The 57,671-nt window shown below is 55.6% G+C and carries 54 protein-coding genes (2 of these 54 cut by a window edge); 35 read left to right on the top strand and 19 right to left on the bottom strand.

What is annotated here, in order from left to right:
• On the bottom strand, positions 1-915 hold the 5' portion of the coding sequence (gene queG / locus AC0IM9_RS11300) for a tRNA epoxyqueuosine(34) reductase QueG (protein WP_482804060.1). 153 nt of this gene lie to the left of the window's left edge; 915 of the gene's 1,068 nt are visible here — the first part of the coding sequence; its start codon is at positions 913-915; the stop codon falls past the left edge of the window.
• 187 nt (positions 916-1,102) lie between these two features.
• Between queG and AC0IM9_RS11295 the strand changes: the two genes are divergently transcribed.
• The 7 genes from AC0IM9_RS11295 to AC0IM9_RS11265 all read left to right on the top strand — a co-directional run bounded on the left by AC0IM9_RS11295 (position 1,103) and on the right by AC0IM9_RS11265 (position 9,238).
• A complete protein-coding gene (locus AC0IM9_RS11295; RefSeq protein ID WP_482804059.1) occupies positions 1,103-2,566 on the top strand; it encodes an NAD(P)H-hydrate dehydratase in 1,464 nt (487 codons plus the stop codon).
• Entirely contained in the window at positions 2,563-3,033 is a 471-nt protein-coding gene (tsaE, locus tag AC0IM9_RS11290) for a tRNA (adenosine(37)-N6)-threonylcarbamoyltransferase complex ATPase subunit type 1 TsaE (protein WP_140912542.1), read from the top strand. Before AC0IM9_RS11295 ends, tsaE begins: the two co-directional genes overlap by 4 nt.
• 35 nt (positions 3,034-3,068) lie before the next feature.
• Entirely contained in the window at positions 3,069-4,610 is a 1,542-nt protein-coding gene (locus AC0IM9_RS11285) for an N-acetylmuramoyl-L-alanine amidase (protein WP_482804058.1), read from the top strand.
• A 98-nt stretch (positions 4,611-4,708) separates the two neighbouring features.
• Positions 4,709-6,586, top strand: coding sequence for a DNA mismatch repair endonuclease MutL (gene mutL, locus AC0IM9_RS11280; RefSeq protein WP_482804057.1), 1,878 nt, complete (start codon positions 4,709-4,711; stop codon positions 6,584-6,586).
• Entirely contained in the window at positions 6,587-7,525 is a 939-nt protein-coding gene (gene miaA / locus AC0IM9_RS11275) for a tRNA (adenosine(37)-N6)-dimethylallyltransferase MiaA (protein ID WP_482804056.1), read from the top strand.
• Positions 7,518-8,117 (top strand): 5-formyltetrahydrofolate cyclo-ligase, encoded by a 600-nt coding sequence (locus AC0IM9_RS11270; RefSeq protein ID WP_482804055.1) that lies wholly within the window; start codon positions 7,518-7,520, stop codon positions 8,115-8,117. Before miaA ends, AC0IM9_RS11270 begins: the two co-directional genes overlap by 8 nt.
• Positions 8,111-9,238 (top strand): type III PLP-dependent enzyme domain-containing protein, encoded by a 1,128-nt coding sequence (locus tag AC0IM9_RS11265; RefSeq protein ID WP_482804054.1) that lies wholly within the window; start codon positions 8,111-8,113, stop codon positions 9,236-9,238. Before AC0IM9_RS11270 ends, AC0IM9_RS11265 begins: the two co-directional genes overlap by 7 nt.
• 25 nt (positions 9,239-9,263) lie before the next feature.
• On the opposite strand, the gene AC0IM9_RS11260 is transcribed toward AC0IM9_RS11265, so the two are convergent.
• The 7 genes from AC0IM9_RS11260 to AC0IM9_RS11230 form a co-directional block, all read right to left on the bottom strand.
• Complete coding sequence (locus AC0IM9_RS11260) at positions 9,264-9,656, bottom strand: hypothetical protein (protein WP_140912547.1); 393 nt, start codon at positions 9,654-9,656, stop codon at positions 9,264-9,266.
• A gap of 11 nt (positions 9,657-9,667) precedes the next feature.
• Positions 9,668-10,597, bottom strand: coding sequence for an SAM-dependent methyltransferase (locus tag AC0IM9_RS11255; RefSeq protein ID WP_482804053.1), 930 nt, complete (start codon positions 10,595-10,597; stop codon positions 9,668-9,670).
• A 51-nt stretch (positions 10,598-10,648) separates the two neighbouring features.
• On the bottom strand, positions 10,649-11,053 hold the full coding sequence (locus AC0IM9_RS11250) for a hypothetical protein (RefSeq protein ID WP_482804052.1): 405 nt from the start codon (positions 11,051-11,053) through the stop codon (positions 10,649-10,651).
• Positions 11,050-11,799, bottom strand: coding sequence for a tRNA threonylcarbamoyladenosine dehydratase (locus tag AC0IM9_RS11245; protein ID WP_482804051.1), 750 nt, complete (start codon positions 11,797-11,799; stop codon positions 11,050-11,052). The genes AC0IM9_RS11250 and AC0IM9_RS11245 overlap by 4 nt, the downstream gene beginning before the upstream one ends.
• Positions 11,792-12,418 (bottom strand): TatD family hydrolase, encoded by a 627-nt coding sequence (locus tag AC0IM9_RS11240; RefSeq protein ID WP_482804050.1) that lies wholly within the window; start codon positions 12,416-12,418, stop codon positions 11,792-11,794. Before AC0IM9_RS11240 ends, AC0IM9_RS11245 begins: the two co-directional genes overlap by 8 nt.
• A gap of 129 nt (positions 12,419-12,547) precedes the next feature.
• On the bottom strand, positions 12,548-15,133 hold the full coding sequence (locus AC0IM9_RS11235) for a leucine-rich repeat domain-containing protein (protein ID WP_482804049.1): 2,586 nt from the start codon (positions 15,131-15,133) through the stop codon (positions 12,548-12,550).
• Positions 15,130-16,548: a KAP family P-loop NTPase fold protein gene (locus AC0IM9_RS11230; RefSeq protein ID WP_140912552.1), complete on the bottom strand. Its 1,419-nt coding sequence runs from the start codon at positions 16,546-16,548 to the stop codon at positions 15,130-15,132. Before AC0IM9_RS11230 ends, AC0IM9_RS11235 begins: the two co-directional genes overlap by 4 nt.
• Positions 16,549-16,744: 196 nt before the next feature.
• Here AC0IM9_RS11230 and ettA point away from each other — a divergent pair, with 196 nt between their 5' ends.
• The 7 genes from ettA to AC0IM9_RS11195 all read left to right on the top strand — a co-directional run bounded on the left by ettA (position 16,745) and on the right by AC0IM9_RS11195 (position 24,919).
• Positions 16,745-18,409 (top strand): energy-dependent translational throttle protein EttA, encoded by a 1,665-nt coding sequence (gene ettA, locus AC0IM9_RS11225; protein WP_482804048.1) that lies wholly within the window; start codon positions 16,745-16,747, stop codon positions 18,407-18,409.
• Positions 18,410-18,606: 197 nt separating this feature from the next.
• Positions 18,607-18,849, top strand: a complete 243-nt coding sequence (gene hfq, locus AC0IM9_RS11220) for an RNA chaperone Hfq (RefSeq protein ID WP_054758645.1) — start codon at positions 18,607-18,609, stop codon at positions 18,847-18,849.
• 11 nt (positions 18,850-18,860) lie between these two features.
• The gene (gene hflX / locus AC0IM9_RS11215) at positions 18,861-20,126 is read left to right on the top strand and encodes a ribosome rescue GTPase HflX (RefSeq protein ID WP_482804047.1); all 1,266 of its coding nucleotides are present in this window, start codon (positions 18,861-18,863) and stop codon (positions 20,124-20,126) included.
• 167 nt (positions 20,127-20,293) lie between these two features.
• Entirely contained in the window at positions 20,294-21,490 is a 1,197-nt protein-coding gene (hflK, locus tag AC0IM9_RS11210) for an FtsH protease activity modulator HflK (RefSeq protein WP_482804046.1), read from the top strand.
• A 1-nt stretch (position 21,491) separates the two neighbouring features.
• Positions 21,492-22,346 (top strand): protease modulator HflC, encoded by an 855-nt coding sequence (gene hflC, locus AC0IM9_RS11205; RefSeq protein ID WP_140912556.1) that lies wholly within the window; start codon positions 21,492-21,494, stop codon positions 22,344-22,346.
• 74 nt (positions 22,347-22,420) lie between these two features.
• Positions 22,421-23,611: an ATP phosphoribosyltransferase regulatory subunit gene (locus AC0IM9_RS11200; protein ID WP_482804045.1), complete on the top strand. Its 1,191-nt coding sequence runs from the start codon at positions 22,421-22,423 to the stop codon at positions 23,609-23,611.
• Between the two features lie 12 nt (positions 23,612-23,623).
• A complete protein-coding gene (locus tag AC0IM9_RS11195) occupies positions 23,624-24,919 on the top strand; it encodes an adenylosuccinate synthase (RefSeq protein ID WP_140912558.1) in 1,296 nt (431 codons plus the stop codon).
• A 107-nt stretch (positions 24,920-25,026) separates the two neighbouring features.
• Here the strand turns inward: AC0IM9_RS11195 and AC0IM9_RS11190 are convergent, their stop codons facing one another.
• Positions 25,027-25,872 (bottom strand): sulfurtransferase, encoded by an 846-nt coding sequence (locus AC0IM9_RS11190; RefSeq protein ID WP_482804044.1) that lies wholly within the window; start codon positions 25,870-25,872, stop codon positions 25,027-25,029.
• Between the two features lie 2 nt (positions 25,873-25,874).
• Positions 25,875-26,852 carry an NAD(P)H-quinone oxidoreductase gene (locus AC0IM9_RS11185; protein ID WP_482804043.1) on the bottom strand — a complete coding sequence of 326 codons (978 nt, stop codon included), beginning with the start codon at positions 26,850-26,852 and terminating at the stop codon, positions 25,875-25,877.
• A gap of 78 nt (positions 26,853-26,930) precedes the next feature.
• Between AC0IM9_RS11185 and argC the strand changes: the two genes are divergently transcribed.
• Positions 26,931-27,962, top strand: a complete 1,032-nt coding sequence (gene argC / locus AC0IM9_RS11180) for an N-acetyl-gamma-glutamyl-phosphate reductase (RefSeq protein ID WP_482804042.1) — start codon at positions 26,931-26,933, stop codon at positions 27,960-27,962.
• Between the two features lie 85 nt (positions 27,963-28,047).
• On the opposite strand, the gene xdp1 is transcribed toward argC, so the two are convergent.
• Together xdp1 and prsT are read right to left on the bottom strand one after the other, a co-directional pair.
• Complete coding sequence (gene xdp1 / locus AC0IM9_RS11175) at positions 28,048-28,791, bottom strand: exosortase-dependent surface protein XDP1 (protein WP_482804041.1); 744 nt, start codon at positions 28,789-28,791, stop codon at positions 28,048-28,050.
• Positions 28,792-29,017: 226 nt separating this feature from the next.
• A complete protein-coding gene (gene prsT / locus AC0IM9_RS11170) occupies positions 29,018-31,831 on the bottom strand; it encodes an XrtA/PEP-CTERM system TPR-repeat protein PrsT (RefSeq protein WP_482804040.1) in 2,814 nt (937 codons plus the stop codon).
• 256 nt (positions 31,832-32,087) lie between these two features.
• Between prsT and AC0IM9_RS11165 the strand changes: the two genes are divergently transcribed.
• The 18 genes from AC0IM9_RS11165 (at position 32,088) to AC0IM9_RS11080 (ending at position 50,946) form a co-directional block, all read left to right on the top strand.
• Positions 32,088-33,290, top strand: coding sequence for a sensor histidine kinase (locus tag AC0IM9_RS11165; protein ID WP_482804039.1), 1,203 nt, complete (start codon positions 32,088-32,090; stop codon positions 33,288-33,290).
• Positions 33,277-34,659, top strand: coding sequence for a sigma-54-dependent transcriptional regulator (locus tag AC0IM9_RS11160; RefSeq protein ID WP_482804038.1), 1,383 nt, complete (start codon positions 33,277-33,279; stop codon positions 34,657-34,659). The genes AC0IM9_RS11165 and AC0IM9_RS11160 overlap by 14 nt, the downstream gene beginning before the upstream one ends.
• 58 nt (positions 34,660-34,717) lie before the next feature.
• The gene (gene fliE / locus AC0IM9_RS11155; protein WP_140912566.1) at positions 34,718-35,029 is read left to right on the top strand and encodes a flagellar hook-basal body complex protein FliE; all 312 of its coding nucleotides are present in this window, start codon (positions 34,718-34,720) and stop codon (positions 35,027-35,029) included.
• Positions 35,030-35,046: 17 nt separating this feature from the next.
• The gene (gene fliF, locus AC0IM9_RS11150) at positions 35,047-36,789 is read left to right on the top strand and encodes a flagellar basal-body MS-ring/collar protein FliF (protein WP_482804037.1); all 1,743 of its coding nucleotides are present in this window, start codon (positions 35,047-35,049) and stop codon (positions 36,787-36,789) included.
• Positions 36,782-37,792: a flagellar motor switch protein FliG gene (gene fliG / locus AC0IM9_RS11145; RefSeq protein ID WP_140912568.1), complete on the top strand. Its 1,011-nt coding sequence runs from the start codon at positions 36,782-36,784 to the stop codon at positions 37,790-37,792. Before fliF ends, fliG begins: the two co-directional genes overlap by 8 nt.
• The gene (locus tag AC0IM9_RS11140) at positions 37,779-38,486 is read left to right on the top strand and encodes a flagellar assembly protein FliH (protein WP_140912569.1); all 708 of its coding nucleotides are present in this window, start codon (positions 37,779-37,781) and stop codon (positions 38,484-38,486) included. The genes fliG and AC0IM9_RS11140 overlap by 14 nt, the downstream gene beginning before the upstream one ends.
• Complete coding sequence (fliI, locus tag AC0IM9_RS11135; protein WP_140912570.1) at positions 38,483-39,829, top strand: flagellar protein export ATPase FliI; 1,347 nt, start codon at positions 38,483-38,485, stop codon at positions 39,827-39,829. Before AC0IM9_RS11140 ends, fliI begins: the two co-directional genes overlap by 4 nt.
• Positions 39,829-40,281, top strand: a complete 453-nt coding sequence (gene fliJ, locus AC0IM9_RS11130) for a flagellar export protein FliJ (RefSeq protein ID WP_445370911.1) — start codon at positions 39,829-39,831, stop codon at positions 40,279-40,281. Before fliI ends, fliJ begins: the two co-directional genes overlap by 1 nt.
• Before the next feature lie 27 nt (positions 40,282-40,308).
• Positions 40,309-41,673 carry a flagellar hook-length control protein FliK gene (locus AC0IM9_RS11125; protein WP_482804036.1) on the top strand — a complete coding sequence of 455 codons (1,365 nt, stop codon included), beginning with the start codon at positions 40,309-40,311 and terminating at the stop codon, positions 41,671-41,673.
• 142 nt (positions 41,674-41,815) lie between these two features.
• Positions 41,816-42,241: a 30S ribosomal protein S6 gene (rpsF, locus tag AC0IM9_RS11120; RefSeq protein ID WP_140912573.1), complete on the top strand. Its 426-nt coding sequence runs from the start codon at positions 41,816-41,818 to the stop codon at positions 42,239-42,241.
• Between the two features lie 24 nt (positions 42,242-42,265).
• On the top strand, positions 42,266-42,496 hold the full coding sequence (gene rpsR / locus AC0IM9_RS11115; RefSeq protein WP_054758676.1) for a 30S ribosomal protein S18: 231 nt from the start codon (positions 42,266-42,268) through the stop codon (positions 42,494-42,496).
• Positions 42,497-42,524: 28 nt separating this feature from the next.
• The gene (locus tag AC0IM9_RS11110; RefSeq protein WP_445370909.1) at positions 42,525-43,433 is read left to right on the top strand and encodes a hypothetical protein; all 909 of its coding nucleotides are present in this window, start codon (positions 42,525-42,527) and stop codon (positions 43,431-43,433) included.
• A gap of 46 nt (positions 43,434-43,479) precedes the next feature.
• Positions 43,480-43,926: a 50S ribosomal protein L9 gene (rplI, locus tag AC0IM9_RS11105; protein ID WP_140912575.1), complete on the top strand. Its 447-nt coding sequence runs from the start codon at positions 43,480-43,482 to the stop codon at positions 43,924-43,926.
• 4 nt (positions 43,927-43,930) lie between these two features.
• Positions 43,931-44,872: an ADP-glyceromanno-heptose 6-epimerase gene (gene rfaD / locus AC0IM9_RS11100; protein WP_278211570.1), complete on the top strand. Its 942-nt coding sequence runs from the start codon at positions 43,931-43,933 to the stop codon at positions 44,870-44,872.
• A 101-nt stretch (positions 44,873-44,973) separates the two neighbouring features.
• On the top strand, positions 44,974-47,367 hold the full coding sequence (ppsA, locus tag AC0IM9_RS11095) for a phosphoenolpyruvate synthase (RefSeq protein ID WP_482804035.1): 2,394 nt from the start codon (positions 44,974-44,976) through the stop codon (positions 47,365-47,367).
• A gap of 270 nt (positions 47,368-47,637) precedes the next feature.
• Positions 47,638-48,903 carry a lipid IV(A) 3-deoxy-D-manno-octulosonic acid transferase gene (waaA, locus tag AC0IM9_RS11090; protein ID WP_482804034.1) on the top strand — a complete coding sequence of 422 codons (1,266 nt, stop codon included), beginning with the start codon at positions 47,638-47,640 and terminating at the stop codon, positions 48,901-48,903.
• An 85-nt stretch (positions 48,904-48,988) separates the two neighbouring features.
• Positions 48,989-50,200 (top strand): argininosuccinate synthase, encoded by a 1,212-nt coding sequence (locus AC0IM9_RS11085; protein WP_140912579.1) that lies wholly within the window; start codon positions 48,989-48,991, stop codon positions 50,198-50,200.
• A gap of 128 nt (positions 50,201-50,328) precedes the next feature.
• Positions 50,329-50,946 carry a hypothetical protein gene (locus tag AC0IM9_RS11080; RefSeq protein ID WP_140912580.1) on the top strand — a complete coding sequence of 206 codons (618 nt, stop codon included), beginning with the start codon at positions 50,329-50,331 and terminating at the stop codon, positions 50,944-50,946.
• Between the two features lie 78 nt (positions 50,947-51,024).
• Here AC0IM9_RS11080 and AC0IM9_RS11075 read toward each other — a convergent pair whose 3' ends face one another.
• Complete coding sequence (locus tag AC0IM9_RS11075; RefSeq protein WP_140912581.1) at positions 51,025-51,360, bottom strand: c-type cytochrome; 336 nt, start codon at positions 51,358-51,360, stop codon at positions 51,025-51,027.
• A gap of 210 nt (positions 51,361-51,570) precedes the next feature.
• On the bottom strand, positions 51,571-52,959 hold the full coding sequence (gene cysG / locus AC0IM9_RS11070) for a siroheme synthase CysG (RefSeq protein ID WP_482804033.1): 1,389 nt from the start codon (positions 52,957-52,959) through the stop codon (positions 51,571-51,573).
• Positions 52,960-53,033: 74 nt separating this feature from the next.
• Between cysG and AC0IM9_RS11065 the strand changes: the two genes are divergently transcribed.
• A complete protein-coding gene (locus AC0IM9_RS11065) occupies positions 53,034-53,264 on the top strand; it encodes a sulfurtransferase TusA family protein (RefSeq protein ID WP_140912583.1) in 231 nt (76 codons plus the stop codon).
• Positions 53,265-53,269: 5 nt separating this feature from the next.
• On the opposite strand, the gene AC0IM9_RS11060 is transcribed toward AC0IM9_RS11065, so the two are convergent.
• Positions 53,270-53,923, bottom strand: coding sequence for a histidinol-phosphatase (locus AC0IM9_RS11060; protein WP_278211576.1), 654 nt, complete (start codon positions 53,921-53,923; stop codon positions 53,270-53,272).
• Between the two features lie 153 nt (positions 53,924-54,076).
• On the opposite strand from AC0IM9_RS11060, the gene rppH reads away from it, so the two are divergent.
• A complete protein-coding gene (gene rppH / locus AC0IM9_RS11055; RefSeq protein ID WP_140912585.1) occupies positions 54,077-54,604 on the top strand; it encodes an RNA pyrophosphohydrolase in 528 nt (175 codons plus the stop codon).
• Here rppH and cpdA read toward each other — a convergent pair.
• The 4 genes from cpdA to AC0IM9_RS11035 all read right to left on the bottom strand — a co-directional run.
• Positions 54,601-55,383, bottom strand: a complete 783-nt coding sequence (cpdA, locus tag AC0IM9_RS11050) for a 3',5'-cyclic-AMP phosphodiesterase (protein WP_482804032.1) — start codon at positions 55,381-55,383, stop codon at positions 54,601-54,603. The two genes, rppH and cpdA, sit on opposite strands and share 4 nt — an antisense overlap.
• Before the next feature lie 9 nt (positions 55,384-55,392).
• Complete coding sequence (locus tag AC0IM9_RS11045) at positions 55,393-55,845, bottom strand: GDP-mannose mannosyl hydrolase (protein ID WP_482804031.1); 453 nt, start codon at positions 55,843-55,845, stop codon at positions 55,393-55,395.
• 31 nt (positions 55,846-55,876) lie between these two features.
• Positions 55,877-57,193, bottom strand: a complete 1,317-nt coding sequence (gene argA / locus AC0IM9_RS11040) for an amino-acid N-acetyltransferase (RefSeq protein ID WP_482804030.1) — start codon at positions 57,191-57,193, stop codon at positions 55,877-55,879.
• A 74-nt stretch (positions 57,194-57,267) separates the two neighbouring features.
• Positions 57,268-57,671, bottom strand: the 3' end of a protein-coding gene (locus tag AC0IM9_RS11035; protein WP_482804029.1) for an AlbA family DNA-binding domain-containing protein. 424 nt of this gene lie beyond the right edge of the window; the window shows 404 of its 828 coding nt (coding positions 425-828); its start codon lies beyond the right edge, outside the window; it ends in the stop codon at positions 57,268-57,270.

Below are 57,671 nucleotides of genomic sequence, written 5' to 3'. Positions count from 1 at the left end.
GCCGATACGGCGGATCGCCGAGCCTTCGGTTTTTTGCAAAAATTCCGCTTCGTCCCAGGCAAATAACTCCAGTAACGTCGCACTGTCCAAACGCTGGCGCGGCCGAAAGTCGGCTTCTGCACTGAGTTTGGCAAACCGGTTCCAGGGGCAGACCAGCTGACAGTCGTCGCAACCGTAAATCCGGTTGCCGATCAGTGGACGCAAATCTTCCGGTATTGGTCCATGCAGTTCGATCGTCAGATAGGATACGCAGCGGCGGGCATCGACCTGGTAGGGGGCGACGATGGCCTGAGTCGGGCAGATATCGAGGCAGGCCCGGCAGTCGCCGCAGTGGTTGCTGGCCGTCTGGTCGGCCGGCAGTTCCAAATCGGTATAGATTTCGCCCAGGAAAAACCAGGAGCCGGCGCGGCGGTTGATCAGATTGCTATGTTTGCCGATCCAGCCCAAGCCCGACTTTTCGGCGATGGCCTTTTCCAGAACCGGAGCGCTGTCGACGAACGCACGGTAGCCGAACGGGCCGATGGCTGTCGCGATTTGATCGGCCAGTTTCTGCAGGCGGTTGCGTAAAATTTTGTGGTAATCGCGGCCCAGAGCGTAACGCGAGACGAAGGCGGCGGCCGGATCGGCCAATAGGCTGTGGCTTCGGGCCGAGGGTTCCGGCAGATAGTCCATTCGGGCTGAAATAATGCTGCGCGTGCCTTCCTGCAATAGCGCCGGCCGGCTGCGTTTCAGCCCGTGCGCCGCCATGTACTGCATTTCGCCGTGAAAATCTTGCTCCAGCCAGTGTTGCAGGTGATTTTCGGCTTGGTGAAGGTCGGTGTCGCTGATGCCGATTTGCTGAAAACCCAGTTCCATACCCCATTGCTTTATCAGGCAAACTAACTGTTCGGTATTGACGGGAGCGGGTGCTGGCATAGTTTATTCAACAAAGGTTGGAACAGTGCCGACCGCAGATTGTAACGGCAGTCCCGGCATTTTTTCGGGACAGCATTGTGGCATAAGTTTAGCGATTTCCGCCGGTCATCGCCGGTTTGGCGATAGAATGACAACCAAATTTTCAACGGTTTCATTTCGCGGAACTCGCTTGCGCTCCGGACAAAACATGCAGATTTCGACTGAAGCTCTTTATTCAACAGCGCAAATTCGTAGCGCCGAAAGCCGGGCTATCGAAGGCCTCGGCATTCCGGGACGGCAGTTGATGCAGCGGGCCGGCAGCGCTTTATTCCGGCAGATTCGGCAGCGTTGGCCCGACTGTGGGCAACTGACCGTGTTTTGCGGCGGCGGCAACAACGGCGGCGACGGTTACGAAGTGGCGCGTCTGGCTCATCAGGCCGGCTACCGGGTCGCGGTATACAGTCTGGCCGATCCGGACAAGTTACCCGCCGACGCTAGCGGCGCTTACCGGGATTTTTTGCAGGCCGGCGGTTGCGTTTCCGATTTTGAGCCCGGCCTTTCCGAGATAGAGGGTGTCGTCGTCGATGCCTTGTTCGGTATCGGTTTGAGCCGCGACGTAGCGGCAGCCTATTTGCCGGCGATAGCCGCCATCAATGCCGCCGGCGGTCCGGTGCTGGCGGTCGACGTACCGTCCGGTTTGCAGGCCGATACCGGGTGCATCCTGGGGGCGGCGGTGGTTGCCGATATGACTGTGACCTTTATCGGCCCTAAACAAGGTTTGTATACCGGTGCGGCGGCCGATTGCCGCGGTGAAGTGGTTTGTGCCGATTTGGAAATCGGCACATTGCTGGTCGGCGTCGAGCCGGCTTCGCTGTTGCTGAAAAATATCGGTATGCCCAAGCGTCAACGTAGTGCGCACAAAGGCCAGTTCGGCCACGTGTTGTTGATCGGCGGTAACCACGGCTATTCCGGAGCGATCCGCCTTGCCGCCGAAGGGGCGCTGCGAGCCGGTGCCGGCTTGGTCAGCGTCGCCACCCGGGCCGCGCATAGCGCCTGGGTCAATATTGCCCGGCCGGAGTTGATGTGCCGGGCGGCGGAACAGGTCGGCGATTTGGAGCAAATGCTGGACAAGGCCGATGTCGTGGTGGTCGGTCCGGGCTTGGGTCGCGATGCCTGGGCCCAGGCCATGTTCGATGGCGCCGTGGCGGCCGGTAAACCCTGCGTGGTCGACGCCGACGGCTTGAATCTATTGGCGCTTGGAAATTCCAGACGCGATAACTGGGTGCTGACGCCGCATCCCGGCGAAGCGGCGCGGCTATTGAACTGCGATACCCGGCAGGTCGGCTCGGATCGGTTTGCGGCGGTTTCCGCGCTGCAGCAACGTTATGGCGGCGTCGCGTTGTTAAAAGGCGCCGGGACTTTAATCGGCGATGGCTCTAAGCACTATGTCGTCGCTGCCGGGAATCCGGGCATGGCTAGCGGCGGTATGGGCGATGTCTTGGCCGGCTTGATTGGCGGCTTGATCGCCCAAGGTTTTTCGTTAGATAAAGCCGCGCTGGCCGGCGCCCAGGTTCATGCCGCCGCGGCCGATAGTCTCGCCGCCGAATTCGGCGAACGCGGCTTGCTGGCCGGCGATTTGCCGCCACGTATCAGGGAATTATTGAATAGATGAACATCGATTTGGAAAGCAGCGAAGACACCGAAGCCTTGGGCGCCGCGCTCTGGCAGGCCTTGCCTGAAAAATGCCTGGTGTATTTGCGCGGCGAATTGGGAGCTGGCAAAACCACCTTGATGCGGGGCTTGCTGCGGGCGGCAGGCCATCGCGGGGCGGTGAAAAGTCCGACTTATACCTTGGTCGAGGAATACGAAATCGACGGCCGGCGGTTGTTCCATTTTGATCTATATCGGCTCAAAGATCCGGAAGAGTTGGAGTGGATGGGTATCGACGATTATTTACAGCAAGATGCATTGTGCTGCATCGAGTGGCCGGAAATGGGGCAGGGGGTATTGCCGCCGGCGGATATCGAGATCGGTTTGCAGTACGCGCGACAGCAACGTGTCGCGCAAATCAATGTGTTAGCGCAAAATCGCGCCGGAACAATTAAACTAAACTGGAAAAACAAAGACCTACTGCTATAATCTAAACAATCTTGTCATTAGCGGTCGCGTCGGTTATGCAGCGAATTTATCGAATTTTCTGGATTTGGGGCTTGTTGTTGCCTGCCGTTTCGGCAGCGGCGACCCAGGCCGAGTTAGGCGCGGTCAGCTACACCTCGGCGGATCGTGTGGTGTTCAGCTTGTCCGGCCCGGCGCGACATCACGCTTTCGTGTTGAAAAGCCCGAGCCGCTTGGTAGTCGATTTTACCGGCGCAAAACTGGCGCAAGCCGTCAATCAGCCGCCGGCCGACCATCCGTTATTTGCCGGTGCCCGCAGTGCGATGCGCGGTAGCGGCGATTTACGGGTAGTGGTTGAGTTGAAAGCGGATGCCGATGCCAAAGTCGCGATGCAAGGCAATGCCTTGCAGGTCGATCTGGCAGCCAAGCCGCTGTCGACCGTGGGCGAACCAGTGGCTTTAGTCCGCGAGAAAACCGCCACTGCCGCGATGCCGCCGCTACCGGCGCCGGAAAAATCGCCGAAAAGATCCGATACGGCAATCAAACCGGTGGCGATGAAGACGGCCAATAAAGCCAAAGGCCGCAACATCGTCGTGGCAATCGATGCCGGTCATGGCGGTAAAGACGTGGGCGCCCAGGGGCCGAACGGCACCCAGGAAAAAGACGTGGTGTTCGCGATCGCCAGGAATCTGGAAAATCTGGTCAATGCCCAGCCGGGTATGAAAGCGGTGATGATCCGAAACGGCGATTATTTCGTCAAATTGGACGAACGCCGCCGGATCGCCCGCGCCGCCAAAGCCGATTTGTTCGTCTCGATCCACGCCGACGCCTTCAGCGATAGCCAGGCCCACGGCGCTTCGGTTTATACCTTGGCCACCAAAGGCGCTTCCAGTGCCGGTGCCGGTTGGTTGGCTGCCAGCGAAAACGCGGTCGACGGCGCGGCGGGAGCCGGCGACGACCGCAATGAAACGCTCGCCTCGGTCTTGATGGATTTATCCAGCAAGGCCGCGAAAGAGGCCAGCCAGAACGTCGGCAATAAAGTCTTGAGAAGCGTGAAAGGCGTGGGCCATTTGCACCGGAGCGCGGTGCAAAAAGCCGGCTTTGTCGTGTTGAAATCTCAGGAAATTCCGTCGATTCTGGTCGAAACCGCGTTTATCTCGAATCCGGAAGAAGAGCGGCGCCTGACCAGCAAAGCGTACCAATACAAAATGGCGGCGGCGGTGTTCAACGGCATCGTCGGCCATTTCAAACAATATGCGCCGGCGGATACGCTGATGGCGCAATTGAACCGTTCCGCCAAGGCACCGCGGATGGTGGCGCTCAATTCCGTACCGGACGAACGGCCGCTACCGGCTCCGGTGGCCAAGTCAAGAGTCGAGGCCAAAGCCTTGCTGGCTGACAACGACGCGGCGCCGGCCGAAGCCATTTCGGTGGTTGCCAGTGGCGCCGGCCAAACTCAGCACGTGATTAATCGCGGCGAGACCTTGTCCGGCATCGCTCAACACTACGGCGTGTCGATGCGGGCGTTGCGTCTGGCCAATTCGATGAACGACGGTAACGTCCGCGTCGGTCAGGTGCTGCAAATCCCGCGCGATAGCTGAGGCATCCGTTGCCGATTGTCTGATCCGTTACGGGGCGAATCATTTCGCCCCGTTTCGTTTTGATCCGCTAAAATACGCGCTTTTTTTCGGGCGCCTCGATGCGGATTCACGCTTTACCCACGCAATTAGTCAATCAAATCGCCGCCGGCGAGGTGGTTGAGCGGCCGGCGTCCGTGGTCAAGGAATTGGTCGAAAATTGCTTCGACGCCGGCGCCACCCAGATTCAAATCGATGTCGAGCAGGGCGGGATTCGCCAGATCAAAATTCGCGACAACGGTTGCGGTATCGTCAAGGACGATCTGGCGTTGGCGCTGTCGCGGCATGCCACCAGCAAGATCGCTTCGCTGGAGGACTTGGAACACGTCGCCAGTATGGGCTTTCGCGGCGAAGCCTTGCCCAGCATCAGTTCGGTGGCGCGGCTGACCCTGATTTCCCGCACTGCCGACGCCGACTGCGCCTGGCAAGTCAGCGCCGACGGCAGCGAGCGTAATTTCGATCCGCAACCCGACCCGCATCCGCCCGGCACCACCGTCGATGTCCGCGACCTGTTTTACAACACCCCTGCCCGGCGCAAGTTTTTAAAAGCCGAGAAAACCGAATTTGGCCATATCGAGAGCCTGATCCAGAAACTGGCCCTGGCCCGGTTCGATGTCGGTTTTGTTCTGAACCACAATCAGCGCGAAGTGCTGAACCTGAAATCGGCTGACAGCCAAGCCGCCCAGGAGAAACGTATCGCGGCGATTTGCGGCGCGGCCTTTGTCGACAATTGCGTCAAGATCGAGTACGCCGCGTCCGGCCTGCGTCTGCACGGTTGGGTGGGCTTGCCGACCTTTTCCCGCAGCCAGCAGGACATGCAGTTTTTCTACGTCAACGGCCGCTTGATCAAGGACCGGCTGGTCGCCCATGCCGTCAAGCAGGCTTATCAGGACGTGCTCTACCATGGCCGCCATCCGGTGTTTGTCTTGTATCTGGAATTGGACCCGGCGCTGGTCGATGTCAATGCCCATCCGACCAAACTGGAAGTACGGTTTCGGGAAGGGCGGATGGTACACGACTTCCTGTTTCAGGCGTTGCATCGCAGTCTGGCCGAGCAACGGCCGGGTTCTCAGCCGTTGCCGCAACGGATCGAAACCGTTGCCGAATTCTCGGAAACCGTGCCGGCGTCAGCGCCGCAGCGGCCAACTTTGAATCAGCAAACGGCGTTACCGATGACGTTTCCGGCGCAAACCGCCGGCAATGCAAGCACTGCTGCGCCGCCGGCGTTTGGCGCTTACCGGTCGCAGCCGGAACGAACTGGCGCGGCCGACGTTGCCGAGCAAATCCAGGCCTACGCCAAACTTTATCCAAAAAACGAGCCAGTGCCGACGCCGCAGGCGGCAACGGATTCGGTCATGCCACCATTGGGTTTTGCCTTGGCCCACATTCACAACATTTACATACTGGCCGAAACCGCCAACGGCATCATTTTGGTCGATGCTCATGCGGCGCACGAGCGGGTGACTTACGAGCGCTTGAAACAGCATTACCTCAACCGGGCCATCGTTTCGCAGCCTCTATTGTTGCCGATCAAATTGCAAGTGACGGCCGCCGAGGCCGATCTGGCCGAGCAAGAGCATGCGTTTTTCCTGACTCTGGGTTTTGAAATCAATCGTTCCGGCCCGGAAACGGTGGTATTGCGGGCAACGCCGGCCTTGCTGGCGAAAACCGACGTCGACCAACTGGTGCGCGATATGTTGGCCGACCTGGCAACCCATGGTGTCAGCCATAAAGCCGAAGAAAGTATCAACCAAGTCCTGGCGACGATGGCCTGCCACGGTTCAGTGCGGGCCAAGCGCAAGCTCAGCATCGAAGAGATGAACGCCTTGTTGCGCGATATGGAACAAACCGAGCGCATCGGCCAATGCAACCACGGTCGACCGACCTGGGTGGCGTTGAGCCACCAAGATTTGGACAGGTTTTTCATGCGCGGCCAATAAATGAGCGAATTGCAAAAACCGGCCGCCATCTTGCTGATGGGGCCGACCGCTTCCGGCAAGACCGCGTTGGGCGTGGCCTTGGCCCAGGCCCTCGATACCGAAATCATCAGCGTCGATTCGGCGCTGGTCTACCGCGGGATGGACATCGGCACCGCCAAGCCGACCCAGGCCGAGCGCGGCGGCGTGCCGCATCATCTGATCGATATCCTTGATCCCAGCGAAGCCTTTTCCACCGGCCAATTCCGCAATCAGGCTTTGGAGCTGATGGCCGACATCACCGCGCGCGGCAAACTGCCGTTACTGGTCGGCGGCACAATGCTGTATTTCAGCGCCTTGACCCAGGGTTTGGCGCAGTTGCCGGAAGCCGATCCGGAAATTCGCCAGCGGCTGGACGCGGAGCTGGAATCGCTGGGAAAGGAAGTGCTGCATGCCCGCTTGGCGCAAGTCGACCCGCAAGCGGCGGCGCGCATTCACGTCAACGATCCGCAGCGCGTGCAACGCGCGCTGGAAGTCTACGAAATCAGCGGCCGGCCGTTATCCAGTTTTTTCGGTGCCGAGCAACAAGATGAGCATCCTTACCGCTTTATCAAACTGATCGTCGCGCCGGAGCAACGCAAAACCTTGCACGATAAGATCGCCGAGCGTTTCGATTCAATGCTGGAGCTGGGCTTTCTCGAAGAAGTCCGGGCATTATGGCAACGCGGCGATCTGGACGAAAGCATGCCGTCGATCCGCTGTGTCGGTTATCGCCAAGCCTGGTCTTATTTGAACGGCGAATACGATCTGGCGACAATGCGCGACAAAGCCATCATTGCTACCCGGCAACTGGCCAAACGTCAATTTACTTGGCTACGCAAGGAGCAGGATGCCTGCCATTTGATCAGCGGCTCGACCGATCTGCTGCAACAAGCGTTACATCACTGCCGCGAACGTGGATAAAGCTAACCAACGCCAAATCGCTTACGCCGCCCGCAATGCCCAGCCTGATAAGGAAACGCTGAGCATTGAAATCTGCAACCGGGTTATCGCGCAGTCCTGGTATCAGGCCGCCGATACCGTGATGTGGTATCTGCATTGCCGCTCGGAAGTGCGGACTTTGCCGACCGTCGCTGCCGAACTGGCCGGCGGCAAGCGTATCGTCGTGCCGTATTGCACGGTCGATGCCGCTGGGCACAGGCAACTGGGACTGTGGCATTTGCAAGCGCTCGACGAGTTGCGGCCGGGTATGTGGAATATTCTCGAACCGCCGCGCGAGCGCTGGCAGGAGCCGGCAAAGCGGGTTCGCGCCGAGGAACTGGATGCCGTCATCGTGCCCGGTGTGGCTTTCGATCGGCAGGGCGGACGGCTGGGTAACGGTGCCGGTTACTACGACCGGTTATTGGCATGCGTGCGGCCCCACGCGGTGTTGGCGGCAATCTGCTACGAAGCGCAGCTGTTACCGGCGGTTGCGATGGACCGGCACGATGTTTTCATGGACTTTGTTGTCACCGAGCAGGCGGTTTATTCGGGCCGGGGCCGAGCCGGATGTTGAATGCTGCCGAACTGAAACGGCACATCTCCAGCTCTCCGGCCTTTGTGTTGGATGAAGCGCAGGTGCTGGCCAATTTACAACCGTTATCGGCATTGCGCGCGGCGGGCGGCTGCAAGGTGTCGTATGCGATCAAGGCCTTGCCTTTGGCGCATCTGTTGGGATTGATCAAACCGCAAGTCGACGGCTTCTCGGTCAGCTCCTTGTTCGAAGCCAAGCTGGCACACGAAATTTTGGCTGATCAGGGAAGCATTCATTTGACCACGCCCGGTCTGCGTCAGGACGAATTCGCTGAAATGGCTGAGCTGTGCAGCCATATCTGTTTCAATTCCTTGTCGCAGCACCAGCGATTCTCCGGTCTGATCGCTCATTATTCGCCGGGCTTGCGGGTCAATCCCAAATTGCCGTTTGCGGCGGATCGGCGGTTCGACCCTTGCCGGCCGCATTCCAAGCTCGGGGTTGATATCGAGTTGTTGCGGGATGGCGTGCCGGGCGGCGTCGCGGGTTTGCAGTTCCATACCGTGTTTTCTTGTCGCGATTTGGCACCGCTGCAAACAACCGTGCAAGCCTTGCGGCCCATTCTGGAACGCAATCGACAACTGCGCTGGTTGAATCTGGGCGGCGGTTATCTGTACCACGATATCGCCGATCTTGAGTCGCTGGCCGAGCTGATCGCCGGGCTGCGTTCGGAGTTTGCCATTGAGGTGTATTTGGAGCCGGGTAAGGCCATCGTCGGTAACGCCGGTTATTTGGTGGCGACGGTGCTGGACCGTTTTGTCAGCGACGGCAAGCAGGTGTTGATGCTGGATACTTCGATCAACCACCATCCGGAGGTGTTCGAGTACCAAATCAGGCCGCGTTTGTTGGACGAAGTTACCGAGGGTGGTCAGTCCGCGATTTTGGCCGGTTCGACTTGTCTGGCCGGCGACGTGTTCGGCGAATACCGTTTCGATCGCGTTCCGGAAGTCGGCGAAAAACTGGTGTTTGCCGATGTCGGTGCTTATACCCTGATCAAGGCCAACCGGTTCAACGGCTACAATTTGCCGGATGTTTATACCTGGAACCGGTGCGGGTTAACATTGCAGAAACGTTACGATTATGCCGATTATCGCCGGCAGTGGTAAGCCGGTTTTGGATCAAGCGTGGCGCTTAGCGTTGGCCGTGCGGCGGGACTGGCGATGGGTCGATATTGGACAATAGCCCTTCCATTTTCTGCACGCTGGCGTCGCAGCCCTCGATACTGGATCGAACTTTGGCTTTGAATCTTAAGCCCATGCTCTCGCCGTCCGCCTCGTGTTCCGCGTATTCGTTCAATAGATGGCAGGCGTCGTGCATGGCCTGTTCGGTATCTTCGAAATTATCGCTATCCGGCAGTAGATCGGAATCGCTCAGCATCATCAACCGGCTGATGATGGCGTTTTGATGGCGGAACACCGACTCGGCATAGTCGGCGAAACTGTCCATCCCGCTGTTGGTCGGCGCACTGGCGCAGCCGGCCAGGCACACCAGCAACGGTATCCAATTCAAACGCGGTAACAACATGAACGGCTCTTTTAGTTTTTGTACGCGGTAAAAATGCAGTATTCGGTCAGTTTTTCCGTGAACAACCGATATTGCGCCAGGCCGACCAAATAGTTGGCGGTTTGGGCCTTGGAACGTAACCCCAACCATTGGCTGATAGTTTGGACCGGTTTCAGGCGTTTGGCTACCTTGTACATATGCTCGACCGAAGCCTGGGTTTGCGCGGTGATGTCGTGGCAAACGATGTCGGCAAAACCTTGTTGTTGCAATAGGCCGGTAAATTCGTCGCGGCTGCACAAATTGGGTACGGCCCAGCCGTTGAGGCAGGTTACGACGGCTTGCCATTGCTCGGGGCTGAACTGGCGTTGCAATACAAAGCCGTCGCAGACCACGATACGGCCGCCCGGTTTCAATACCCGCCAGGCTTCCTTTAAAAAATCGCCCTTGTGCAGAGCGTGGCAGGAGCTTTCCAGCGCCCAGACTACATCGAACGACGCATCGGCGAACGGGGTTGCGCAAAAATCCGCCACTTGAAAATCCACCAACTCCGCCACGCCGTGGCGCTTGGCGTGGGCGCGGGCATAGTCGGCCTGTTTGGCGCTGATGGTGATGCCGGTGACCCGGTTGCCGCGTTGCTTGGCCATCCAGATCGTACTGCCGCCGATGCCGCAGCCGGCGTCCAACACGTGGTCGCCCGGCTGTATCCCGGCTTTGTCGTACAGCATCTGGTTTTTATTGAGCAGGGCCTGGTGCTGGTCGTAAGGCTTGGCGTCGTCCCAATAGCCGTAGTGCAAGGCCAGGTTGTCGCGGTTGCACCAGGCGAACAGATAATCGTGATAGCAGTCGTCGTAATGCTTGGCCGCGTCGGCTTGCAGTTCGTCGGTGGACAGCTCGGCGCCGTGGCGCAGGCTTTGGTCGCGGTAATCCTGGTTCGGTTCTAAGGTATAAATCGTGGCTGACATGAATGGCTGGACGGCGTGGGAACGGGCTAAAAGCAAAATTGCGGTGCGGCCTTAGCCGCAAGATTGGCCATTATAATTCAGATCGCCGATGCGCTTCATGGCCGGCGACTGCGGCGGCAATTGCGGATCGGCAATTTTTAGCTTGCCGAACACCTGCCGAATCGGCAACGCTTTGATTTGGCTGAGTTCCAGGCCGAAACGGATGCGGAACAAACTGTTTTGCTTGCCGGCCGGCAAGGTCGCCAGCAACTCGGCCAGGCGCTGATCGATCAAGCGCCGGGCCAGCAGCAATTCCGGGCTGAGCTTGGCGTCGTTGGGGCTGGTTTCGGGTTTTGATGTTTGGGGAGCAGGCGAGGGCGCAGTGGCGCCTAATGCTTTTTCGCGCATCTCCCGCAGTCGGCTGCTTTGGGCAAAGCCGACCGTCATGCCGCTGCCGCTGGGTTTATGGTTGTTCATGCTTGATGTTTATGGCTGTGGGCCGGATCGTGGATCAGGTTGCGGATCACCACCGAGGCGCACACCCCGCCAAACGCCGCCGGCAAATAGGAAATCGTGCCGTAGGCCGACTTTTTATAATTGCTGCCGTCGGTGAACATCAACGAATCTTTATTCACCACTTCCGGCGAAAACACCACCTTCACGCCGCGGCTGATGCCGTGTTTGCGCAAGCGGACGCGGATGAACTGGGCGAACGGGCAGTTATAGGTCTTGGATATATCCACCACCTTGAGATGGGTCGGGTCCATCTTGCCGCCGGCGCCCATCGAACTGACGATCTTCATCTTGCGGCTTTTGGCGGCGCGGATTAAATGGATCTTGGGCGTCAGGCTGTCGATGGCGTCGACGATGTAATCGTAATGGGTGTTCAACAGTTCGGCGGCGGTGTCCGGGGTGATGAATTCGTGGCGGATGTGCAGTTGCAAATCCGGATTGATCGCCAATAAACGCTCGCCCATGATGTCGGCCTTGGACTGGCCGTGGGTCGTTGCTAAGGCCGGTAACTGGCGGTTGCGGTTGCTGGGGTCGACCACATCGCCGTCGACGATCGTCATCTCGCCAACCCCGGCCCGGCAGATGAATTCGGCGGCAAACGAGCCGACGCCGCCCATGCCCACTACCAAGACATGGGATTGCTGGAGCTTATCCAGCTTTGGTTTGCCGATCAGCAATTCGGTACGGGACAGCCAGCTTAAATCAGTCATGCAAAAACACGCGGGTAAAGTTACGGTGCAGTTCGGCGCTGAGCGCACCGACATCGAGGCCGAGTATTTTAGCCGCAGCCGCGTAGATTTGCGCGATGCTGATGTCATCGGCGGCATCGGTTTCCAGAAACAGCCGATCCAACGGGATGGTCGGCAGGGTTTGACTGGCCCGGCTGTCGGGTTTGAGCAGGGCTTTGCCGAAGGACAAATAGCAGCCGGGTTTGATCAGCTGTTGCGCGAGTGCCGGCTTGCCGCTGAAGCCGTGGATAATCCAGGGCTGGGCCGGTTTAAACGCTTTGCGCAACCCCAATAATTCGGCAAAGGCGCGGACGCAATGAACGATCAGCGGTTTGCCGAGGCGTTCCGAAAGTTCGATTTGCCAGCTAAATATTTTGCTTTGTGTCGTCAGTGGGGCGTCTGTGCAGCGGTCCAGACCGCATTCGCCGATGGCTATGACGTGCGGATCGATACAAAGGGCTTGCAGCTTTTGCCATGACTGTTCAAGCGGTTGACGCGCTATGAACCAGGGATGGATGCCGATGCTGACATAGCGATTTGGCTCCGCTGTTTCCGATTGCAAATATGGGACATCGACCACTGCGCTGATATCCAGGCTCAAAATACGGCAGCCGGTTGCTGGGCGGTCAGCGTGGCAGTGTATGTCAATCAGCGGGTGTGGCATTAACATCGCTTTGTCGCTGCTACAAGTTTGCCGGTTGGCGAGTACGCTCAAATTCGCTCAAGCCGGCTAGTCACTGTTTGGCCTGCCAATTATTTCCAAGTCTTGACGATGTGCCAAAGGCGAGAAGTCTTTAATCGGTGTGCCGGTTACGTCCAAAAATTTTAGATTCGGCAAGTTGGCGAGCGGAGTGAGGTCGCTCACTTTAGTTTCGCTGATATTGAGTTTCACAAGTTTAATAAGGCCGCTAATTGGTGCTAGATCGGAAACCGAAGTACTTTGAATGTCAAGCTCTTCAAGCTCGTGCAACGTGCTCAGTGGGGTTAAATCTTCGATAGGGGTGCTATCCAAATCCAAATTACAGAGTTTTGATAGCGGTTGAAGCGGCGCCAGGTCTTTGACAGATTTGCAGAACATTAGGGCTAAGCTATTTAACTCTGTTAATTGGATTAAAGGGCTTAGATCGGCGACTGATGGGCAGGCCAATCCAAGTTGAGTTATTTGTTTCAGATTGACGAGTGGACTTAAGTCTTCAAGTTGGCTTGAACCGACTGATAGGCTTTGGAGATCGGGTAATGCGGTTACGAAATCAATTGAATCCAGATGTTCTGTTTGAATAATTAGTAGACTCAGTTTTGGGATCGTGGATAAAGGGCTAAAGTCTCTGATCGAAACTTCGTAAAACCATAAGAACTCCAGATTCTCATTCCCGACTAAAGGCGTTAGAGTTTTTACGTTGTTTCCGGATATCTTTAAGCTATGGATCCAAGATTGCTCCTTGAGCCAATCGGTGCCCCACCGAATAATTTGCGCTGCTAAATCCGACTCGTTGTAGACTTCGCCAGCAAATAACAACGCACCGATAATATCTCCTGCCGAGAAATTGCCGTTTTTCGCGCAAGCGGCCTCTAGAGCAGTACACCGATAAACCGAGTCTTTTCTGATGTCTTCGGGTAGCCCAGAGTGTGGATCTAGGATCAATTTTGCTAACAAGCGGGCAGCAGGGAGGAGTTTACTTTGTTCTTCAGCTTTGTCTGATTCGTTAACGCCTAATAGTTCGTTACCCTGATAGAAACAATCGCGGAACAATGTCTTGGTCCAGCGCGGATATTTGTTGGCGCAGATCTCGAACAAAAACACCAGAGTTTCCGTCCATTGGCTTTGGTTCGCAACATTCCGTAAAAAATCGCGATCGATACTCGGATTGATTTCGCTATGGCCATCGGCAGCCCATTCCGGACTAATAATCAGCTCCGACAAATAAAGGGCCGCAAAATATTCCTGAAACGACAAGTGAATAAAGGCGTAGCGGCCTTCGCCGCGCGGTAACAGCAGGCCGCTACGTTCGCCGATCAATTTTAGGTAGGCAGTTGCAAAGGATTGGTCTGCGGCATAGCTGCTATCGGCCATCGCCGCGTTGATCCAGGCCAGTACCTCGTTTTCCTCGGCCAATATCGCTTGGTCCGACGGTTCGTTCTGCTTGCTTTCGTTACGGCGTAGTTGTAACTGGAAGCCGACGTGCGCCAACCAACGCTTTTTTTCCTCTAGCGGGAAATCCAGGCTGGTGTTCAGGCGGCGATGCTCGTCTATCGATTGCAGATAGGCCTTGGCGATTTCCTCGTAAAGCAAGGCTTTGCCATGCGGCAAGTTGGCCAGTACGCGATAGATCAACGCCATCATCGTCAGCAAATTAGGGGTGCGGGCCAAGCGTTGGGTGTAAGGGTTTTCGCGTATGCGTGCAATAAGCTCGCGCGCTTTGCGCTCCGCCTCTAGCGTGCTGGTTTCGCGTAACACATACCAGTTGTAAGCAAACGCTTCGATTTGCGCGTCATTGAACGGAGATAAATACAGCAGTTTTGGGAACCCGTCGGCCTGGAAGCTGCCTTTTTCTCTGATCCGAGCAAGTATGTCGTCGCGAGCGACGAGTTTGCTGTCGAAGGGATCGCTGAAGTGGCTGAGGGTATTGATATCCCTCGATTCGACAATCCGATCGAAGGGCACTTCGTCGTAGCCAACCAGACGCGACGTCAACAACCAGACGCAGTCCGGGTAGCGTTGCATCCCTTCCCAGGCTGCTTGACGGAGGCGATTGCGTAACGATCGGTCGACGATTTCATCAATGCCATCCAATAAAATTAGAGCTTGTCCCGATGCCAAAAGGCTGTCCAATACTTCCGGATGGTCTGACAGGGGCGTAGACACTCCGTGCCGTAACCAAGCGGAAAGCAAATCGGCAAAGCTGTTGACCGAGCTCAAATGCAGTTCGCGCAGAACCAAAGGGATAGGCACCAAGGGCCCCATGCGTTGGCACCAGCGGTCGTCGATTTGGCTGGCAAAGCTCCAGGCCAGCCAGTTAATTAGCGTTGATTTGCCGCTACCTGGGTCGCCAAGTAGCACTAGTCGACGTTCGCGCTCCAAGGCTGCGAGGGCTGATTCGGTTTGTGGCCAATTTTCCAGGTTGGTGTCGGCGCTAATCGGGCTGGTGCAGACTTGCGGCTGCACATAGAGCCGGTCGATGGCGACGTCCGGGTTTTCTTGCAAATGGGGTAAGCCCAGAAAACGGACGTAGCCGTGCCATTTCAATACTTCGCTCAAGTAATTAATCAATACCGAGTTGCGTCTGGGCTCGGGGAAGGCGAACGATGTACTACTCATGATTGGCATTTCAGATAGGGAATAAAGTCGGCGGCAACATGCTGTTCCGCCATGTCGAGCAACAACGGGGCAATCCAGAACAGATTGGCTTCACCCGGATCCGGATAGTTGGGCTGGACATTGTAGGAGGGGGTGGGCGTACTGGCGTCGCGGATCAGGCTTTCGGGAAGTTGCAGCGCTTTTAGAAAAATGGGTTTGGTTTCGTCGGAAAGTTCGCTACGCAGCCAGCGCAATAACAGGTTGTACAGTTTGGGCTCGTATTGCCAGCGGACAAATAAATCGTGGTGAAACTGAAACACATAAGCCACCAGCAAGAGGTTGCGAAAGTCGCGTTTTTGCAGATTTGGGTCAGTGGTTGCCGGGAGTAAGTCCAGGTGGCGCAGTAAAAAATTCGCCAAGCCTTTTAACCGGCGCGGATTGGGCGGCAGGCATTTGATCGGAGTACCGTTTTTGTCGATGAATGCCGTCGCAAACAACTGGTTCAGTTGATTGAGGTCGACAGGCGGATTGTTATGGTTGGCAATTTGACTGCCGATCCAGCCCTGAAGAATTTTTGCCGGATCTTCCGGCAGTGGCAGGCGCCAGACGTTTTGGCAGATTTTTTCCAGATAGGCCGCGGCGCGGATGCGGGTGATGTGGTCTTGGTTTTCTAGGCTCTTTGGCAGGCGTGACGCGATGGCGTCTTCGACAGCGCGTTGATTCATACCCAATATGAATACGCAGTTTTCCAAGTGCAGGTAAATTTTCAAGCCTTCCAAAAGTTTGTAGGCTGCTTCCGGCTCGCAGCGGTCCAGATCGTCGATAAAAACCACGACTCGTCTTGTCGGCGATTGGTTGTTCTTGTTGCTTGATCCGCGCAGAAGAATATTGATCGCTTCTTGCAGAAATTCCAAAGCGGTGTCCGTGTTAAGTTTGTTGGCGAGATGGTCTTTTTCCCATTGCTCGCCGAATGCCTGAACTTTTGCCGCATCGGGCATGACCTCAAATTGGATGAATTTACCGATGTCGGAGAGCATAGCCAGTAAACTTCTGATGGTGACGTCGCCAATCTTCTTCAGCCAGTTTGCGGTTTTGGCTATGCGGCCGAATTCTTCGCGAATGGCGGACAATAAGGCGACTACAGGAGCGGCTTCGTTTTGGTAGCGCCAGGCATCGAACCATACCGTGACTGGATTAAATAATTTGGGTACTTGCGGATCGACGTTCAGCCGTTCTTCAGTGTGGTCTAGTAAATTTCGCAATTGCTTCAGAAAACTAGTCTTGCCTGCACCCCAGTCGCCATGAATGCCCAATACCAGCGGTGTTGGGCAGGTCAGTATCCGATAGGCCAGCTCTTCGACGATGTCTTGGCGATTAAGCGCGTCGTGCAGTGTGGGTTCGTCGTCAAGTAGGCCGATATGGTTGAGTTCGGGCATGATTGTTTTTCCGTCAAAGCGCGATTAGTGGAGCGGTATAACAAACGGGCTAACATTGCTGGGGGATTATACGTCTATCGGATGCTTGGTGAGATTGCGATAGGGTGTGGCCGGTAATCGGGCTGGGTTTAAACGGAGGCATTCAAATCCGAGATGCCACGGTATAATGGCTTTTTTATTCGTTCTGTAGACTGCAATGGCGCAATATATTTTCTCCATGAACCGGGTCGGCAAGGTGGTGCCGCCTAAAAAATACATCCTGAAGGACATCTCGCTGTCGTTTTTTCCGGGCGCGAAGATCGGTGTGTTGGGTCTGAACGGCTCCGGTAAATCGACGCTGCTGCGGATCATGGCCGGCGTTGACAAGGAAATCGAAGGCGAAGCGATTCCGCTGAAGGGCATCAACATCGGCTATTTGCCGCAAGAGCCGCAGCTGGATCCGACCAAAAACGTGCGCGGCATCATCGAAGAATCCGTGCAGCACATCAAGGATGCGCTGGCAAAACTGGATGCGGTTTACGCGGCCTATGCCGATCCTGATGCCGATTTCGATAAATTGGCCGCCGAACAGGCCAAATTGGAAGACATCATCAACGCTTGTGACGGCCATAACCTGGATCGGCAACTGGAAATCGCCGCCGATGCGTTGCGCTTGCCGGATTGGGATGCCGACATCAACAAACTGTCCGGCGGTGAAAAGCGTCGTGTCGCGTTGTGCCGCTTGTTGCTGTCCAAACCCGATATGTTGTTGCTGGACGAGCCGACCAACCATTTGGACGCCGAATCGGTTGCCTGGCTGGAGCGCTTCCTGCACGATTACACCGGTACCGTCGTTGCGGTAACCCACGACCGTTACTTTCTGGATAACGTCGCCGGCTGGATTCTGGAACTGGACCGTGGCATGGGTATTCCTTGGGAAGGCAACTATTCGTCCTGGCTGGAACAGAAGGAAAAACGTCTGGAGCTGGAGGAGAAGCAGGAATCGTCTCGCCAGAAAGCCATGAAGGCCGAATTGGAATGGGTAAGGCAGAATCCGAAAGGCCGTCACGCCAAAAGCAAGGCGCGTCTGGCCCGCTTTGAAGAGTTGTCGTCGGTGGAAGTGCAACAGCGCAACGAGACTCAGGAAATTTATATTCCGCCCGGACCGCGCCTGGGCGACGTGGTGATTGAGGCCGATAATATCAGTAAAGGCTTCGGCGATCGCTTGTTGATCAACAACTTGAGCTTCAAATTGCCGCCGGGCGGCATCGTCGGGATTATCGGCCCGAACGGCGCCGGTAAAACCACGCTGTTTAAAATGATGGCCGGCATGGAGCAGCCGGATTCAGGTTCGTTTAATTTCGGCCAAACCGTGCAGTTGTCCTACGTCGAGCAGTTCCGCGACGATATGGATAACAACAAAACTGTTTGGGAAGAGATTTCCGACGGTCTGGACATGATTACGGTCGGCAAGTACGAAACGCCGTCCCGCGCTTACTGCGGGCGCTTCAATTTTAAGGGGGCGGATCAGCAAAAACGCATCGGCGACTTGTCCGGCGGCGAACGCAACCGCGTACATCTGGCCAAGCTGTTGAAAAGTGGCGGTAACGTCTTGCTGCTCGACGAGCCGACCAACGATTTGGACGTCGAAACTTTGCGAGCACTGGAAGAGGCGTTGCTGGGCTTTCCGGGTTGCGCTGTGGTGATCTCGCACGATCGCTGGTTCCTGGATCGGATTGCCACCCATATGCTGGCGTTCGAAGGCGACAGCGAGGTGGTCTGGTTCGAAGGCAATTACGCCGATTACGAAGCCGACCGCCATCGCCGGTTGGGAACCGACGCCGATAATCCGCGCCGGATCAAATACAAAAAAATCGGCTAAGTCGGGGTTAAGGGTTCGTTGCCGACAATGGCGGCGGACCCGATAGCCAATTAATGTGGGCCTTGAACTTGAAATAGCGCTGGTTTGTCCCAAACTTGATTTTAGTTTTTTCTTAAGCCGCTGCCGTCCGGTTGAAATCGGTGGTTGTAGCGGTTAATGTATTAATAGCGCACCGAACAATAATAAGGAGAAATAGGATGTCGAAAGCACAAAACTTGCAGGACAATTTTTTGAACGCCCTGAGAAAAGAGCATACCCCAGTGTCGATTTTCTTGGTGAATGGCATCAAGCTGCAAGGTCGCGTCGATTCTTTCGATCAGTATGTGGTGATGCTGAAAAACACCGTCAACCAAATGGTTTACAAACACGCCATTTCCACCATCGTCCCCGGCAAGAACGTCAATATGCATCGTGATGCCGAGCCTAGCGACGAGAGCTAAGAGGTTTATTTTTGTTTGAACGTCCCGATGCGGGCGAGCGGGCGATACTCGTTCACCTGAATTTGCAAGTCGGACAAGAAGATCTCGACGAGCTGAAAGAACTCACCAAATCCGCCGGTGCCCAACCGATTCATGTGGTCACCGGCAGCCGCCACCGGCCGGACCCCAAATATTTCGTCGGCATCGGCAAGCTCGACGAAATCAAGGTCGCCGTAGCCGAACTCCAGGCCGACATTATCATCGTCAATCATCCTTTGTCGCCCAGCCAGGAGCGCAATCTGGAAAAGGCGCTGGAAGTGCGGGTGGTCGACCGTAACGGCTTGATTCTGGATATTTTTGCGCAACGCGCGCAGACTTTCGAAGGCAAGTTGCAAGTCGAACTGGCGCAGTTGAAGCATCTGTCTACTCGATTGATTCGCGGTTGGACCCACTTGGAGCGGCAAAAAGGCGGTATCGGCTTGCGCGGTCCCGGCGAAACCCAGTTGGAAACCGACCGGCGTTTGCTGGCGGTCAGGATCAAGCAAATCCAGCAGCGTCTGGAGAAAGTCGAAAAGCAGCGCCATCAAAGCCGCAGTAAGCGGAAAAAGGCGGAAATTCCCACCGTGTCGTTGGTTGGCTATACCAACGCCGGCAAATCGACCTTGTTCAACACATTGACCGGAGCCGGGATTTATGCGGCAGACCAGTTGTTTGCGACCTTGGACCCGACTCTGCGGCAGTTGCCGTTGGCAAACGGTAGCGAGATCATCCTGGCCGATACGGTAGGTTTCATCCGCCATTTGCCGCACGAATTGGTCGCGGCGTTCCGTTCCACGTTGCAGGAGGCGGCCGAGGCCGATTTATTGCTGCATGTGATCGATGCGGCGGCGGAAGACCGCGACGATACCATTGTCCAGGTCAACCAGGTGTTGGAGGATATCGGTGCCGGCAAGATACCGCAGTTGAAAGTGTTCAATAAGATCGATTTACTCGACGATCTCGAACCGCATATCGATTACGACGCCGAAGGCCGGCCGGTCAGCGTCTGGATATCGGCGCAGAGCGGTGTCGGCTGCGATTTGCTGCAACAGGCATTAGGCGAATTGTTTGCCAGCAGCAAAGTGATCCGCAAATGCTATCTGCCGGCCGGGCAGGCTGGCCTGAAAGCCAAGTTGTTTGCGTTTGTCAGGATAATAAACGATGTCACCGACGATCATGGCGATTGCGAATTGACAATAGAAATCGATAAAAAGCATTTGGGTTTACTGAAACATATCCGGGCCGAAGCGCTAGCCTGATTCTAAAACCGTTTTCGATACCTAGTTATTTTCTCGGTTAATGGTAATTTGAGATAGAATGGCGCGCTTTCGGAAGCAGCGCGCTGTTCCTGAAACATAATTCCGGCTTTGCGGTACATGGCGAGTCGAATTTTGAGTTTGCAAATCCAATTATTGGAGCGTTTGGTATGTCTTGGAATGAGCCCGGCGGTGATAAAAAAGACCCCTGGAGTGGTCGCAACGAAAAGGATAATCCTCCCGATCTGGACGAAGTGATCCGGTCCCTGCAGGACAAACTGGGCGGTATATTCGGCGGCGGCAAACGCGGCGACAGTTCTCCCAGTGGCCCGTCGATGCAAAGTATCGGCTTTTTAGCTGCTGGCGCCTTGGCGCTATGGGGCTTGAGCGGGTTTTATACCGTAGACGAGGGTACCCGCGGTATTGTTACGCGTTTCGGCGCTTACGTCGCTACCACGCAACCCGGTCTGAATTGGCATATCCCGGCGCCGGTCGAGCAGGTGCAAGTGATCAACGTCGAACAGCAGCGTTTTATCGAGGTCGGTTACCGTTCCGGCGGCGGCCAGGCGATGGGTTCCGTGCCCAAAGAGGCGATGATGTTGACCAAAGACGAGAATATTGTCGATGTGCGTTTGGCTGTGCAATACCAAGTTAAGGATGCCAAGGATTACGCCTTCAACGTACTGGATCCGGCTTCGACGCTGAAACAAGTCACCGAGAGCGTGCAGCGCGGCGTGATTGGCCGTAGCGACATGGATTTTGTGCTGACCGAAGGTCGTAGCGAAATCGTTGCCGCAATCAAAACTGAAATTCAGTCGGTCATGGATGCCTACAAAACCGGCATACTGATCACCAGCGTCAACTTGCAGGATGCCCAACCGCCGGAACAGGTACAGGGTTCGTTCGAAGACGCCATTAAGGCGCGCGAAGACAAGCAACGCCTGATCAACGAAGCCGAAGCCTATTCCAATGACGTAGTGCCTAAGGCTCGGGGTGCCGCATCGCGTATCGTGCAGGAATCCGAAGCTTATAAGGAGAGGGTGATTGCTCAAGCCAACGGCGACGTCAGCCGCTTCTCGCAATTGCTCACCGAGTATAAAAAGGCGCCGGCGGTTACCAAACAGCGCATGTATATCGAAGCAATGGAACAAGTGCTTGGTAAATCGAATAATGTGTTGGTGGATGTTAAATCCGGCGGCAGCATCATGTACTTACCGTTGGAAAAGCTGGTGACTAAGGTTGCTGATGACGTTGCGCCGGCACCGACACCGGTTCACGAACAGGTGACAGCACCCGCGCCTCAAGTCAAAGAGAGTAGGAACGATATTCGTGCATCCAGCCGCGAACGCGATGTGAGAGGACGCTAACATGGGAAACAAGATATTAGTTGCCGTCGGTGTGCTGGCGGTCGTATTGTCGATGTCGGTCTTCACCGTCGGCGAAACCGAAAGAGTCATTAAGTTCCAGTTGGGTGAAATCGTCGGTACCGACTTCCAGCCCGGCATGCACCTGAAGATTCCGTTCATCAATAACGTCAAAAAATTCGACGCCCGTATTCTGACGATGGACGCGACGCCGGAACGGTTCCTGACTGCCGAGAAGAAAAACGTTATCGTCGATTCTTTCGTCAAATGGCGAATCGGCGACGTGAAAACCTTCTACACTACGGTGGGCGGTGACGTGGGCCAGGCCAATATCCGCCTGGACCAGATTATAAAGGATGCCGCCCGGAGCGAGTTTAGCAAACGCGAGATCAGGCAACTGGTCTCCACTGACCGTAGCGCGATTCGGGATTCGCTGATCACCAACGTATCGCCGCACGCCTCACGCTTGGGAATTAACATTGTCGACGTGCAAGTCAAGCGCATCGACTTGCCTAGCGAAGTCAGCACCTCCGTATACCAACGGATGGAAGCGGAGCGGGCGCGGGTAGCGCGCGAGTTTCGTTCCCAAGGTTCCGAGGCTGCAGAGCGGATTCGTGCCGATGCCGACAAGCAACGCGAAATCATACTGGCCAACGCTTATCGCGATTCAGAAGTGCTGCGCGGCGAGGGCGATGCTAGGGCTGCGGATATTTTCGCTAAGGCCTATGGCGAAGACAGCGATTTTTTTGCCTTCTACCGCAGTTTGATCGCCTACAAAGAAGCGCTCGGTAAGTCCGGAAATATCATGGTGTTGGAACCGAACTCCGATTTCTTCAAGTATTTCAAGAATCAGAAGTAAACCATCAATCTGACACTGCACGATCAGACGCCCCGCTCTGCGGGGCGTTTGCTGTGATTGGGATAGACAAAAAAATGCAAAGAAAAGACAACTGGCTGTTGCCCGAAGGCATCGGAGAGGTACTGCCGGAGCAAGCCGCGCATTTGGAAAAATTGCGCAGAACCCTGCTCGATACTTTTGCCTGTTGGGGTTATCAGTTGGTAATACCGCCCTTCGTCGATTTCCTGGATTCGCTGCTGACCGGCTCCGGCCACGATCTGGATTTGCAGACCTTCAAGCTGACCGACCAACTCAGCGGGGAAATGCTTGGGGTACGCGCGGACATGACCCCGCAAGTTGCCCGAATCGACGCCCACCATCTGCAGCACGACGGTCCTACCCGCTTGTGTTATGCCGGAACCGTGTTGCACGCCGTAGGCGACCCGTTGGAAAAAAGCCGCAGCCCGATGCAAATCGGCGCCGAACTATACGGCCACGCCGGACTGGAAAGCGATTACGAAGTGATCCGCTTGATGCTGGAAATGTTGGCGATCAGCGGTCTGCAAAACGTACATTTGGATTTGGGCCACGTTGCCATCTACCGGGCGCTGGCCGAGCAAGCCGGCTTGAACCAGCAACAGGAGTCGAAATTGTTCGACGTGTTGCAGCGTAAAGCCAGAACGGAATTGGTGGAATTGTTGGCCGGCTTTGCGCTCGACGAACGCTTCCAGGCCATTTTCAATGCGTTGCCTAAATTGAACGGCGGTAGAGAAGTATTGGACAAGGCCGACGGTTTGTTCGCCGGCTTGCCCTGTAGCGGCATTGTTGGCGATGCCTTGACCGACTTGCGCGGCATAGCCGACAAACTGCGGCGCGATTTTCCCAGCTTGAGCGTCAGTTTCGATCTGGCGGAATTGCGCGGTTACCATTACCACACCGGTATGGTGTTCGCCGCCTTCGTGCCGGCTTTGGGTAAGGAGATCGCCCGCGGCGGCCGCTATGACAATATCGGGGCACGTTTCGGCCGGGCTCGGGCCGCTACCGGGTTTAGTGCCGATCTTAAGGTATTGGCAGCCATGTTCCAGGATATCGATAGTGCCAGACAAGTGGTTTATGCGCCGTTCGGCGAGGATGTCGATCTGCTGCAAACCATCAGAGATTTACGTGCTCAGGGCGAGGTCGTCATACAGCAATTGCCGGGGCAAACCGATGCGGCCGCTCAACTGGGCTGCAACGCAGTTTTACAAAATCAGAATCAACGCTGGGTCGTTAAACCATTAGTTTAAGGTTGGAAAAGTATGGGAAAAAATGTAGTTGTTATCGGCACGCAATGGGGCGATGAAGGCAAGGGCAAGCTGGTCGATCTTTTAACCGAGCAGGCAGCGGCCGTAGTGCGCTTTCAGGGCGGCCATAACGCCGGCCACACCTTGGTGATTAACGGCGAAAAAACCGTGTTGCACCTGATTCCGTCCGGCGTTTTGCGCGACGGAGTGCAATGCATGATCGGCAACGGTGTGGTGCTTTGTCCGGAAGCCTTGCTCAAGGAAATCGAGATTCTGGAAAAGTCGGGCGTACCGGTCAGGAACCGGTTACAAGTCAGCGAAGCCTGTGCCTTGATTCTGCCGGTCCATGTGGCTGTCGATCAGGCCCGGGAAAAGGCGCGCGGCAGCAAAGCGATCGGTACGACCGGCCGCGGCATCGGTCCGGCCTACGAAGACAAAGTGGCCCGTCGCGGCTTGCGTGCCGGCGATTTGCGCAATCGCGAGGAATTTTCCGCCCGGCTGAAGGAGCTGGTCGAATACCATAATTTCATGTTGGTCAATTATTACCAGGCCGAACCGGTCAACTATGCAGAAATTCTGGATAACACCTTGCGTTTGGGGGAAATCATCAAGCCGATGCTGACCGATGTCGGCGAGGCACTGTATAGCCACCAACAGCAAGGAAACAACGTATTATTCGAAGGCGCGCAGGGTGCTCTGCTGGATATTGACCACGGCACTTATCCGTACGTGACCTCTTCCAATACTACCGCGGGTGGCGCGGCGACCGGCAGCGGCGTTGGGCCGTTAGCGTTGGATTACGTTCTGGGCATTACCAAGGCCTATTCGACTCGGGTCGGCAACGGCCCGTTTCCGACCGAATTGATGGACAGTTATGGCGAACATTTGGGCGTGAAGGGCCATGAATTCGGCGCCACCACCGGGCGTAAACGCCGTTGCGGCTGGTTCGATGCGGTCTCGATGCGTAAATCAGCCCAATTGAACAGCTTGACCGGCATCTGTTTGACCAAGCTGGACGTGTTGGACGGTCTGGACAAAATCGGGATTTGTACCGCCTATAAAATTGACGGCCAAATCACCGAAACGGCGCCGTTGGGCGCCGACCAATACGCCGTTTGCGAGGCGGTGATTGAGGAAATGCCGGGTTGGAGCGGTAGTACCGCCGGGATTACCGATTTCGCGCAATTACCGGAAAATGCCAAGGCTTACATCGCCCGGATCGAACAATTGGTCGGCGTCAAAGTCACGATATTGTCCACCGGTCCTGATCGCAACGAAACCATCGTCCTGGAAAATCCGTTCGCGGCTTGATCTTAGTGTATTAAACCTGCTCCGAAAGTCGCCGGCTGCGCTTATGTGAAGCCAACCGGCGCATTTTTCAATACGAACCAACGCGTTCGCGTTGGCCCGGCCACTGCTTAACAGCTGGCAACACTCCGGTTCCGGTTACGGATCCAGTCGCTCCAAGAGCCGGCGTACAATTTCGATCCGCCGAGTCCGGCGATTTCCATCGCCAACAGGTTATGGCAGGCGGTCACGCCGGAGCCGCACATATGCACCACTCGCTCTGCCGGAAAAGGTGAAATCAAATCGGTAAATTGTTGGCGTAATTGGTCAGGGGCCAGGAACAGGCCGTTTCGATCCAGATTCGATTGCAACGGCCGGTTAACTGCTCCTGGCACATGGCCGGGCACCGGGTCGATCGGTTCGACTTTGCCGAGGAAGCGCTCCGGGGTTCTGGCGTCGACCAAGATTATGCTGCGGCTCGCCAGGCCGGTTTCGACCTGGCTTGCGCCAAGCCATTGCCGGTTATCGAGATAGGCGCGGAACGCGCTGGCGCTGATTTTCGGCAGCGCTGTCGCCGTTGGCAGACCTTGTTTGCGCCAGTGGCCGTAGCCACCGTCGAGCACTGCGACCAGAGTATGGCCCATGCTGCGCAGCAGCCACCACATGCGGCCGGCAAAGGCGCCGCCGGCATCGTCGTAGACCACGACTTGGCTGCGGTTGTTAACACCCCATTGGCCCAATTTTTCGGCGAGCGAATCGAAGTTCGGTAGCGGGTGGCGGCCGGTGTAAGCTTGCACCGGCGACGACAAGTCTTGGTTCAAGTCGGCGTAGACTGCGCCGGGAATATGGCCCGACCGGTAGGATTTAAAGCCGGCGGCGCTATCGGCCAGCGAGAAACGGCAATCGAATATCCGCCAATTCGGATTGTCGAGATTGGCCGCCAAAGTGGCGGCGGAAACCAGCGTGGTGTAAGTCATGCTCATAGCTCCAAAATGATTTTTCCGATGTGTTGGCTGCTTTCCATCAGCCGGTGGGCGCGGTCGGCCTCGGCGAGCGGAAAGACTGAATCTATCACGGGTTTGATTTGGCCGGATTCCAGCAATGGCCAGACTTTATCGCGCAATTGCCCGGTAATGTTGGCTTTGAACTCGTCGCTACGGGAGCGTAAGGTCGAACCGGCCAGCGTCAGACGTTTCATCAACAGCGCGGCCAAATTGATTTCAGCCTTGCCGCCGCGCTGAATTCCGATTTGCAACAAGCGGCCGTCAATCGCCAAGCTCTTTAAATTGCGCGGCAAATAATCGCCGCCCACCATGTCCAGAATCACGTCGACGCCTTTACCTTCGGTGAAATCCAGCACGGCTTCGACGAAATCCTGTTGCCGGTAATTCACGGCAAGGTCGGCACCCAATTCCAGGCAGCGCCGGCATTTTTCGTCGCTGCCGGCTGTCGTGACGACGCGGCTACCGAAGGCTTTTGCCAGTTGGATTGCCGTGGTACCGATGCCGCTGGTGCCGCCATGTACCAATAGCGATTCGCCAGCTTGCAATCCGGCCCGGTCGAAAACGTTGCTCCAAACCGTGAAAAACGTCTCCGGCAGTGCGGCGGCCTCGATAAAGCTGAATCCGCGCGGTATCGGCAGGCTACAGCAGGCACTGGCCAGGCAATATTCGGCATAACCGCCGCCGGTGACCAGAGCGCAGACCGGATCGCCGACACTAAACCCGGTTACCGCGCTGCCGATTTCGGCTACAGTGCCGGCAACTTCCAGACCCAGGATGGGGGAGGCGTCCGGTGGTGGCGGATATAGGCCCTGGCGCTGCACCAGGTCCGGCCGGTTGATGCCGGCGGCTTTGGTGTGGATCAGAATTTGATTCTCGCGCGGAGACGGTTGCGGCCAGTCCTTGACGACGAGTTCTGTGGTATCGGCGTTGGTTTGAAGCTGAACGGCGCGCATGATGTTAAGGATTGCTGGAGTAGTGTCGTATTATATGCGGCCCAATTTAGCAGAAGTATAGTTTCCACGAGAGAACCCATGGTACGAGCAGGTATTGTCGGCGGTACGGGATACACCGGCGTCGAGTTATTAAGAATTTTGGTGTTGCATCCGCAGGTGGATGTCACAGTCGTCACCTCCCGCGCCGATGCCGGGTCGAGGGTGGACCAGTTGTATCCCAGTTTGCGAGGGTATTGCGATTTGCAATTCAGTCCGCCGGAACTGAAGTATTTGCAGGAATGCGATGTGGTATTCTTCGCGACCCCGAACGGCACGGCCATGTTGATGGCGGCAGCGTTGCTGGAGCGGGGGATCAAAGTCATCGATCTGTCCGCCGATTTCCGGATTAAAGACCCGGCCGAATGGGAGAAATGGTACGGCATGCAGCATGCCAGTCCGAGTTTGATCGATGAGGCCGTGTACGGTTTGCCGGAGGTAAACCGGGAGCAGATCAAGCAGGCGCGCTTGATTGCTTGTCCCGGCTGTTACCCGACGGCTGTGCAATTGGGTTTTTTGCCTTTGCTGGAAGCTGGGATTGTAGATGCGAACGGATTGGTGGCGGATGTCAAATCCGGCGTCAGCGGTGCCGGGCGCAAGGCGGAAATATCGTCGTTAATGAGTGAAGCCGGCGAAAGTTTCAAAGCCTATGCGGTTGCCGGCCATCGCCATTTGCCGGAAATCAGGCAAGGATTGGCGCGTGTCGCAGGCAATGCGGTGGGATTGACCTTCGTGCCGCATTTGACGCCGATGATCCGCGGGATTCACGCCACGCTTTATGCGCGTTTGCATGGTCGCAGTGCCGATTTACACGGGCTGTTCGAAGCACGTTTTCGGGAAGAGCGCTTCGTCGACGTGTTACCCGCCGGTCGTCATGCCGACACCCGTAATGTCCGCGGCAGCAACCGCTGTCAGATTGCAGTACATCAGCCGCAGGGCGGCGATACGGTGGTGGTTTTGTCGGTAATCGATAATCTGGTTAAGGGGGCTTCAGGCCAGGCGGTGCAAAACATGAATCTGATGTTTGGTTTGGCTGAAGCAGCTGGTCTTGAAACGGTTGCGCTTTATCCTTGAGAGTTAGATAAAATTGAGCAATAAAAAACCGCCTGCCGGACAATCCGGACAGGCGGTTTGTTTTTAATTCAGAGCCTGCAGCTGCTTAAGCGCTGAGGGTTCGCTTTTTGCTGTTCATCCGCCAGCCAAATATGCCGCTTGCCAACAGTAACAAGCTGGTAGGTTCCGGAACGCTGGCGCCAGGGCCTGGGGAGGTGCTGGCAGTAGTGCCGACCAAAGACGCTAATTTGAAATAGTCGTTGCTATTGGTGAGCTCGGTCGATGGATCGCCTTTGCCGGTACCCCAAGTGCTGCTATAAGCGCTAATCAACCAGAAACTGGATGACAGGTTGTTAGGATTGATGTCTTCTACAACATTTTGAGCCGTGTTGTAGCTACCGACAAATTCCCAGCCGCGGGCGAGCAAATCGGAAATTTTTTCTCCGCTAATGTCTCTATCGGTTGGCAGCGCATTGTTCGTCAGTGTCCCAGTGTATCTCAAGACCGACACGTCGGAGTCGTAGCCGGAAGTCACTGACGGCCAGCCTATCGTTAACTTGTCTAAAATTGTGTTGGAGTCGAACCGAAAAAGCAGCGCTTCGATATTGCCTACGTTGTCGGTCGCGTGCTCAGGTGAGGTTGTGCTTTCGCCGCTGGTTGTGACACCCAGTCCACCGGAATAATTTCCCACGGCCGCGGTAGCAAATGTTGAAGTCGAACTGGTTCCCACCGAATACGCGTTGATGCTTGTAATACCTGCGGGTTTCGAACCCCCGAGGGTCCATGTTGTGGCGTTTGCCGCAAACGGTGCCAACAGCAGTGTTGTGATAGCCAAATATTTCCGGATCATAGAGTCCTCGCAATTTTTTGAATTCATTTTCTTCCGTTATTGTCTGTGCCGGTCTGGAAATAACAATTGTACTATCGGCCATAGAACAAAACGCTTTTGTCGAAATTTGATAAGCATTTATTGGGCCATTATTTAATTTTGTTTAAAAACAAATTGTTACGGTTCAAGCTCGCTGAGTGGGTATAGGTATTGTAAAAAAACACGACAGACCTTACCCTTCCGAATTTCAGCGCAGCTTGTCCAATAAAGACTTGGCTTGCTCGTGCCCGTTGAACGCCGTATTAGCTTTCAGTGCTTCTTCCAGTTCTTGTCTGGCTTCTTCCCGACGCTGCATTTGATTTAATGCGACAGCGATGTGATAACGGATCTCGGGGTCGTGCGATTGCAGCGAATGTGCGTTGCGCAGGTAGTGCAAGCCTTGTTCGGCTTGGCCTGCGTTGACTAGAATCCAACCCAAAGTATCGTTGGTCGCCGCCTGGTCGGGAGCCAGTTTATGGGCTTGTTCGGCTAAAGAAAGTGCTTTGTTGTTGCCGACATTCAAATAAACGTAGGCGAGGTTGTTTAAGAATTGCGGTTCGCTCGGGAACTGCTTGAGCAACAGATCGTAATATTTTTCGGCTTCTTTGAAATTCCCGTTTTTTAATAATTCGCTGGCCAAGGCTGCCATCGGTGGGTAGTCTTGGGGATGCTTTTTCACCCATTGTTCCAATAAATTGAAGGCTTTATCCGGCTGGTTGGTTTTCTGCATGCTTTCGAAAAGCTGCATCAACGACGTGGTATCAGGTTCCAGTTCGAACGCCGTTTGATAGTGGCTGTTGGCCAAGCTGAAATTACTGTCGTGGACTGCAATGTCGCCCAATAATTGGTGTGGAAAGGCCCGCTTGGGGTAGCGTTTCAGTAGGCTCTCGGCCCGGCTTGCGGCAAATACCGGCTTGCCGTGGTTGAGTTCCATTTCGACCAGGGCAATCTGCGATGGAATATGATCTTCATCGACTAATACCGCTTTTTTTAAGGTCTTGATGGCTTCGAAATAGTCGCCGGCATCGATTTGGTAACGAGCCGCCTTGTAAAGCTGTTTGACGTTGAAGCGGGCTTGGTCGGCCATGCGGATAAAAACGCCCAAGGCCTTTTCTCGATTGTTGTTGGCCAAGTAACTGCGCGCCAGCGCATCAATCACCTGCAGATTATTCTTATCGATCACTTCGGCTGCTTGAGCCGCGGCACTGGCTTCAGACGTTTTGCCCATCTTCAAAAACAACTCGACCGATGCCAGCAGCACGGGGAGCGATTTTGAATCGAGCTTTTTGGCGCGTTCCAGCCAATCATTGGCAGCATCGAGACGTCCGGCGCTTTGCTCGACTTTAGCCAGTTCCACCAAAATGTCCAGATTATTGGGGTCTTTTTGACTCAAGGCTTGCAGACGCTGTCTGGCTTGATCGAATTTACGTTCGCCAACGTCGAGTTTGCTCAAGTTAATTTGAGCGTCGAGAAAATTCGGCTCTGAATCGATGGCCTTTTCGAAGCTCTGTCTGGCTTGTTTGTATTGGCCGTTGGCGACTTGGGTGGTGCCTAACAAATTCAGCAGTGTTAAATTTGTCGACGCTCGTTTGTAGAGTGTCTGTGCGATTTGTAAGGCGCTTTCGGAGTCCCCTTGGCTCATTTTCAGCGCCACCAACGGAATGCCGGCTTCTAAGGAGCCGGGATTATGCTTATAAGCCGTCTCCAAATCTTGGATTGCCGCTTGCTCGTGGCCCATTGCCAGCCGGTTAAGACCGATTTCGGTTTGCAAGTCGCCGTTACCGTCGCTCATCGCGGTGGCTTTGCCGAACATGATGTTAGCCATATCGTGCTTGCCGGCCTGCATGAAGGCGTTCCCCAACAAGTATGCGAGTCGCTGGTCTTGCGGGTTGCGCATTTGGATCGGGCGGAGCAATTCAATAGCTTGTTCAGGCTCGTTTTTTTTCAGCAGAACGTTCGCTAGCAGTTTATACGGGCCGGATTGCTCGGGGAATTGTTTCACGTAGAGTCGAAGGTATTCCGCAGCCAGGTCGAAGCGCTGCAGGCTGTAGTTCACCAAGCCGGACAGCATCAAGGTCGAGCTATGCGCCGCCAGGTATTCCGGTTTGATCGATGAGAGGGTGTCCGCCGCGATGACCAACTCCTTAGCGGCTGCGTCTTTTTGGTTGTTCCGATCCAATAGTACCGCGTTCAGGTAGGCGGCTTTGGGTTCGGAAGGGTACTTTTCGCGGACATACTGCAAATCCTGCTTGGCTGGTTCGTCGCGTTTTAAATCCATTAACAGGCCGGCGCGGGCCAGGCGCGTGTCGATATGGTCCGGATTGAGTTCGACCGCTTTGTCGTAAAACTTGAGCGCCTCCTCCAACTCCATATTGGCGTGTTTGATCGAACCCTTCGCGAACCAGGCTCCGTGGTCGTTTGGCTGGATTTGCATGGCTTTATCCGCCGCCGCTTCGGCACCTTTCCGGTCGCCCCGTTTCAATAGCGCATTGGCACGGCCGACCGTCGCCGCCACGTAGTTCGGATCGATTTGCGCCGCACTGTCGAATTCGTTCAAGGCTTCGCTGATCTGATTGAGCTGCAAATAAGCGTTTCCGCGGAATACATGTAGTGCGGGACGCAATTCGGTGCTAAACCGTACCGGATCGATTTCCTTTATCAAGTCGTTGTAGCGGATTTGATAGGTGTAGAGTTTTGCCAGATTTTCGACGATTAACGCCGGGTCGACACCGTGTTGTTTGGCGAGATTCAGTTGCACTTCCGCAGCCGATAAGGATTTCTGCTGCAAATAGATATCGCCGAGCAATATATGGGCCGCGACGTAGCGGTCGTTTTGCTGCAAGGCGTTCTTCAAATGGATTACCGCTTCGTCGTTTTTGTGTTCCCTGTAGGCCTGTAAGGCCTGCTCGTAATACTGTCCGGCCAGAATGTCGTCGGCCAGGGCAACTTTTTCCGGGGTCAATCCTGCAACCAGCAGCCATGTGCCCAGGGTAAGACGGTAAGGTAATTGGGATTTGCGCATGAGAAGACCGTTTCCGTTCATTGAGTCCGCATAGAATAGCCGCAAAGCCGATTTGTCTCCAGTTGCGCCGGATTGTCGATTCGGTTGCCTGCAGGCTTTGGGACTGGGAATGACCAAACCGGCGGGCGCTGGGCGCTTACTTGCGGTAAGGCTGTCAAAATCTTGGCTTGTGTCGGTAGTGCTTTGTTTTTAAATTAATTTTTATTGTGGTCTGGTTTTTGCTTTTTGGCCGTTAGAGTAATCTGGCGGAATTGCAATGGACACTTTAAGCTTTCAGCAACAACAAAAAGCCGAGCGTTTGACCGACGCTTTTCGGCTATTCAACGAACTTTCCGCGAATTTGACCCATTCTTACCAGGGGCTGGAAGAGCAGATCGCCCAGTTGAACCGGGAGTTGGCCGCCGCCCGCAACGAGCGGCTGCATACATTGGTCGAGAAAGAGAAGTTGGCTAGCCGCTTGCAGCAAATTCTGGCGGCATTGCCGGCCGCGGTGGTCGTGTTGAACGCCCAGGGCATGGTGATCGACTGCAACAATCATGCAATCGATTTTCTCGGTGAGCCGGTGATAGGCCAATTCTGGTCCGAGGTGGTCGGCAGAAGTTTGCAGCCGGTCTTCGAATCGCCGCACGAGAGGCAATTGCGCGACGGCCGTAAAGTCAATATCACCCACAACGTGCTGGGGAACCATGCCGAGCAAGTCATCCTATTGTCCGACGTCAGTGAAATCCGCTCGTTGCAGGAGACCTTGGTTCAGCAGAAGCATCTCAGTGCGATGGGGGAAATGGTGGCCGGTCTGGCGCATCAGGTCCGTACCCCGTTGGCGACCGCGATCTTGTATGCCTCGCAAATGAGCCGGCCTGAAATCGCCGAGGACAAACGTCGGCAATTTTCGGCAAAGATCCTGGAACGTTTGCACTATCTGGAGCGGCAGGTCAACGACATGTTGATTTTCGCCAAACAGGGGCGGATGGCGATGCAGGGTTTCTCGTTAACCACGTTGTTGGCGCATTTGAGCGAAGCGGGCGATGGCTATGCCGGCCAATTGGAGATCGCTAACATGGCCGGCGACCTGGAGTTGTTGGGAAATCAGGATGCCTTGCGCGGCGCGCTGTTGAACTTGATCAACAACGCTGCGGAGGCGGGCGCTCAAAAAATCCGGCTGCGGGCGATGGCCGGTGTCGGCGGCATCGACATCAGTGTCAGTGATGACGGCCCCGGTATTCCCCCCGACCAGCGGGCCAAATTATTCGAGCCTTTTTTTACCACCAAATCCAACGGCACCGGCCTGGGCCTGGCGGTCGTGGATAGTGTTGCCAGGGCCCACGGCGGCAGAGTGTGTTGCCGTTCCGAGCCTGGAAACGGCACCTGTTTTACGTTGACCTTGCCGTGCCACAACCACTATGCATTAAGCCTTTCAGCGGGCGCTAACAATATGGAGATCAACCATGAAGCAGTATGATGTTCTGGTCGTAGAAGACGACGTCGCGCTCTGCGAAGCCTTGTGCGACACTCTGGAAATAGAAGGTTACCGCGTGGTTTCCGCCAAAAACGGCACCGAAGCGCTCAGCCAATTGGCTAAACATGCCGTGCGTTTGGTGGTTAGCGACGTGCAGATGCCGGTCATGGACGGCATTCAGTTGCTGCAGAATATTCAGCAAAAATTCGCTGAAACCCCGGTCTTGTTGATGACGGCTTATGGCACCATCCCTAAAGCGGTCGAAGCCATGCAAGCCGGTGCGGCCGATTATTTGATCAAACCGTTCGAGGCCACGACCTTGGTCGACAAGGTTGCCGCCTTGGTTGCGCCGATGCCGCAAGTGCCGATCGAGCGTGTGGTCGCCGACGATGTGATGAAAAAGCTGTACGCACTGGCCGGCAAGGTGGCGAAAACCAATGTGACCATGCTGTTGGAAGGCGAGAGTGGCGTCGGTAAAGAGGTTTTGGCGCGCTACATCCATAAGAACTCCCACTACCATGCCGGGCCTTTCGACGCGATCAACTGTGCGGCGATTCCGGAAAACATGCTGGAAGCAATGCTGTTCGGCTACGAGAAGGGGGCTTTCACCGGCGCGGTCCAATCCGCGCCTGGAAAGTTCGAACAGGCCCAGGGCGGTACGCTGTTACTGGACGAAATATCCGAAATGGATATCGCTCTGCAGGCCAAGTTGTTGCGGGTGTTGCAGGAGAAAGAAGTGGAACGTCTGGGCGGCCAACGCAAGATTGCGCTGAACGTCAGAATTTTGGCGACGACCAACCGCAAATTGAAGGAATACGTGCGGGAGGGCCGGTTTCGCGAGGATTTGTATTTCCGCCTCAGCGTGTTTCCGTTGAAAATTCCCGCGCTGCGCGAGCGCAGGCAAGATATCGTGCCGTTGGCGCAGCAATTGGTCCAAAAACATACCGCACCGGGGCGGCCGCTGTGTCGTTTCGATGAGGCCGCGCTGGACAAGTTATGCCGATACGCTTGGCCCGGCAACGTGCGCGAATTGGAAAACGTCGTGCAGCGTGCCTTGATTTTGCAAAATAACGGTGTCATCGGCGCCGATGAGCTAATTTTGGATGACGAGGCCGCAGTTTTGCCGGCCCAGCCTGCCGCCGGGCAAACTATTGCCATAGAATCCTGGCCCTACGATGCGGCTATCGATATCAACGAAGCCGGCAGTCTGAACGATGGCGTCCGCTCCGCCGAAGAAAAGATTATTTTGCAAATGTTGCGGGATGTCAGCGGCAGCCGGAAAGCCACGGCGGCCAAGCTGGGTATCAGTCCGCGCACCTTGCGCTACAAAATTGCGCGAATGAAGGAAGCCGGGGTGGCTGTGCCTGGTTAGCAATGTTGGCCTGAAAAATGCTTTCCAACCGGTAGGCAACTTATAAAGAGTCAATATCATGTCAGACATCAACGTCAATCAAGTCCTGGCCCAAATGCGGGCCATGTCTATCGAGGCCGGCGGCAAAGCGCAACCGGCCGATACCAGCGGCGATTTCGCCGCGATGTTGAAACAATCCATCGATTCGGTAAGCCAGACCCAGCAGACCGCCAATAATTTGGCGAAGTCGTTCGAAATGGGCCAGAGCGATGTCAGCTTGGCCGAGGTGATGATTGCATCCCAAAAAGCCAGCGTCTCATTTCAAGCCATGTTGCAAGTCCGCAATAAGCTGGTCGACGCTTATAAAGACGTCATGGGCATGTCGATTTAGGTTAACGGAAGTCGGCCATGAGCGAGTTGGACAGAAATCTACCGATGGATTCGCGGTCTCAAGAGGCCGCCGAGACCAGTAAGATGCAACAGGCGCTGACCGGCCTGAGCAAGTTGCCGGTATCGCGCCAAGTCGGTTTGATGCTGGGATTGGCTCTGAGCGTGGCCATCGGCGTTGCGGTGGTGCTGTGGTCGCAAGCGCCGGCTTACGATTTGCTGTTCGCCAGCGTTGCGGAAAAGGACTCGGCGGAAATACTCGATACGCTGACGAAGATGGGCGTCGACTACAAAGTCGAGACCGGTTCCGGAGCCATCATGGTGCCGGCCGACAAAGTCAGGGAAATGAAATTGAAACTCGCGGCGCAAGGCCTGCCGCGCAGCGCCAGCCTGGGTTACGAACTGCTGGACAAGGACAACGGTTTCGGCGCCAGCAAAAGCGTCGAACAAATGCGCTTTCAACGCGCCTTGGAAGGCGAGATTGCCCTGACCATTCAAACCATTCAAAACGTCAAGGCCGCTAAAGTGTTATTGGCAATCCCGGTGCAATCGGTGTTTGTCCGCGAGCGGAAAAAACCCAGCGCATCGGTGGTCGTGGAACTTTACCAAGGCCGGACGCTGGAAAAAGAACAGATCGAATCAATCATCCACTTGGTCGCGTCCAGCGTGCCGCTGATGGAAGCCAGTCAAGTCACGGTGGTGGATCAGAAGGGCCGCCTGCTGAACAGCAAAGAAGCCGGGGAAGATATCACGCTGTCCGGTAAGCAATTCGAGTACAAGAAAAATATCGAAGAACACTTGCGCGAACGCATCGAAAACATCCTGACGCCTTTGGTGGGCGGAGACGGCATGCGTGCGCAAATCTCGGCCGACGTGGATTTTACCGTCACCGAAAAAACCCAGGAAATGTTCAACCCAGATCTGCCGGCGTTGCGCAGCGAACAAACTCAGGAAGAAACCAATTCTTCGTCTAAAGTTCAAGGTGTGCCCGGCGCGCTTTCCAACCAGCCGCCGCCGACCGGCGTGGCTCCGGAGGTGGCGAGCGGCCAGGAAAAAACCGCAGCCGGCGAATCCGGTGCGGCCAGCAAGTCGGCAACACGTAACTACGAGCTGGATAAAACTATCACCCATACCCGTTTGGCAACCGGCGCGCTACGCCGGCTGTCGATCGCGGTGGTGGTCGACGACAAAAAACTGGTACAAACCGACGGCAAGGTGACGCAACAGCCCTATTCGCAGGAAGATCTGAATCAGCTCAGGGATTTGGTCAAGCAGGCGGTGGGCTACGACAACAGCCGCGGTGACCAAGTCACCGTGACGAACGTGGCCTTTAAATTGCCGGATGCGTTGGAGGAACTGCCTTCAGAGCCGATTTGGGATCAGCCGTGGTTCGCCAGCGCAATGAAACAATTGGGGGCAGTGTTGGTAGTGTTGTTGTTGATCATGGGCGTGTTGCGGCCGGTATTCAAAGGCTTGATCACCAAGGAAGAACAGTTGCTGGCCTTGGAAGAGGCGCGGGCGATTGCCGAAGCGACCGGTGGCGTGGTGCGCTTTGATGAAGAAGGGCGGCCGGTAGCGGTTCCGGTGGAAGTCGATCGGGAAACCGGCGAAATTCACGCCTTGCCGAGTGCGATGGAAGATTTGCTGCTGCTTGAAGCGCCGCAAAGCTACGAAAAACGTCTGGAGTATGTACAAAAAATGATCGACGAAGACCCGAAACTGGTCGCGCAGGTCATCAAAACCTGGTTGAAAGACGATGGCTGAGGACGACAGATATAGCAAGGCGCAACGCGCTTCGTTGCTGCTACTGGCAGTCGGTCAGGACCGGGCGGCGGCGGTATTGCGCCACATGGGGCCGAAGGAAGTGCAGCTGGTCGGCTCGACCATGGCGCAACTGGGCTCGATTACCTCCGGCGTGATCGATCAAGTGCTGGAAGAATTCATTATCGAAATCAAGAACGAAACCGGTTTGGGCTTGGACTCGGACGAGTATATTCGCAATATGCTGACCAATGCTTTGGGCGCGGACAAGGCCGGCAGTATCATCGATCGTATCCTGCTCGGTGCCAACAGCAAGGGTATCGAGCAGTTGAAGTGGATGGACACCCGGGCGATCGCCGATTTGATCCGGCTGGAGCATCCGCAGATCATTTCCATCATTCTGTCCTTATTGGACCCCGACCAGGCCGCCGACGTGTTGACGCTGCTGCCGGAGAACATGCGGTCCGACCTGCTGATGCGGATCGCCACGCTGGAAGGCGTGCAGCCGGCCGCCTTGCGCGAGTTGGACGATATCATGGAGAAACAATTGACCGGCAGCGACGGCGTCAAGTCATCGCAAATCGGCGGTATCGACGCTGCGGCCAATATCCTCAACTTCATCGAAAGCGCCATCAGCGATCCGATGATGCAGAACATCAACGAAGTCAATGCCGACCTGGGACAACGCATCCAAGACAAGATGTTCGTGTTCGGCGATCTGATCAACGTCGACGACCGCGGTATACAAACATTGTTGCGCGAAGTATCCACCGATCAACTGTTGTTGGCCTTGCGCGGTGTCGATGCCGCACTGCGCGACAAAGTTTTCGCCAACATGTCGCGGCGCGCGGCGGAAATGTTGCGCGACGATTTGGAAGCTGCGCCGCCGGCTCGGCTCAGCGAAGTCGAAGCCGCCCAAAAAGATATTTTGGCTATCGCCAAACGTCTGTCGGATGCCGGCGAATTGAGTCTGGGCGGCGGTGGCGGCGGTGATGAATTCGTCTAAGACGCCGCGGTTTTCCGAAGACGAACTGCAGGCCTTGAATCCCTGGACCGGGCTGCAGGATTTTAAGGCGCCGCCTCATTCGGAACCGGTGGAACTGGAGCAGGCGACCGAAATCCTGACGGTGGAACAGATCGAGGAGATTCAGAAGCAGGCCTACGATGAAGCCTTCGAGCAAGGCCGGCAGCAAGGTTTTGCCGAGGGCAGGGCCGAAGGCCTGGAGATCGGCCGTAAGCAAGGTTATGAAGAAAGTTTGCACTTGCTGCAAAAACAGGCAGCCGAATTGGCCGGATTGCTGGATGCCTTGAGCGAACCGTTCAAACAGCTCGACGAGGCGATAGAGCAAGAATTGGTCAGACTGGCGATTGCGATCGCCAGCCAGCTGATCCGCCGTGAGTTGAAGTCAGAGCCGGGCGAAATCGTTGCCGTGGTCAGGGAGGCAATTAAGGTCTTGCCGTTGGCTTCGCAGAAGGTCACCGTCAATTTGCACCCGGAGGACGCGGCTTTGGTCCGTAGCGCCTTGAAACTCGACGAAAGCATGCCGCCCTGGCGGTTGCAGGAAGATCCCTTGCTGAGTCGGGGGGGCTGTGTCGTCGAAACCGAAGTCTCCAGGGTCGATGCCAGCGTCGAGAGCCGGATGGCGGCCGTTATTGCCAATGTGCTGGGCGGGGACCGGCGCGAGGACGCCGAGAAATGATAGTCAGCGCCGACCGTGCCGAACTGTGGTTGGCCCGGCTACGGCCTTACCGGCAACGTCTGCATGAGCCGCTGGAAATGGTGGTCGAGGGTAAATTGTCGCGCATGGTGGGTTTGACGCTGGAGGCCGAGGGTTGCCGTGCGGCGATAGGCTCGTTGTGTCAAGTCGTCACCAAGTCCGGCAAAATCATCGCTGCCGAGGTGGTCGGTTTCAGCGGCGCGCATATTTACCTGATGCCGACCGGCGATACGCATGGCCTCGAGCCCGGTTGCCGGGTAATCCCAATGGGCAAAAATAGTCTGGCGCGGGTTGGTTTCGGTTTGCTGGGGCGGGTCTTGGACGGGGCCGGCAATCCGCTCGACAGCAAAGGCGCGTTGGATACCGACGCCAAGGTGTCTTTGGCCGGTACGCCGATTAATCCGTTAACCCGAAAACCGATTCGCGAAGCATTGGATGTCGGCGTCAGAGCCATCAATGCCGTTCTCAGCGTCGGCCGCGGCCAGCGCATGGGCTTGTTCGCCGGTACCGGGGTCGGTAAGAGCGTGTTGTTGGGGATGATGACCAAGTTTACCAACGCCGATGTCGTTGTGGTCGGCCTGATCGGTGAACGCGGTCGCGAGGTCAACGAATTCGTTCTGAAAATTCTGGGCGAGGAAGGTCTGCGCCGGGCTGTGGTGGTGGCGTCGCCGGCCGACGATTCGCCATTGATGCGGATGCACGGCGCGATGTTGGCCACCAGTATTGCGGAGTATTTTCGCGACCAGGGTCTGGACGTCTTGCTGTTGATGGATTCTCTGACCCGGTACGCGCAAGCGTATCGGGAAATCGCATTGGCAATCAACGAGCCGCCGGCCACCAAGGGTTATCCGCCGTCGGTATTTGCCAAATTACCGCAATTGGTGGAACGGGCCGGTAACGGTGACGTGGGCGGCGGCTCTATTACCGCCTTTTACACGGTACTGGCCGAGGGCGACGATACCAACGACCCGATATCCGACGCTGCGCGCGGCGTTCTCGACGGCCACGTGGTGTTGTCGCGTAGTCTGGCGGAGTCCGGCCATTATCCGGCCATCGATATCGAAGCCTCGATCAGCCGGGTAATGCCGGACATCGTCGAGGCAGAACATATGCAGATGGCGCGGGATTTGCGACGCCTGTATTCCATCTATCAGCAGAACAAGGATTTGATCAGCGTCGGCGCTTACCGTTCCGGTTCCGATCCGCGGATCGATCAGGCGGTGGCGAAGAACGCGGCGATCATGGATTTTCTGCAACAAAGCATGGACGAATCGGTCGACCTCAGCCGCAGCATCAGCGAGCTGGCGCAATTGTTGGCAAGCTGATGAAAAAGTCGCAGCGCTTGAATGTGGTGATCGAATTGCACGCCCGTCAGGAGCAGGATGCGTTGGCGGCATTGGGGGGTGTTCAGCAGCGTTTGCGCGAGCAGCAAGCCCAGCTGGACAGCCTGCTAAATTATCGGGTGGAGTATTTGCACAATTTCGCCGTCCGTCAACAAAGTGGAATACCGGTCAGCCAACTCATGGAATTCAGAGCCTTTTCGGAAAAATTGGACAGTGCAATCGATAGCCAAAGGCAAGCGGTTGCGCAGCAAGAACGCGAAGTTCAGCGCGCGCGCAAACACTGGGAGGATTCCCGGCAGCGAACCAAAAGTTTGCGAAAAGTTAGCGAGCTGGCCTTGGCGGAAGAGATAAAAAACGAACAAAAACGCGAACAGGCCGAGCAAGACGATCGGGCTGCGCGCACGGTAAACGGTAATGGCACGGGAACTGCTTAACCGTAGCAAACTGACAGGAGAATGGTTATGAATATACAAAGCTCGAATCCGCTGTCTTTGTTGTCCGGTTCCGACCCGACGGCCGGTCTTGGTGCTGGAATGCTGGGCGACGGCGTCAACGCAGGGCTGTTTTCCGCGACATTCCTGGAACAATTGGCCCAGTTGCAGACTAGTCTGGCGAATAGTGCGGGCGGCAGCGGCGGAGAATTGGCGAATTTGCAGCAACTCAGCGGTATAAATGCCGAGAATTTGACCGGCCGCGACCTGCAAAAAGTTGCCGCTATGTTCGGCAATAGCGTGCCGACCGCGGCCAAACTTGACCAGGATATCGATCTGGACGATACGATGGCGGCGTTAGCTGACGTGCTACAGTATTTACAGAGCCTGGACAGCTTGCCGGCAACCCCGCCTCCCACTCCGGCAACGGCTGGCGCCGTTCAAGACGATCAGAATGCGGAAGAAGCCGATGCCGTTCTGGCGGCAGCGCAGGCCGCGGCGGCGCTGGCGCAGATACAGGCCAATTCTGCGAGCGCCAGCGACACCTCGGCCACCAAAGTTGCCGGAGCGAGCGATCTGTTAGGCAGTGCCGATCCGGTAGGTCAGGCACTGGCGATAGTCGGCAACAACTCGGCCGAAACTGGTGTGAAGACCAAACTGGATGCGGCATCAGTCTCGACAAAAAGCGAGTCGCCGGGTCAGCCGGCCGATGCCGGCTTGGCGAAGGCGCTGTCCGGCCAGGACCAAGCCGATCTGCGGCAAGATAGCCCGGAAGATTCCGCTAACGCTTTCGGCAACGAGGCTGACGCGATTGCCGCAAAAAACCAAACGGGCTCGGTTGACAATGGCAAACATTTTGCAGTGATGGCGGCCGATATTGCCCAGTTGTCGAAGTCGGTCAACTCTGCCGGTCATAGTCCGGCAACGGCTGAAATTTCCAAGCATTTGGCTCAGCCGGGCTGGAACGTGGAGCTTGGCGAAAAATTGCTTTGGATGCACAAACAGGATATTCCGTCGGCCGAAATTCGGTTGAACCCCGAACACATGGGGCCTATTTCGATTAAGATCGACGTCAATCAAGACCAAACCAGTGTCTCTTTCACAACGCAGCATGCGGGAGTCAAAGAAGCAATAGAAGCCGCGTTACCGAAGCTGCGGGAAATGTTGGGCGAGCAAAAGCTGGATTTGGCGGACGTTAATGTGTCCCAGCAACATTCCGAACAAAAACAAGGCCGAGAATCCTATCAAATGGCTGGAGACCAGCGCCGGAGCGGCAATCAAGACCCTGATTTCACCGACGCCGGTGCAAACAACGCCTCCGCAACCAATATACTTGACGAAATCGAAGCCGGGCGTGCTATCGCCAGCAACGGCTTGCTCAGTCTGTTCGCCTAGTCCCCGGGCCGGCGTTGTAACAAAAATTGCTTTGCAAAAACAACGCCGGTTTCTATAATGCCCAGCTTTTTGGAGTCTTCCGGCTCCGAATCCTTGCTTCACCGCCTGCCGGCGGGAAGCTTTCAACCCGTAAGGAGAAATCATGCGACATTATGAAATCGTCTTCTTAGTCCATCCTGACCAAAGTGCTCAGGTGCCGGCTATGATTGAACGTTACAAATCCACTGTTGAAGAAGCCTCAGGCAAAATTCACCGGCTGGAAGACTGGGGCCGTAGACATCTGGCCTATCCGATCAAAAAAATTCACAAAGCGCATTACGTGCTGATGAATATCGAATGCGACCAAGCCACTCTGGAAGAACTGGAAGCCGGTTTTCGCTTTAACGACGCCATTTTGCGCAGCCAGACCCTGGCGAAAAAAGAAGCCATCACCGGTCCTTCCGTGATTGCAACCAGCGGCAGCGACGGCCAAAAATCCGCCAGCCGTGCCAAAGGTGACGCCGAAGAAGAAGTCGAAGCCGAAGTCGAAACCAGCGACGAAGCTGAAGTAGCTGCCGATTCAGAGTAACCCAAATTAACGTAGAGAATTTTCATGGCACGTAACAATATCAGACGTAAAAAAGGTTGCCGTTTCAGCGGCGAAGACGCGATCGTGATCGACTACAAAGATCTGGATCTGCTCAGCGAATACATCACCGAAACCGGCAAAATCATTCCGAGCCGGATTACCGGGACTAGCGCGAAATACCAAAGACAGTTGACTGCGGCGATCAAACAAGCCCGTTTCCTGGCTTTGTTGCCGTTTTGCGACGCGCATAAGTAACTGATTCGCAATCCGGAGGAAGGCAGGCGTGCAATTTCTGGCCGCTTTCATCATGAAGGGGAGGGTGCAAGCGATGACCGTTGCATCCAGCTTGGCGTTGCTTTCCCTGTTGTTTCCTCCGATTAGTATCGTAAGTTCGGCCTCGCTAGCGCTGGTCACTTTGCGGCGCGGAGCCGGCGAGGGCATGTACGTCCTGCTGTGTTCCTGCTTGGCGGCCGCGGTGTTGAGCCTGATGTTGCTGGGCAATTATCAGTACGCATTGATGTACGGTCTGGCGTTCTGGCTGCCGGTCTGGTTGATCTCGATCGTCTTGCGCGAGGGCAGACACTTGGTTGTGGCGATCGAAATCGCCGTGTTGCTAGGTTTGGCTGCGGTATTCAGCATTTATGTATTCCAGGAGCAGCCGGCGTTGTTTTGGCGGCAAATCCTGGAGTTCATGATTCAGCCGATGTTGAGCGGGCAAACCGATGTTGCCGTCGAACAGATTCGCCAATCGGCGGATACGTTGGCGCATTACATGACTGGTGTCGCCGCGGCGGGTAGTGTTTGCGGCTTGTTGCTGGGCCTGTTTTTGGCCCGGTTTTGGCAGGCCGCGCTCTACAATCCCGGCGGTTTCAGAAGCGAGTTTCTAGCGTTGCGGGCGCATTTGCCGTTCACATTGGCGACACTGGCGCTGGTTGCAGTGGCTTGGTTGAGTCCTGCAGACATCGCAGAGTTCTGCTGGAACGTCTTGCTGGTCATGTTCGTGCTGTATGTCTTTGTCGGTACTGCAGTGCTGCACGCGGCCTTTGCGACCAGCAAGGGCGGTCGGTTCATGGTGCCTTTTCTGTACATCACGTTGATGTTGGTGCCGCACGTGACCGCCGTGGTCGTCCTTTGCGGGCTAAGCGATACTTGGCTGGATTTGCGAAACAAATTTAAACCCAATGGAGCGTAACGCTCCCGATTTTTCGACATACGAGTCGAACCAAGAGGTATAAACGATGGAAGTCATTCTTCTGGAAAAAACCGCCAACCTGGGCAACCTGGGCGACAAAGTCACCATCAAACCGGGTTATGGCAGAAACTACCTGATCCCGCAAGGTAAAGCCGTTCAGGCGACCCCGGCTAAAATCAAGGAATTCGAAGAGCGTCGCGCCGAGCTGGAAAAGCAAGCGGCCGAAAAATTGGCGGCTGCCAACGCCCGTGCCGAAGCTCTGAGCAAACTGGCGATTACGATCGCTCATAAAACCGGCGACGAAGGCCGTCTGTTCGGTTCGGTCGGTACGCTGAACATTGCCGACGCGATCAGCGCTGCCGGCGTCAAAGTCGAAAAGCACGAGGTACGTTTGCCGAACGGCGTGATCCGCAATATCGGCGATTACGACATCGCCATCAACCTGCACACCGACGTCGTCGCCACGCTGACGATTAAAGTCGTAGCGGAGTAAGTGCTTGATCATCGTAACCGGTGGTGCCGGCTTCATCGGCAGTAATCTGGTGTTGGGGCTGAACGCCCGCGGTTACGATGATATTTTGGTGGTCGACCATTTAAGCAACGGTATCAAATTTAGGAATCTGGTCGATTGCCGGATTGCCGATTATCTCGACCGAGCCACGTTTCTCGAACGCCTGCAACAAGGCCGATTCCAAGCCGAATCGATAGCGGCGATATTCCATCAGGGCGCCTGTTCCAGTACCACGGAATGGGACGGCCGTTACATGATGGACAACAATTATGAATACAGCAAAACCCTGTTTCATTATTGCCAAAGCCACAAAATTCCATTTATTTACGCATCCAGCGCAGCCACTTACGGCGCCGATCTGACTTTCAAGGAAGAATTGGCCTACGAAGGTCCGCTGAATGTTTACGGTTACTCTAAGTTTCAGTTCGACCAGTATCTGCGGCGGCAAACCAAGTTGACGGCGCCAGTAGTAGGGTTGCGCTACTTCAACGTCTACGGCCCGCGCGAGGCGCACAAGGGCAGCATGGCCAGCGTCGCGTTTCATTTGCATAAGCAGATTCAGCAATCCGACGAATTGAAATTATTCGAAGGTTGCGACGGTTATGCCGACGGCGAGCAACGCCGGGATTTTGTTTACGTTGGCGATGTTGTCGACGTGAATTTGTGGTTTTTGGACCATCCCGAAGTCAGCGGCATCTTCAACTGCGGTACCGGTCGCAGCCAGACCTTTAACGACGTTGCCAATGCGGTGATTCGTTATCATCAACGCGGTTATATCAAATACATCCCGTTTCCGGAGCATCTGAAAGGCTGTTATCAGAGTTTTACCGAAGCCAATCTGGAAAAACTGCGCGCCGTCGGTTGCCAGCATCGGTTTAAGTCGGTGGAAGAAGGTGTTCAGCTCTACATGGAGTGGCTTAACCGTTAGCGTTAACCGCGCTCGCTGATGCCGAAAATCCTGGTTGCGGCCGCGTTTCAAGCGCGTATGCTTATAACGATAAGCAGAATTACAGCCAAGGAGTTCCCTCAATGTCCCTAGCCTACCGATACATCCGTTGGTTTAACCAACTCAGCATCCAGGATATTCCTTTAGTCGGCGGTAAGAATGCGTCGTTGGGCGAAATGTACCAAGGATTGGCCGTAGAGGGTATCCGGGTGCCGAACGGTTTCGCGATCACCGCAGACGCCTATCGTTGTCTGTTGGATCAAGCCGACGCTTGGCCCCGCTTACACGAATTATTGGACGATGTCGATGCCGACGACGTTGCCGATCTGGCCCGTCGCGCCCAGCAAGCCCGCGATTTGGTCTACGCCGCGCCGCTGCCCGCTGATTTGCAGGCCGAGATCAATGGCGCATTTGCCGAGTTGCAGCGCGAATACGGCGCTGACTTGACTGTCGCGGTACGCAGTTCCGCCACTGCGGAGGATCTGCCCAACGCCAGTTTTGCCGGTCAACAGGACAGCTATCTGAATATTCGCGGCGGTCACAGCTTGCTGGATGCCTGCAAGCGCTGCTTTGCCAGTCTGTTCACCGACCGCGCCATCCATTACCGCATCGACCAGGGTTTCGACCATTTCAAGGTGGCGCTGTCGATTGGCGTAATGAAAATGGTACGCTCGGATTTGGCCGCCAGCGGCGTGATGTTCTCACTCGATACCGAGTCCGGCTTCCAGGATGCGGTGTTCATTACCGGGGCTTACGGCCTGGGCGAAAACGTGGTGCAAGGTGCGGTGGATCCGGACGAGTTTTATGTGCACAAGCCGACCTTCGCCCAAGGTTACCGCGCGGTGCTGCGGCGCAATCTGGGCGCCAAGAAAATCAAGATGGTTTACAGCGACGGCCGTACTCGCGAGCCGGTGCGCAACATCGCCACCGCCAACGACGAGCGGCGCCGCTTTTGCATCGCCGACGCCGAAGTGCTGGAACTGGCCGATTATGCGACCAAAATCGAACGGCATTATGGTCGGCCGATGGACATGGAATGGGCCAAGGACGGGCTGGACGGCAAACTTTACCTCGTGCAGGCCCGACCGGAGACGGTGGCTTCGCAGCGTAGCGGCAACGTGTTAGAACAATACCGCTTGTTGGCGCAGGGTGTGGTCATCGCCCGCGGTCATGCGGTCGGCAGCAAAATAGCCGCTGGCAAGGCGAGGGTGATTGCCAGCGTTGCGCAGTTATCCAGTTTTAAGCCCGGCGAAGTGTTGATCGCCGATATGACCACGCCGGACTGGGAACCGGTGATGAAAACCGCCGCCGCCATCGTCACCAATCGCGGCGGCCGTACCTGCCATGCGGCGATCATCGCCCGCGAACTGGGCGTGCCGGCGGTAATCGGCTGCGAGAACGCAACCACGGCAATCGCCAGTGGTAGCGAGATTACGGTCAGTTGCGCCGAGGGCGACGTCGGCAAGGTTTATCAGGGGCAGGTCGAATTCGAGGTGCTGCGAACCGATCTGGCGCAAATGCAGCGGCCGAAGACCAAAATCATGCTGAATCTGGGCAATCCGGAATTGGCCTTCAAGCACAGCTTTTTGCCGAACGACGGCGTCGGTTTGGCACGGATGGAATTCATTATTACCGAATATATCAAGGCGCATCCGCTGGCCTTGATTCATCCGGAGCGGGTTCAGGACGTCGCCGAGTTGGAACAACTCAAGCGTTTGACCGAGGGTTACGAAAGCCCGGAAGAGTTTTTTATCCAGCGGCTGGCCGAAGGCGTGGCGACGATTGCCGCCGCGTTTTATCCCAAGCCGGTGGTGGTGCGGATGTCGGACTTCAAGACCAACGAATACGCCACGTTGTTGGGCGGGCGCTGGTTCGAGCAGGACGAGGCCAATCCGATGATCGGTTTTCGCGGCGCGTCGCGCTACGTGCATCCGGCTTACGCCGAGGGCTTCGCCTTGGAATGCGCGGCTATGAAGCGGGTGCGCGAGACGATGGGTTTGACCAATCTGATATTGATGATCCCGTTTTGCCGGCGCATCGACGAGGCGGAGCGGGTGTTGGCGGCGATGGCCGGCCACGGCTTGCAGCGCGGTGATAACGGCCTGGAAATCTACGTGATGTGCGAGATTCCCAACAACGTGATTCTGATCGACGAATTTGCCAAACTGTTCGACGGTTTTTCGATCGGCTCCAACGACTTGACCCAATTGACGCTGGGTGTCGATCGCGATTCGGAGATTGTTGCCAACGACTTCGACGAGCGCGATCCCGGCGTCAAAACCATGATTCGGCTGGCGGTGGAAGGCGCCCGGCGCAACGGCCGCCATTCCGGTTTGTGCGGCCAGGCGCCGTCGGATTATCCGGAAATGGCCGAATATCTAGTGGAAATCGGGATCGATTCGATGAGCTTGAATCCTGACACTGTGTTACCCACAACGCAGCGGGTGTTGGAATTGGAACAGTGCTTGGGGCGATAGCCAAGCGGAGATGTCCTGAACGATCATGACGTCGGAACGCTATTGTGGGCTGGTTTTTTGCCGGGGCTTGCGGCTCAGTCAGTCTGTCAAGCACCGCTTTCGGCTAGTTGTCCGCGCCGAGCGCTGGCTTAAAGTTTTTCCAATACCGATGCTTTCCAACCGTGTTGTTCCAGTTTTCGCTCATTCCCATGGAGAATTTCATGCCAGATTTGCGGCCTCGTTCTGCGAGTTCTGAATTTTGTTCGCCGTTGCGCGGTGGTTAATCGGCTTATGCGATTCGTCTACACCTTGCTGTTCCATTTGGCATTGCCGATGGTGTTGCTGCGCTTGTATTGGCGCGGGGCCAAAGCGCCGGAATACCGGCGACGCTGGCGCGAACGCTTGGGAGTTTACCCATTTCAATCCCGCCAAGGCGTGCTCTGGTTTCACGCGGTCTCGGTCGGCGAGGCCGAAGCGGCGTTTCCGCTAATAAAATGGATGCAATCTCAATATCCCGAATTGCCGGTGCTGGTGACGACGACCACCCCGACTGGTTCGGCCCGCGTGCGGGCAGTGTTGGCCGATAGGGTCGAGCATGTGTACTTGCCATACGATTTGCCGCTGGTGGTGGGCCGCTTTATCGCGCATTTTCGGCCCCGTCTGGCGATAATCATGGAAAAAGAGATCTGGCCGAACCTGTTTGCCGCCTGCGCCGAGGCTTCTCTACCGCTGTATATCGTCAATGCCCGGTTGTCGGCGCGTTCGGCGCAGTCTTATCAAAGAATCCCGGCCTTGGTGAGGCCGGCATTGGCCGGTGTGGCGGCGGTTGCAGTGCAAACCGTTGATGACCGGACTCGGTTTATCCAGATCGGAGCTCAACCCGATCGCGTGCGGGTGCTCGGCAATATCAAATTCGACGTGACCGTAGCGCCCGAGGTGCTGGGGCAAGGACAAACTCTAAAGGCCCAGGCATTTGCCGGGCGTTGGGTTCTGGTGCTTGCGAGTAGTCATCACGGTGAAGAAGAGGTGTTCCTCGCACTGTATCCGCAGCTAAAAGCCGCGCTGCCCGAATTGTTATTGCTGATCGTGCCGCGGCATCCCGAGCGCTTTCTAACGGTGAGAGCGCTCTGCGAGCAACGTGGGTTGCAAGTGGTGATGCGCAGCGAACAGCGGGCTTGCAGCGCACAGACCGACGTTTATATCGGCGACAGCATGGGCGAATTGAAAATGCTGTATGCCGCGGCCGATGCTGCGTTCGTCGGCGGGAGTTTGGTTCCGGTTGGCGGCCACAATGTGTTGGAACCGGCGGCTGCCGGCGTACCGGTAATCTTCGGTCCGGAAATGTTTAATTTTCAGGAAATAGCCGAGCGCATGCTCGCCGCCGAAGCGGCCGTTCAGTGTGCCGGGGCTCAGGCCTTGCCGGCTGCGGTGTTACGCCTTTATCAAGATATCGGATTTAAAAATCGTCTGGTTGGCAACGCCCGGCAGTTTGTTGCCGACAATCAAGGAGCGGCTGAGCGGACTGCTGCATTATTGGCTGAAAGCTTGGATGTTTGAAGCGGTCCTGACGGTTTGGCGGAAAGCGCTCGGTGTTTTCCGTTATAATTCGTTGGTTTTTAATTTTTTAGGTTAATAGCGGATTATGTCGGATATTAAAAAAGTGGTGCTGGCCTATTCGGGCGGTCTGGATACTTCAGTGATCTTGAAATGGCTGCAAGATGTTTACCAATGTGAGGTCGTAACATTTACCGCCGACATCGGCCAGGGCGAAGAGCTGGAGCCGGCACGGGCCAAGGCTAAGGCAGCCGGCATCAAGGAAATCTATATCGATGATTTGCGCGAGGAATTTGCCCGCGATTTCGTATTTCCGATGTTCCGCGCCAATACCATTTACGAGGGCGAATATCTGCTGGGTACCTCCATCGCCCGGCCTCTGATCGCCAAGCGTCTGATCGAAATTGCCAACGAAACCGGCGCCGACGCGATTTCTCACGGTGCTACCGGCAAGGGCAACGACCAAGTCCGCTTCGAGCTGGGTGCTTATGCGTTGCGGCCGGACATTAAGGTCATTGCGCCGTGGCGGGAATGGGATTTGAATTCACGGCAAAAACTGCTGGATTACGCCGAGCAGCATGGCATCTCGGTGGAGATGAAGAAAGGTAAAACCTCGCCATACTCAATGGATGCCAACTCGCTGCATATTTCCTACGAAGGCCGGATTCTGGAAAATCCGTGGACCGAGCCGGAAGAAGACATGTGGCGCTGGAGTGTGTCGCCGGAAAATGCGCCGGACCAAGCCACTTATGTCGAATTGACCTATGAAAAAGGCGATATCGTCGCCATCGACGGCGAACCGCATACGCCGCATCAGGTTATGGAGAAACTGAACAAAATCGCCGGCGCCAATGGTGTCGGTCGGTTGGATATCGTCGAGAACCGTTATGTGGGTATGAAATCGCGCGGTTGCTACGAAACGCCGGCCGGCACCGTGATGTTGAAGGCCCATCGCGCGATCGAATCTCTGACTCTGGACCGCGAGGTGGCGCATTTGAAAGACGAGTTGATGCCGCGTTACGCCTCTCTGATTTACAACGGTTATTGGTGGAGTCCGGAACGCAAAATGCTGCAAACCATGATCGACGAGTCGCAAGTGAACGTGAACGGTAAAGTTCGCGTTAAGTTGTACAAAGGCAACGTCATCGTCGTCGGCCGCCAATCCGAAACCAACAGTTTGTTCGACGAAAACATCGCGACCTTCGAAGAAGACGGCGGCGCCTACAACCAAAAAGACGCCGAAGGCTTTATTAAATTGAACGCCCTGCGGATGCGGATTGCGGCAAAAAAAGGCCGTTAAGCCCGAAAGCAGAAAACAGGACATTTTTCCGCAAGCTTGTATAATGCGCCGATAACTGTCCGTCGATCGTAGTACTTGGCTACGTCGGCGGGCAGAGACGCTTCCCGATTAGCAAGATTAAAACAATAATGAGCGACATGCCTGAGATTAATCCGGATGAAGTCATAAGCGACACGCGCGAGATTGTCTATTTGCGGACCGCAAACCAGCATCAGGCATTGGTAAAAGCCAACCGCGTGCTGCTGCTGTTGGTGATGGGGTTGATGGCGGTTGTGTTTGTGTTGGGGTTTGTATTGTTGCCCAGACAAAATTTGCTGACCGAAATCCAAAAACATCAGACCTTGTCTGCGGTTTATGCGACTCAGAACCCGGCGCTATCTGCAGAAATTAGTGCTTTGAAAGGGCAGTTATTCGGTTTGTTGAGCGGTTCAATCGAAAGCAAATTGCGGACATTGGAAGAGAATATTAAAAAAGGCAGCGTTGCCGATTCCTTGGATACCATTCGCGATTTGAAAGGGGATGTAAAAATCCTGACGACCTATTCGATCGATTCGCCGGCCAGAGCCGATGGCGCGGCAGTGAATCAGGCCTTGATCAAGGAATTGAACGATGTAAAGGATTTGGTTTATCTGACCTTTGTCTCTTGCGGTTTGATGATCGCGGCGATTGCCGGGGTCTGGCTGCGTGGTCGTTACCGTCTAACGCATCAGCGAAGTCGCCAAGCCTATCTTGGTAGAGGCGATTAGCCCGCCATTTTATTTAGCGAATAAAAAAGCCGCTATCCGTTACGGATAGCGGCTTTTTATTTGCCTGTCGAACTGCGATTATTTTTTCAAATATTCGTAGACTGCGTCGATGGCTTGGTCTTCGGTATAACCAGCTTTTTTGACAGGACCCACTTCCATGATCGCTGCGGTGGCTTTAGGCATGCCGTTTTTGCCGTTTTTCAGGACGCTGGCGAACTGGTCTTTCGGCAGTTTACCCGCTTTGATCAGTTCTTTCAGTTGTGGGTTAGAAGAGATGTCATGGCAAGCGCCGCAACCACGGCCGAAAGCACGCTCGTAAATTTTTGCGCCGATTTCTTCCGCTTCGTTAGCTGCAACTTGGCCGCTGATCGCGATAAGAGCTGCGCCTACTAATAAACCGAATGATTTTTTCATTTTCTTCTCTCGTTGTGTTTAAAAAAAGAACTGCGTATTGTTGTTTTGAATAAGCAGCTCACAGGGAAGTTAAGCGGGTAAAGGATAGGGAACTTTGGCAAAAAATTCAATCGATTTTCTGTTGCACCACTGCCGTTAGCCCGCTTGCGGCCTGATTTTTCCAACCAAAGCTTAAATTTGGCTGAAATCGGGAAATTGTCCCGCAATCGCCTAGCAGATGGGTAGAAACCACTCCAGTTGTTCGCGTAAACGTACAACGGTACCGACAATAATTAAGGTCGGCGGCTTGATATCGGCATTCTCCACTTTTTTCGGCATATCGCTCAAAGTCCCGGTAATCACCCGTTGGTGGCGGGTGGTACCTTGCTGAATCAGCGCAATGGGTTGGTCGGCCGGGCAGCCGTGTTCGATCAGGGATTGGCAAATCGTTTCCAGTCCAACCAAGCCCATATAGATCACGATGGTTTGATTGGGAGCCGCCAGTTGGCTCCAGTTCAGATTGATATTGCCGTCTTTCAAGTGGCCGGTGACAAAGGTGCAGGATTGGGCGTGGTCGCGATGGGTCAACGGGATGCCGGCATAGCTGGCACAGCCGGCCGCGGCGGTAATGCCCGGTACCACTTGAAACTGAATGCCCTGTTGCATCAGCGTTTCGATTTCCTCGCCGCCGCGGCCGAAAATAAACGGGTCGCCCCCTTTCAAGCGGGCTACACGTTTGCCGGATAGGGCCAGATTGGCGAGCAGTTCGTTGATTGATTCCTGTGGCAGGCTGTGGTTGCTGCGTTGCTTGCCGACGTAGATTTTTTCGGCGTCGCGGCGGGCCATTTCCAGAATCTCTTTCGATACCAGCCGGTCGTAGACGACCACATCCGCCTGCTGCATCAACCTTAAGGCGCGAAAGGTCAGCAAGTCAGGATCGCCCGGTCCGGCACCGATTAGATAGACCTCGCCGCGGTTTTGCGCATGTTCGGCTGCATCGAGTTTGGCGCGCAGTTCGGCGCCGGCTTGGTCGCGGCGTCCGGAGAACACCAGCTCGGCGATATTACCCTGCAATGCGTCTTCCCAGAACACTCGGCGTCGAGCTGCATCCGGTAGGCGTTGTTTGACCAATGCCCGGAACTCCTCGGCAAATTGCCCTAGAAGGCCGAACGCGCCCGGAATAGCCGTTTCCACTTTGGAACGCAGCAAACGTGCCAACACCGGCGATACGCCGCCGGAAGAGACCGCGACCGTCAACGGCGAGCGGTCGACGATAGCGGGGAAGATGAAGCTGCATAAGTCCGGGTTATCGACCACATTGACCGGTATGTTACGCGCATTTGCCGCTTGGGCCACCGCTTCGTTGACGCTTCTGGTGTCGGTTGCCGAAACCACTAGGCACATGCCGTAAAGATCGCTATCGGCGAAAGGTTTTTGGGTCAGCATTACGAGGCCAGCGTTTGCCATGTCGGCGACGCTGTCGCTAACTTCCGGCGCGACTACGCTAATTTTGGCTCCGGCTTTTGCCAATAGCTCAATTTTTCGGCTGGCGATTTCGCCGGCACCAACAATCAGGCAGGATTGGCCCTTGAGTTTTAAAAATAGCGGAAAGTAATCCATGGTCCTTGATTTTCGGGGTCTGGGGGTTGATGTTATGATACGTGCCGTCAATTAGCGATTGAGCGAATACCGATATGATTGAATTTGATTTGGAAGTCGATGCCAGCGGTTTACAGTGTCCGCTGCCGCTGTTGCGCCTGAAAAAAGCCATTATGGAAATCAACAGCGGCTCGGTGGTCAAGGTCATTGCCACCGATCCGGCCGCTCATTTGGATTTCGGCGTGTATATCGATCAGGCAGGACACCAATTGGTTCACAATTTACGGGATGCCGACCGGCAGATCTTTTACATCCAAAAAAAATAATGGGCTTAGCGCAGGCTGATGATAGGCCAATTGGCTAACTCCGCAGCCTGCCTCAGTTTTTCGTCCGGATCGACGGCGACCGGACGGTCTACCAAGTTCAACAGCGGCAGATCGTTATGCGAATCGCTGTAAAAGCATGAACCCTCCAACGTTTCCGCCGACTCGGCCAACCAATCCCGCAATAGATCGACTTTGCCTTGTTGAAAGCAGGGCGTGCCTTGGAATTTGCCGGTGTAGCGGCCGTCTTTGAATTCCGGCGTCGTCGCCAGCAAGTTGTCGATGCCGTAGAGTTTCACGATCGGTTCGGTCACGAAACGGTTGGTCGCGGTGATCACCAGCAGCGTGTCTCCGGCTTGGCGATGCCGGTCGATTAGCTCCCGTGCCGCATCCAACATGATCGGCCTGATCAGGCTATCGACGAATTCCTCCCGCCAACGGTAAAGCTGGTTGGCCTCGTGCTGCGCCAGCGGCGCCAACGAGAAATGCAGAAATTCGACGATGTCCAGCGTGCCTTGTTTGTAATCCTCGTAAAACTTTTTATTGGCTTGTTCGTAATGGTCTTTGTCGACGATGCCGCGATCGACCAAAAACTGGCCCCATAAAAAGTCGCTGTCGTCTGCGATCAGCGTGTTATCCAAATCGAAAATGGCTAAGCTCACGGCAAACCCGTCGTCGTAAAGAAAAAGATAAGGCCGGTAGCGTCGGCCAAGTATTTGTGGAACAATTGCGGCATTAACTTTAATGGCCGTACCGCTGCTAATTTTAACATTCCGGCATTAGCAATCGGGCGGCAAATGATACAGGTTTTTTACATGATAGACTCGAAAGGATACCGGCCAAATGTCGGGATTATCCTTTGCAATGACGAGGGTCGTGTGTTTTGGGCCAAGCGCAAGGGCGCGAATTCGTGGCAGTTTCCGCAAGGCGGAATTGATGGCGACGAGGACCCGGAAACCGCGATGTACCGGGAATTGTGGGAGGAGACCGGTTTGCGCGCCGAACATGTGCAACTGTTGGGTAGAACCCGATACTGGTTGCGTTATAAGTTACCGGATCGCTATATCCGTAAGAACTCCACGCCGCTATGTATAGGCCAAAAGCAAATTTGGTTCATTTTGCGCTTAAACACGGACGAGTCGATGGTGCGTTTCGATTGCGGCCATAAACAGGAATTCGATAGCTGGAAATGGGTCGAGTACTGGTATCCGTTGAAGGACGTGGTTTACTTTAAACGCCGCGTTTATCGTAAGGCCATGGACGAGTTGGGCGCTTTGCTAATTACCAACGATGTCGGCGTCAATGCCGAAAGTTATCTGTCTGGCAGATTGGAAGCCGGCTAGTAGCTCTTCAAATCCAGCCGGAGTTCGGGCTGTTCGGCATCGATTCTATAGCAGACGGTTTTTAGCGTCCCGTCGTCGTACAATTCGAACACCCGGTAGCCGGGTGGTTTAACATCCAATTCGAATTCGGTGGCGCCGGGCTTGAACTGCACGCAAGTTGCCGGTGCGGACACTATTTGAATACCTCTATAGTGCTTTGCCATTTCCTGGTGCAAATGGCCGCAGGTGATCGCTTTGACCTGCGGGAATCTTGCCGCAATCTGCAGCAATTCCTCACCGTTCTCGATCATCATGGTGTCCATCCACGGACTGCCGCTGGCAACGCAATGATGGTGCACCGCTAGTACGGCCGGCAAATTGCAAGTTTCCAAGGTCGCGTTTAAAAACAGCAATTCGGCGTCAGCCAGATAACCGCCAGGATAACCGGGCTTTTGGCTGTTCAATCCGATAATTTGCCAATGCGGAAATAGCCGGTGTTTGCCGCAACTTAGTTGGCTCCGATTTAATTCGGTTTGCATTAACGGCCAATCGTCGTGATTGCCAGGCAGAAACAGACAGGGGTTGGCGTAGCGTTGCAAGCGGTCGGCGATACGCCGGTAACTGTCCGGGCCCGGATCTTGGCCCAGGTCGCCGGTCAATACGATCAGGTCGAAGCTGCCGTGTCTCGTATGAGCCGCATCCAGCACTTGGGCGAAGTAATATTCGGGGTCTACGCCCAGCAAAGTAGCGCCGGCATGCGGCAGAATGTGCAGGTCGGTCAGCTGTAGAATTTTCAGCATCGACATCGCTTAGCGCAGATAAGGCAGATAAGCCTGGCTGTTCGGGTGGACTTGGCTTAAATCGTCGTCGGCGCCGATCCAGCGATACGCGCTGTGTTGCTGCTGCGGCAGTTGCGCAGACTCGAGTCCCATATTCAGTTGGTAGCCCAGCACCACGTAGTGGGTGCTGATTCCCGGTGCGTCGGCAAAATTGGTGTCGTATAAATGGGTAAAGGCGCCAAGCAAGCGGCCGTCGCCAATTTCGTAAATTTGGCCCAGTTCGGTTTCGGTGATCCGCCGGAACGCTTGTTCCAGCGTTTCCGATTTGTAAATTCTGCCGCCCGGCACGAACCAATAACCTTGGGCCGGCTGGTTGAGGCGTTGACCCATCAGAATCTTGCTGTCGGCGGAGCTGACGATCAAATCGATCGATACCAGCGGCGTTAAATCGACCACGTTGAGAAAGTCCTGTTTGGCGAGCATGGCGAGTTCCTCGGTAGATGAGCGGATTGAATTAAATTACGTCTTTATACAGCAGCTTGGAGTTGCGTTGGTAGTTGTAGGCGCTCTGCATCGGCGCCGGCAAATCTTCGATCGCACAGGCTACGAAGCCGCGTTCGACGAACCAATGCAAAGTCTGGGTGGTACGGACGAACAGGCGGCGAATGTTGCGGGCTCGAGCCTGACTGACCAGGTAATTCAGCAAGCTATCGCCACGCCCACCCTGGCGATAGTCGCCATGCACCGCCAGACAGGCCAGTTCGGCGCTGCCGGCATCGGTCATGACGTGGAATGCGGTGCAGCCGATAATCAGGCCGTCGCGCTCGATAACTATATAGTCGCCGATTTCCATCTCCAGTTTTTCCCGCGAACGTTTGACCAGAATGCCCTGGGCTTCCAGCGGCTTGATCAGTTCCATGATGCCGCCGATATCGTCCAGCGTCGCCGAGCGGATGGTTTCGAAGGCGGTGGAACTAACCAGGGTGCCGACGCCGTCGCGGGTAAACAGTTCCAGCAGCAAGGCGCCGTCGACATGGCGGTTGATCAGATGGGCGCGCTGCACGCCACGGCGGCAGCTTTGCATAGCCGCCGTTAACGGTCGGGCGACGGCGTCCGGCAGTGCAGGGGGGTTATTCAGCAATTGCGCGGCCTGGTCGGTAGTCAGTTGTAACAGTGCAGCGCCGGAAGCCGGGTCGACGCAGGTTTGCTCGGTCAATAAAATCAGTTTCTCCGCCTGCAGCGCAATCGCTACTTCGGTGGCGACTTCTTCGGCAGATAAATTGAACACCTCGCCGCTGGGCGAATAGCCGACCGGCGAAATCAGCACCACATTGTTTTGGTCCAGTTGCTGATGAATGGCCTGGGCGTCGATCTTGCGCACCGTGCCGGTGTAGCAGTAGTCGATGCCGTCCAGCACGCCGAGCGGTTTTGCGGTAACGAAGTTGCCGGAGGCGACCCTGATTTGGGCGCCGGCCATCGGAGAACCGGAAACGCCCATCGACAGCAAGGCTTCGATTTCGACCCGAACCAGGCCGGCCGCCTGTTTGACGTACTGCAAGGTGGTGGCGTCGGTGATGCGCAAGTGGTGGTGGAATTTCGGCGTATCGCCGTGTTCCGCCAATTGTTCGTCGATCTGGGCCCTGATACCGTAGACCAGCACCAGCCTGACGCCCAGGCTTTTCAGCAACGCGAAATCGTGAATCAGATTGTCGAAATCGGTTTCGCCGACCGCATTGCCGCCGAAGAAAATCACAAAGGTGCGATTGCGGTGGGCATGGATATAGGGCGACGAATTTCTAAACCAGGTGACGAAGGTGGGCTGTGGTTCCATTGGCAAGAGTGTTGATTCGCATTGGGCTAGTTTAACCGGCGGCCGATGATACCGCTACCGGCGCGGAATCCCGTTTACTTAAGAGATTTCCAGCGGCCGGCGACATATTCCAGCGCTTCCTGGATGTTCAGGTCGCGGGTACCGCCGCCGGTACGGACGAAAAACTTAGGTGTGTTGCCGATGTTGAGGAACACCGGCCGCAAGGCCGGCGAGACGATGACCCGGCACACGTCTTTGTGGTCGATCTTGTGAAACAAGATATGCACAAAGCGACACAGGTCCGCTCCCAAATTCTCGGCGATCGCAGTGATCAGGGTTTGTTCGAAACCATCCTGATCGCATTTTTTCAAAGTCTGAAAGTCCGGCTCCAGGCCGACGATTTCGCCATTGTCGGCGACGCCGATCAATAAAGTGCCGCCGATGTGGCTGTTGAAAAATCCGGCCAGCGTTTTCAATACGACGCCTTCCAGGGTCCGAT

This window comes from Methylomonas sp. Uni0011 (genome assembly GCF_056850255.1).
This window is presented reverse-complemented; position numbering and strand designations above follow the sequence as displayed.

Coding starts and splice junctions, on each gene's coding strand:
- argC (WP_482804042.1), top strand. CDS start 26,931: ATGGTACGAGCAGGTATTGTCGGCGGTACGGGATACACCGGCGTCGAG.
- argA (WP_482804030.1), bottom strand. CDS start 57,193: ATGGAACCACAGCCCACCTTCGTCACCTGGTTTAGAAATTCGTCGCCC.
- AC0IM9_RS11255 (WP_482804053.1), bottom strand. CDS start 10,597: ATGTCAGCCACGATTTATACCTTAGAACCGAACCAGGATTACCGCGAC.
- AC0IM9_RS11265 (WP_482804054.1), top strand. CDS start 8,111: ATGTTGAATGCTGCCGAACTGAAACGGCACATCTCCAGCTCTCCGGCC.
- waaA (WP_482804034.1), top strand. CDS start 47,638: ATGCGATTCGTCTACACCTTGCTGTTCCATTTGGCATTGCCGATGGTG.
- cpdA (WP_482804032.1), bottom strand. CDS start 55,383: ATGCTGAAAATTCTACAGCTGACCGACCTGCACATTCTGCCGCATGCC.
- AC0IM9_RS11185 (WP_482804043.1), bottom strand. CDS start 26,852: ATGCGCGCCGTTCAGCTTCAAACCAACGCCGATACCACAGAACTCGTC.
- fliI (WP_140912570.1), top strand. CDS start 38,483: ATGATAGTCAGCGCCGACCGTGCCGAACTGTGGTTGGCCCGGCTACGG.
- xdp1 (WP_482804041.1), bottom strand. CDS start 28,791: ATGATCCGGAAATATTTGGCTATCACAACACTGCTGTTGGCACCGTTT.
- AC0IM9_RS11250 (WP_482804052.1), bottom strand. CDS start 11,053: ATGAACAACCATAAACCCAGCGGCAGCGGCATGACGGTCGGCTTTGCC.
- AC0IM9_RS11245 (WP_482804051.1), bottom strand. CDS start 11,799: ATGACTGATTTAAGCTGGCTGTCCCGTACCGAATTGCTGATCGGCAAA.
- hflK (WP_482804046.1), top strand. CDS start 20,294: ATGTCTTGGAATGAGCCCGGCGGTGATAAAAAAGACCCCTGGAGTGGT.
- AC0IM9_RS11085 (WP_140912579.1), top strand. CDS start 48,989: ATGTCGGATATTAAAAAAGTGGTGCTGGCCTATTCGGGCGGTCTGGAT.
- AC0IM9_RS11080 (WP_140912580.1), top strand. CDS start 50,329: ATGAGCGACATGCCTGAGATTAATCCGGATGAAGTCATAAGCGACACG.
- mutL (WP_482804057.1), top strand. CDS start 4,709: ATGCGGATTCACGCTTTACCCACGCAATTAGTCAATCAAATCGCCGCC.
- tsaE (WP_140912542.1), top strand. CDS start 2,563: ATGAACATCGATTTGGAAAGCAGCGAAGACACCGAAGCCTTGGGCGCC.
- rppH (WP_140912585.1), top strand. CDS start 54,077: ATGATAGACTCGAAAGGATACCGGCCAAATGTCGGGATTATCCTTTGC.
- AC0IM9_RS11075 (WP_140912581.1), bottom strand. CDS start 51,360: ATGAAAAAATCATTCGGTTTATTAGTAGGCGCAGCTCTTATCGCGATC.
- ppsA (WP_482804035.1), top strand. CDS start 44,974: ATGTCCCTAGCCTACCGATACATCCGTTGGTTTAACCAACTCAGCATC.
- AC0IM9_RS11260 (WP_140912547.1), bottom strand. CDS start 9,656: ATGTTGTTACCGCGTTTGAATTGGATACCGTTGCTGGTGTGCCTGGCC.
- AC0IM9_RS11065 (WP_140912583.1), top strand. CDS start 53,034: ATGATTGAATTTGATTTGGAAGTCGATGCCAGCGGTTTACAGTGTCCG.
- AC0IM9_RS11045 (WP_482804031.1), bottom strand. CDS start 55,845: ATGCTCGCCAAACAGGACTTTCTCAACGTGGTCGATTTAACGCCGCTG.
- fliG (WP_140912568.1), top strand. CDS start 36,782: ATGGCTGAGGACGACAGATATAGCAAGGCGCAACGCGCTTCGTTGCTG.
- AC0IM9_RS11190 (WP_482804044.1), bottom strand. CDS start 25,872: ATGACTTACACCACGCTGGTTTCCGCCGCCACTTTGGCGGCCAATCTC.
- prsT (WP_482804040.1), bottom strand. CDS start 31,831: ATGCGCAAATCCCAATTACCTTACCGTCTTACCCTGGGCACATGGCTG.
- AC0IM9_RS11160 (WP_482804038.1), top strand. CDS start 33,277: ATGAAGCAGTATGATGTTCTGGTCGTAGAAGACGACGTCGCGCTCTGC.
- AC0IM9_RS11235 (WP_482804049.1), bottom strand. CDS start 15,133: ATGAGTAGTACATCGTTCGCCTTCCCCGAGCCCAGACGCAACTCGGTA.
- AC0IM9_RS11295 (WP_482804059.1), top strand. CDS start 1,103: ATGCAGATTTCGACTGAAGCTCTTTATTCAACAGCGCAAATTCGTAGC.
- AC0IM9_RS11195 (WP_140912558.1), top strand. CDS start 23,624: ATGGGAAAAAATGTAGTTGTTATCGGCACGCAATGGGGCGATGAAGGC.
- AC0IM9_RS11165 (WP_482804039.1), top strand. CDS start 32,088: ATGGACACTTTAAGCTTTCAGCAACAACAAAAAGCCGAGCGTTTGACC.
- AC0IM9_RS11200 (WP_482804045.1), top strand. CDS start 22,421: ATGCAAAGAAAAGACAACTGGCTGTTGCCCGAAGGCATCGGAGAGGTA.
- hflC (WP_140912556.1), top strand. CDS start 21,492: ATGGGAAACAAGATATTAGTTGCCGTCGGTGTGCTGGCGGTCGTATTG.
- fliJ (WP_445370911.1), top strand. CDS start 39,829: ATGAAAAAGTCGCAGCGCTTGAATGTGGTGATCGAATTGCACGCCCGT.
- cysG (WP_482804033.1), bottom strand. CDS start 52,959: ATGGATTACTTTCCGCTATTTTTAAAACTCAAGGGCCAATCCTGCCTG.
- AC0IM9_RS11230 (WP_140912552.1), bottom strand. CDS start 16,548: ATGCCCGAACTCAACCATATCGGCCTACTTGACGACGAACCCACACTG.
- rplI (WP_140912575.1), top strand. CDS start 43,480: ATGGAAGTCATTCTTCTGGAAAAAACCGCCAACCTGGGCAACCTGGGC.
- AC0IM9_RS11125 (WP_482804036.1), top strand. CDS start 40,309: ATGAATATACAAAGCTCGAATCCGCTGTCTTTGTTGTCCGGTTCCGAC.
- fliF (WP_482804037.1), top strand. CDS start 35,047: ATGAGCGAGTTGGACAGAAATCTACCGATGGATTCGCGGTCTCAAGAG.
- miaA (WP_482804056.1), top strand. CDS start 6,587: ATGAGCGAATTGCAAAAACCGGCCGCCATCTTGCTGATGGGGCCGACC.
- fliE (WP_140912566.1), top strand. CDS start 34,718: ATGTCAGACATCAACGTCAATCAAGTCCTGGCCCAAATGCGGGCCATG.
- AC0IM9_RS11285 (WP_482804058.1), top strand. CDS start 3,069: ATGCAGCGAATTTATCGAATTTTCTGGATTTGGGGCTTGTTGTTGCCT.
- rpsR (WP_054758676.1), top strand. CDS start 42,266: ATGGCACGTAACAATATCAGACGTAAAAAAGGTTGCCGTTTCAGCGGC.
- rpsF (WP_140912573.1), top strand. CDS start 41,816: ATGCGACATTATGAAATCGTCTTCTTAGTCCATCCTGACCAAAGTGCT.
- ettA (WP_482804048.1), top strand. CDS start 16,745: ATGGCGCAATATATTTTCTCCATGAACCGGGTCGGCAAGGTGGTGCCG.
- hfq (WP_054758645.1), top strand. CDS start 18,607: ATGTCGAAAGCACAAAACTTGCAGGACAATTTTTTGAACGCCCTGAGA.
- AC0IM9_RS11140 (WP_140912569.1), top strand. CDS start 37,779: ATGAATTCGTCTAAGACGCCGCGGTTTTCCGAAGACGAACTGCAGGCC.